General features: G+C 70.5%; 55 protein-coding genes and 1 tRNA gene (1 of these 56 running past the window's edge). 38 read left to right on the top strand and 18 right to left on the bottom strand.

Annotation, left to right across the window (positions count from 1 at the left end; translation table 11 throughout):
* The first annotated feature begins 323 nt into the window (after positions 1–323).
* The gene (locus QC818_RS00525) at positions 324–1,544 is read left to right on the top strand and encodes a hypothetical protein (RefSeq protein WP_309650867.1); all 1,221 of its coding nucleotides are present in this window, start codon (positions 324–326) and stop codon (positions 1,542–1,544) included.
* Positions 1,541–2,530, top strand: a complete 990-nt coding sequence (locus QC818_RS00520) for a phage integrase (protein ID WP_309650866.1) — start codon at positions 1,541–1,543, stop codon at positions 2,528–2,530. Before QC818_RS00525 ends, QC818_RS00520 begins: the two co-directional genes overlap by 4 nt.
* 71 nt (positions 2,531–2,601) lie before the next feature.
* Here QC818_RS00520 and QC818_RS00515 read toward each other — a convergent pair.
* Positions 2,602–2,688, bottom strand: a tRNA-Leu gene (locus QC818_RS00515).
* 141 nt (positions 2,689–2,829) lie between these two features.
* Here QC818_RS00515 and queA point away from each other — a divergent pair.
* The 5 genes from queA to secF all read left to right on the top strand — a co-directional run bounded on the left by queA (position 2,830) and on the right by secF (position 8,387).
* On the top strand, positions 2,830–3,867 hold the full coding sequence (queA, locus tag QC818_RS00510; protein WP_309650865.1) for a tRNA preQ1(34) S-adenosylmethionine ribosyltransferase-isomerase QueA: 1,038 nt from the start codon (positions 2,830–2,832) through the stop codon (positions 3,865–3,867).
* Positions 3,868–3,923: 56 nt separating this feature from the next.
* The gene (gene tgt, locus QC818_RS00505) at positions 3,924–5,042 is read left to right on the top strand and encodes a tRNA guanosine(34) transglycosylase Tgt (RefSeq protein WP_309651187.1); all 1,119 of its coding nucleotides are present in this window, start codon (positions 3,924–3,926) and stop codon (positions 5,040–5,042) included.
* A gap of 81 nt (positions 5,043–5,123) precedes the next feature.
* Positions 5,124–5,462, top strand: a complete 339-nt coding sequence (gene yajC / locus QC818_RS00500) for a preprotein translocase subunit YajC (RefSeq protein WP_309650864.1) — start codon at positions 5,124–5,126, stop codon at positions 5,460–5,462.
* Between the two features lie 141 nt (positions 5,463–5,603).
* Positions 5,604–7,454, top strand: a complete 1,851-nt coding sequence (gene secD / locus QC818_RS00495) for a protein translocase subunit SecD (RefSeq protein ID WP_309650863.1) — start codon at positions 5,604–5,606, stop codon at positions 7,452–7,454.
* A gap of 9 nt (positions 7,455–7,463) precedes the next feature.
* A complete protein-coding gene (gene secF, locus QC818_RS00490; protein ID WP_309650862.1) occupies positions 7,464–8,387 on the top strand; it encodes a protein translocase subunit SecF in 924 nt (307 codons plus the stop codon).
* Positions 8,388–8,456: 69 nt separating this feature from the next.
* Here secF and QC818_RS00485 read toward each other — a convergent pair whose 3' ends face one another.
* Both QC818_RS00485 and QC818_RS00480 read right to left on the bottom strand, forming a co-directional pair.
* Positions 8,457–8,804, bottom strand: a complete 348-nt coding sequence (locus tag QC818_RS00485) for a hypothetical protein (protein WP_309650861.1) — start codon at positions 8,802–8,804, stop codon at positions 8,457–8,459.
* 246 nt (positions 8,805–9,050) lie between these two features.
* Positions 9,051–9,845, bottom strand: a complete 795-nt coding sequence (locus tag QC818_RS00480) for an inositol monophosphatase family protein (protein ID WP_309650860.1) — start codon at positions 9,843–9,845, stop codon at positions 9,051–9,053.
* Between the two features lie 451 nt (positions 9,846–10,296).
* Between QC818_RS00480 and trmJ the strand changes: the two genes are divergently transcribed.
* The 14 genes from trmJ (at position 10,297) to der (ending at position 23,641) form a co-directional block, all read left to right on the top strand.
* Complete coding sequence (trmJ, locus tag QC818_RS00475) at positions 10,297–11,043, top strand: tRNA (cytosine(32)/uridine(32)-2'-O)-methyltransferase TrmJ (protein WP_309650859.1); 747 nt, start codon at positions 10,297–10,299, stop codon at positions 11,041–11,043.
* 74 nt (positions 11,044–11,117) lie between these two features.
* Positions 11,118–11,975, top strand: coding sequence for a serine O-acetyltransferase (gene cysE / locus QC818_RS00470; protein WP_374710039.1), 858 nt, complete (start codon positions 11,118–11,120; stop codon positions 11,973–11,975).
* A 110-nt stretch (positions 11,976–12,085) separates the two neighbouring features.
* A complete protein-coding gene (locus QC818_RS00465; RefSeq protein ID WP_309650858.1) occupies positions 12,086–12,556 on the top strand; it encodes an Rrf2 family transcriptional regulator in 471 nt (156 codons plus the stop codon).
* 21 nt (positions 12,557–12,577) lie between these two features.
* Positions 12,578–13,726, top strand: coding sequence for an aminotransferase class V-fold PLP-dependent enzyme (locus QC818_RS00460; protein WP_309650857.1), 1,149 nt, complete (start codon positions 12,578–12,580; stop codon positions 13,724–13,726).
* 60 nt (positions 13,727–13,786) lie between these two features.
* Positions 13,787–14,113, top strand: a complete 327-nt coding sequence (locus QC818_RS00455) for a HesB/IscA family protein (RefSeq protein WP_309650856.1) — start codon at positions 13,787–13,789, stop codon at positions 14,111–14,113.
* A 172-nt stretch (positions 14,114–14,285) separates the two neighbouring features.
* Positions 14,286–14,711, top strand: coding sequence for a nucleoside-diphosphate kinase (gene ndk / locus QC818_RS00450; RefSeq protein ID WP_309650855.1), 426 nt, complete (start codon positions 14,286–14,288; stop codon positions 14,709–14,711).
* A 231-nt stretch (positions 14,712–14,942) separates the two neighbouring features.
* Complete coding sequence (gene rlmN / locus QC818_RS00445) at positions 14,943–16,067, top strand: dual-specificity RNA methyltransferase RlmN (protein WP_309650854.1); 1,125 nt, start codon at positions 14,943–14,945, stop codon at positions 16,065–16,067.
* Positions 16,068–16,175: 108 nt separating this feature from the next.
* On the top strand, positions 16,176–16,898 hold the full coding sequence (gene pilW, locus QC818_RS00440) for a type IV pilus biogenesis/stability protein PilW (RefSeq protein ID WP_309650853.1): 723 nt from the start codon (positions 16,176–16,178) through the stop codon (positions 16,896–16,898).
* 29 nt (positions 16,899–16,927) lie between these two features.
* A complete protein-coding gene (locus QC818_RS00435) occupies positions 16,928–17,968 on the top strand; it encodes a RodZ domain-containing protein (RefSeq protein ID WP_309650852.1) in 1,041 nt (346 codons plus the stop codon).
* Positions 17,969–17,976: 8 nt separating this feature from the next.
* Positions 17,977–19,092: a flavodoxin-dependent (E)-4-hydroxy-3-methylbut-2-enyl-diphosphate synthase gene (gene ispG, locus QC818_RS00430; protein WP_309650851.1), complete on the top strand. Its 1,116-nt coding sequence runs from the start codon at positions 17,977–17,979 to the stop codon at positions 19,090–19,092.
* Positions 19,093–19,115: 23 nt separating this feature from the next.
* Positions 19,116–20,408, top strand: coding sequence for a histidine--tRNA ligase (gene hisS / locus QC818_RS00425; RefSeq protein ID WP_309650850.1), 1,293 nt, complete (start codon positions 19,116–19,118; stop codon positions 20,406–20,408).
* Positions 20,409–20,436: 28 nt separating this feature from the next.
* Entirely contained in the window at positions 20,437–21,093 is a 657-nt protein-coding gene (locus tag QC818_RS00420; RefSeq protein ID WP_309650849.1) for a YfgM family protein, read from the top strand.
* Positions 21,090–22,241: an outer membrane protein assembly factor BamB gene (gene bamB / locus QC818_RS00415; protein WP_309650848.1), complete on the top strand. Its 1,152-nt coding sequence runs from the start codon at positions 21,090–21,092 to the stop codon at positions 22,239–22,241. Before QC818_RS00420 ends, bamB begins: the two co-directional genes overlap by 4 nt.
* Complete coding sequence (gene der, locus QC818_RS00410) at positions 22,238–23,641, top strand: ribosome biogenesis GTPase Der (protein ID WP_309650847.1); 1,404 nt, start codon at positions 22,238–22,240, stop codon at positions 23,639–23,641. Before bamB ends, der begins: the two co-directional genes overlap by 4 nt.
* A gap of 59 nt (positions 23,642–23,700) precedes the next feature.
* Here the strand turns inward: der and QC818_RS00405 are convergent, their stop codons facing one another.
* Positions 23,701–24,570: an ATP-binding protein gene (locus QC818_RS00405; RefSeq protein ID WP_309650846.1), complete on the bottom strand. Its 870-nt coding sequence runs from the start codon at positions 24,568–24,570 to the stop codon at positions 23,701–23,703.
* A gap of 112 nt (positions 24,571–24,682) precedes the next feature.
* Here QC818_RS00405 and QC818_RS00400 point away from each other — a divergent pair, with 112 nt between their 5' ends.
* Both QC818_RS00400 and QC818_RS00395 read left to right on the top strand, forming a co-directional pair.
* Positions 24,683–25,477, top strand: a complete 795-nt coding sequence (locus QC818_RS00400; protein ID WP_309650845.1) for a M48 family metallopeptidase — start codon at positions 24,683–24,685, stop codon at positions 25,475–25,477.
* A 16-nt stretch (positions 25,478–25,493) separates the two neighbouring features.
* Positions 25,494–25,757, top strand: coding sequence for a hypothetical protein (locus tag QC818_RS00395; protein ID WP_309650844.1), 264 nt, complete (start codon positions 25,494–25,496; stop codon positions 25,755–25,757).
* Between the two features lie 10 nt (positions 25,758–25,767).
* Here QC818_RS00395 and aroE read toward each other — a convergent pair whose 3' ends face one another.
* Genes aroE through QC818_RS00370 form a run of 5 tightly spaced genes read right to left on the bottom strand, consistent with a single transcriptional unit; the run spans position 25,768 to position 30,330 of the window.
* Positions 25,768–26,580, bottom strand: a complete 813-nt coding sequence (aroE, locus tag QC818_RS00390) for a shikimate dehydrogenase (RefSeq protein WP_309650843.1) — start codon at positions 26,578–26,580, stop codon at positions 25,768–25,770.
* Positions 26,577–27,512: an oxygen-dependent coproporphyrinogen oxidase gene (gene hemF, locus QC818_RS00385; protein WP_309650842.1), complete on the bottom strand. Its 936-nt coding sequence runs from the start codon at positions 27,510–27,512 to the stop codon at positions 26,577–26,579. Before hemF ends, aroE begins: the two co-directional genes overlap by 4 nt.
* A gap of 30 nt (positions 27,513–27,542) precedes the next feature.
* Positions 27,543–28,100: an L-threonylcarbamoyladenylate synthase gene (locus QC818_RS00380; protein WP_309651185.1), complete on the bottom strand. Its 558-nt coding sequence runs from the start codon at positions 28,098–28,100 to the stop codon at positions 27,543–27,545.
* A gap of 35 nt (positions 28,101–28,135) precedes the next feature.
* Complete coding sequence (gene dprA, locus QC818_RS00375) at positions 28,136–29,236, bottom strand: DNA-processing protein DprA (protein WP_309650841.1); 1,101 nt, start codon at positions 29,234–29,236, stop codon at positions 28,136–28,138.
* Between the two features lie 8 nt (positions 29,237–29,244).
* Positions 29,245–30,330 carry a LysM peptidoglycan-binding domain-containing protein gene (locus QC818_RS00370; protein WP_309650840.1) on the bottom strand — a complete coding sequence of 362 codons (1,086 nt, stop codon included), beginning with the start codon at positions 30,328–30,330 and terminating at the stop codon, positions 29,245–29,247.
* A gap of 166 nt (positions 30,331–30,496) precedes the next feature.
* Between QC818_RS00370 and def the strand changes: the two genes are divergently transcribed.
* The 7 genes from def (at position 30,497) to QC818_RS00335 (ending at position 37,991) form a co-directional block, all read left to right on the top strand.
* Positions 30,497–31,009, top strand: a complete 513-nt coding sequence (gene def / locus QC818_RS00365) for a peptide deformylase (RefSeq protein WP_309650839.1) — start codon at positions 30,497–30,499, stop codon at positions 31,007–31,009.
* 116 nt (positions 31,010–31,125) lie between these two features.
* A complete protein-coding gene (gene fmt / locus QC818_RS00360) occupies positions 31,126–32,109 on the top strand; it encodes a methionyl-tRNA formyltransferase (protein ID WP_309650838.1) in 984 nt (327 codons plus the stop codon).
* Positions 32,106–33,452: a 16S rRNA (cytosine(967)-C(5))-methyltransferase RsmB gene (gene rsmB, locus QC818_RS00355; protein WP_309650837.1), complete on the top strand. Its 1,347-nt coding sequence runs from the start codon at positions 32,106–32,108 to the stop codon at positions 33,450–33,452. Before fmt ends, rsmB begins: the two co-directional genes overlap by 4 nt.
* Positions 33,453–33,487: 35 nt before the next feature.
* Positions 33,488–33,691, top strand: coding sequence for a dodecin (locus tag QC818_RS00350; protein WP_309651184.1), 204 nt, complete (start codon positions 33,488–33,490; stop codon positions 33,689–33,691).
* Positions 33,692–33,802: 111 nt separating this feature from the next.
* Positions 33,803–35,176, top strand: coding sequence for a Trk system potassium transporter TrkA (gene trkA, locus QC818_RS00345; protein WP_309650836.1), 1,374 nt, complete (start codon positions 33,803–33,805; stop codon positions 35,174–35,176).
* Between the two features lie 42 nt (positions 35,177–35,218).
* On the top strand, positions 35,219–36,667 hold the full coding sequence (locus QC818_RS00340; protein WP_309650835.1) for a TrkH family potassium uptake protein: 1,449 nt from the start codon (positions 35,219–35,221) through the stop codon (positions 36,665–36,667).
* Between the two features lie 88 nt (positions 36,668–36,755).
* Positions 36,756–37,991 carry a TraB/GumN family protein gene (locus QC818_RS00335; protein ID WP_309650834.1) on the top strand — a complete coding sequence of 412 codons (1,236 nt, stop codon included), beginning with the start codon at positions 36,756–36,758 and terminating at the stop codon, positions 37,989–37,991.
* Between the two features lie 182 nt (positions 37,992–38,173).
* On the opposite strand, the gene QC818_RS00330 is transcribed toward QC818_RS00335, so the two are convergent.
* The 4 genes from QC818_RS00330 to aceK form a co-directional block, all read right to left on the bottom strand.
* The gene (locus QC818_RS00330; RefSeq protein WP_309650833.1) at positions 38,174–39,121 is read right to left on the bottom strand and encodes a bile acid:sodium symporter family protein; all 948 of its coding nucleotides are present in this window, start codon (positions 39,119–39,121) and stop codon (positions 38,174–38,176) included.
* A 284-nt stretch (positions 39,122–39,405) separates the two neighbouring features.
* Positions 39,406–40,167 (bottom strand): tRNA-uridine aminocarboxypropyltransferase, encoded by a 762-nt coding sequence (locus QC818_RS00325; RefSeq protein WP_309650832.1) that lies wholly within the window; start codon positions 40,165–40,167, stop codon positions 39,406–39,408.
* A gap of 98 nt (positions 40,168–40,265) precedes the next feature.
* Complete coding sequence (locus QC818_RS00320) at positions 40,266–41,003, bottom strand: SIR2 family NAD-dependent protein deacylase (RefSeq protein ID WP_309650831.1); 738 nt, start codon at positions 41,001–41,003, stop codon at positions 40,266–40,268.
* A 23-nt stretch (positions 41,004–41,026) separates the two neighbouring features.
* Positions 41,027–42,772, bottom strand: coding sequence for a bifunctional isocitrate dehydrogenase kinase/phosphatase (gene aceK / locus QC818_RS00315; protein ID WP_309650830.1), 1,746 nt, complete (start codon positions 42,770–42,772; stop codon positions 41,027–41,029).
* Between the two features lie 158 nt (positions 42,773–42,930).
* On the opposite strand from aceK, the gene QC818_RS00310 reads away from it, so the two are divergent.
* The 3 genes from QC818_RS00310 to QC818_RS00300 are packed head-to-tail and all read left to right on the top strand — an operon-like array spanning position 42,931 to position 44,776.
* Positions 42,931–43,686 carry a pseudouridine synthase gene (locus QC818_RS00310; RefSeq protein WP_309650829.1) on the top strand — a complete coding sequence of 252 codons (756 nt, stop codon included), beginning with the start codon at positions 42,931–42,933 and terminating at the stop codon, positions 43,684–43,686.
* 21 nt (positions 43,687–43,707) lie between these two features.
* Positions 43,708–44,532 (top strand): tRNA cyclic N6-threonylcarbamoyladenosine(37) synthase TcdA, encoded by an 825-nt coding sequence (gene tcdA, locus QC818_RS00305; protein WP_309650828.1) that lies wholly within the window; start codon positions 43,708–43,710, stop codon positions 44,530–44,532.
* Between the two features lie 16 nt (positions 44,533–44,548).
* On the top strand, positions 44,549–44,776 hold the full coding sequence (locus QC818_RS00300) for a DUF1653 domain-containing protein (protein ID WP_309650827.1): 228 nt from the start codon (positions 44,549–44,551) through the stop codon (positions 44,774–44,776).
* 69 nt (positions 44,777–44,845) lie between these two features.
* Here QC818_RS00300 and bfr read toward each other — a convergent pair whose 3' ends face one another.
* The 5 genes from bfr to lptF all read right to left on the bottom strand — a co-directional run bounded on the left by bfr (position 44,846) and on the right by lptF (position 48,467).
* A complete protein-coding gene (bfr, locus tag QC818_RS00295) occupies positions 44,846–45,322 on the bottom strand; it encodes a bacterioferritin (RefSeq protein WP_309650826.1) in 477 nt (158 codons plus the stop codon).
* A gap of 152 nt (positions 45,323–45,474) precedes the next feature.
* Complete coding sequence (locus QC818_RS00290) at positions 45,475–45,681, bottom strand: (2Fe-2S)-binding protein (RefSeq protein ID WP_309650825.1); 207 nt, start codon at positions 45,679–45,681, stop codon at positions 45,475–45,477.
* 139 nt (positions 45,682–45,820) lie between these two features.
* Positions 45,821–46,306: an RDD family protein gene (locus tag QC818_RS00285; RefSeq protein ID WP_309650824.1), complete on the bottom strand. Its 486-nt coding sequence runs from the start codon at positions 46,304–46,306 to the stop codon at positions 45,821–45,823.
* Positions 46,307–46,323: 17 nt separating this feature from the next.
* On the bottom strand, positions 46,324–47,388 hold the full coding sequence (gene lptG / locus QC818_RS00280; protein WP_309650823.1) for an LPS export ABC transporter permease LptG: 1,065 nt from the start codon (positions 47,386–47,388) through the stop codon (positions 46,324–46,326).
* A complete protein-coding gene (gene lptF / locus QC818_RS00275) occupies positions 47,385–48,467 on the bottom strand; it encodes an LPS export ABC transporter permease LptF (RefSeq protein ID WP_309650822.1) in 1,083 nt (360 codons plus the stop codon). Before lptF ends, lptG begins: the two co-directional genes overlap by 4 nt.
* Before the next feature lie 193 nt (positions 48,468–48,660).
* Here lptF and QC818_RS00270 point away from each other — a divergent pair, with 193 nt between their 5' ends.
* The 5 genes from QC818_RS00270 to QC818_RS00250 all read left to right on the top strand — a co-directional run.
* Entirely contained in the window at positions 48,661–50,184 is a 1,524-nt protein-coding gene (locus QC818_RS00270; RefSeq protein ID WP_309650821.1) for a leucyl aminopeptidase, read from the top strand.
* Between the two features lie 173 nt (positions 50,185–50,357).
* Positions 50,358–51,437, top strand: a complete 1,080-nt coding sequence (locus QC818_RS00265) for a branched-chain amino acid aminotransferase (protein WP_309651183.1) — start codon at positions 50,358–50,360, stop codon at positions 51,435–51,437.
* Between the two features lie 54 nt (positions 51,438–51,491).
* Complete coding sequence (locus QC818_RS00260) at positions 51,492–52,232, top strand: SDR family oxidoreductase (protein ID WP_309650820.1); 741 nt, start codon at positions 51,492–51,494, stop codon at positions 52,230–52,232.
* 7 nt (positions 52,233–52,239) lie between these two features.
* Positions 52,240–52,683, top strand: a complete 444-nt coding sequence (locus tag QC818_RS00255) for a DNA polymerase III subunit chi (protein ID WP_309650819.1) — start codon at positions 52,240–52,242, stop codon at positions 52,681–52,683.
* A 383-nt stretch (positions 52,684–53,066) separates the two neighbouring features.
* Positions 53,067–55,064, top strand: partial view of a valine--tRNA ligase gene (locus tag QC818_RS00250; protein WP_309650818.1) — the 5' portion only. The gene runs 840 nt beyond the window's last position; 1,998 of the gene's 2,838 nt are visible here — the first part of the coding sequence; the start codon lies at positions 53,067–53,069; the stop codon falls past the right edge of the window.

Genomic DNA, 55,064 nt, shown 5'->3' with positions numbered 1-55,064 from the left:
GCCGCGGCCTCATGGATCGCCGCATATCCATAAGCAAAGTTCATGGAAGGGTTTTAAATGCTCGTTCCTGCTCACTGGCAATCACTCCGGCATGTTGATTTTTCCACGCAAAATCAGCGTGTTGCCGAATACATGGAGCAGTGCTTAGGTAAGCCATGAGCGCCGGCGAGACCATCCCTGTAACACGTCTCGCAGAGTGACAACGACAAACGCCGTAGAGCGTCACAGCAGCACATTAGAGGGTAATCGACATGCAGCGTTGGGACCGTTATTCCATCGAGTCGCTGGCGGAAGGCCGCGAGGATCCGTTCGGAAAGATCTTCATGAGCCCTAAGGGGCAGCGGGAGCTCTATGGCGTCCACCTGCTCCACGCCGGCGTCGATACCGTCCGCCAGCTCTACCGGGGCCTCCCCTACCTGCCTCAGTTCGACAAGATTATCCGCCGCTATCAGGAAGGCCGTGGCGCGACCATCGAGCTTTTCGGCCATACCTGGGCCGTGGGGGCCGGCGCTGCCGGTTCCGGCTTCCGCTACCGCCTGCAGAACAACGACCTTGGCGTGATCGTCTTCTTCCAGGCCCGGCACGTGAAGACCGAGAACGTGGGCACCCACGTGAAGGTGGAGCTATCGCCCCACTACCTGCACGAGCGCAGCCCCGAGGACTGCCAGAAGCTCATGGACATGATCGCCTGCTGTCTCCTCGACCACATGGAGCACGCCGGCTGTGCCGTCCACCTCGCCCTGGACGTCCAGGGCTGGGAGCCTCCCAAGGACTTCATGGAACGCTTCGTCACCCGCTCGAAGAAGGTCATGAAGATCGACGGCATCGACACCATGTCCTTCGACCACGGCAACATCGCCACCAGCTACGGCCGTACCGAAACCCTCATGTTCGGCACCGCCGGGGCCCTGCAATGCGCCATCTACAACAAGACCAAGGAAGCCCACCACCGCGATAAGCTGCACTTCTGGCAAGGCATCTGGTCGGACGCCGTCACCGACGACTTCGCCCCGGCCTACGATCCCGAGCGCGACGTCTGGCGGATCGAGATGCGCTTTCATCAGTCGGTCCTCGCCGAGTACGCCCGCGGGATCCCCTGCAACGTCGACACCGGCGAGGTCCTGGACGACGCCCACGGTTTCCAGCGCTTCACCGACACCGTGCCCCACCTTACCGGCATCTGGCGCAGCGCCATGCAAAGCTACCGCCTGGATCACTCCCGCAACCTGATCGATCCCTGCTGGCAGTGCTTCCAGGACGACCCGCGGTTCTTCGCCCATGAACCCCACTTCCTGTACAAGCGGGCCCGCAAGGAACCGGGCCTGGGAAACGAGAAAAACGTCTGCCTCGCCTTCGGTAACCTGATCTCGATCTACGCCCGCCAGGGCTACCGCGTGCATCAGGCCGTCGCCTACCTGCAACGCTCCGGCATGTGGGAGGACCTGGCCGAGTACTACCGCCGCCGCGGGTTCGACGGCAGCGCCTTCCGGCAGCTCGTGGAAGACAAGCTGGTCGAGCGACGATTACTAGGTAAGGCGGCATGACCATCAAGAAGACCAAGACGGGCTGGATGGTCGATGTGTGGCCAGAGGGTCGTTATGGCCGTCGCATCCGCAAGGTTCTCAAGACCAAGGCGGAGGCCAAGCGCTTCCAGGACTACGTGTGTGGCAAGGCGGCTGCGGGTGAGCCCTACATGCCGAAGAAGCGTGATAAGCGCCGTCTGAAGGATCTGGTGCAGCTCTGGTACGAGTGTCACGGCGTCACGCTCAAGGATGGTAAGCGGCGTTTCTGGCAGATGCAGGCTCTCGCCGAGATGATGGGCAACCCTGTCGCCTCCACCATCACCCCCATGGATGCCGTCAGGTTCCGGCAGCAGCGATTGGCCGACGGGATCCACCCCAACACCGCGAATCATGATCAAGCGCACCTACGGGCCGTCTTCAACCGGCTGGCCCGTCTCGGCGAATGGGATGGCTCGAACCCCTTCGCTCAGGTTCAGCCGTTGCGCGTCGATGACCCCGAGTTGACGTACCTCACCGAAGAAGAAATCTCGCGACTGCTCCAGGTCCTCGAGGACTCCCCAAACCCCGATGTGCTGCTGATCACTCGGCTTTGCCTGTCCACAGGTGCCCGTTGGAGCGAGGCTCAATACCTTCGCGCCGAGATGCTGAGGGATGGACGGGTCACCTATACCGGGACCAAGAACCGGCGAAACCGGACCATTCCGCTCCCTGACGCGCTTTACCAGGCCCTGGTCGACCATGGCCCCAGGATCGGCCGGCTGTTTCGCACATACGCTTATGACGCCTTCTCGAAAGGCATCATCGACGCCGAGGTCTACCTCCCGCGCGGCCAGCGTACCCATGTGCTCCGACACACCTTCGCTAGCCACTTCATGATGAACGGCGGGGATGTGCTCACCCTTCAGAAGATCCTGGGCCACCAGACCATCACCATGACGATGCGTTATGCACACCTGTCACCGGATCACCTGGCCGACGCGATCAAGTACGCACCGAGGGCGGTGTAGACAGAATGTAGACAGTCGAAGGATTTTGAGAGAAACCAAGCGGGGAAGGAAACGCTAACTGCTTGATTTTATGGTACCGGTGGTCGGACTCGAACCGACAAGGGCTTGCACCCGGCGGATTTTGAATCCGCTGCGTCTACCAATTCCGCCACACCGGCAACGGCGAGGCATTATACGTGGGCACGGATGGAGGTCAATCGCGGGCCCTGACTTCGCGCCGGCGACACGGTATCCTAGTCGGCTGGCCGGGGCCCCGCCCCCATCCCACGCTCCACCCAATGCCCGGAACCTGTCGTCCCATGCAGCGCGCCGATTTCCACTACGAGCTTCCCGAGGCGCTGATCGCCCGCTACCCCTCCGAGCAACGCAGCGACTGCCGGCTGCTGTGCGTCGACGGCGAGCGCGGCTCGCTGGCTCACCGTCGCTTCCCCGACCTGCTCGAGCTCCTCGCGCCGGGCGATCTGCTGGTGTTCAACGACACCCGGGTGATCCCGGCCCGGCTGCACGGCCAGAAGGCCAGCGGTGGCCGTGTCGAGATGCTGCTGGAGCGCCCGCTGGACGCCCATCGCGGCCTGGCTCACCTGCGCGCCAGCAAGTCGCCGAAGCCCGGCACCGAGCTCGAGTTCGAGGGCGGCATTCGCGCCGTGGTCGAGGGCCGTCGCGAGGCGCTGTTCGAGCTGCGCTTCCTCGGCGAGACGCCGCTGGTGGAGCTGCTCGAGCGCCACGGCCATATGCCGCTGCCGCCCTACATCACCCGCGAGGACGAGCTCTCCGACCGCGAGCGCTACCAGACCGTCTACGCCCGTCGCGAGGGCGCCGTGGCCGCGCCCACCGCGGGCCTGCACTTCGACGAGCCGCTGCTCGAGGCCCTGGCCGAGAAGGGGGTGGAGAGCGCCTTCGTCACCCTGCACGTGGGCGCCGGGACCTTCCAGCCGGTGCGCGCCGACGACATCCGCAACCACGAGATGCACAGCGAGTGGATCGAGGTGGACGAGACGACCTGCGAACAGGTGCGCGCCGCCCGCGCCCGGGGCAACCGCGTGATCGCGGTGGGCACCACCAGCGTGCGCTGCCTGGAGTCGGCCTGCGGGGCGAGCGCCGACGGCGAGATCGCGCCCTACCGCGGCGAGACCGACATCTTCATCTATCCCGGCTATGACTGGCGGGTGGTCGATGCCCTGATCACCAACTTCCATCTGCCGGAATCGACCCTGCTGATGCTGGTGGCCTCCTTCGCCGGTTACGACACCGTGATGAACGCCTACCGCGAGGCGGTGCTCGAGGCGTACGCCTTCTTCAGCTATGGCGACGCCATGTTCCTGACGCGCGCCCGCTGACGGCCGCCGCCTGCCCTGATCGACCATCGAGAGACTCCATGCGAAACGAGTGCTTCATGACCTTCGAGCACCTGGCCAGCGACGGCCGGGCGCGCCGCGGGCGCCTCAGCTTCCCACGAGGCACCGTGGAAACCCCCGCCTTTATGCCGGTGGGCACCTACGGCACCGTCAAGGGCATGACGCCCGAGTCGGTGAAGGAGATCGGCGCCGAGATCATCCTCGGCAACACCTTCCACCTGTGGCTGCGTCCGGGCACCGAGGTGATCGAAGGCCACGGCGACCTCCACGACTTCGCCCAGTGGGACAAGCCGATCCTCACCGACTCCGGCGGCTTCCAGGTCTTTTCCCTGGGCGAGATGCGCAAGATCACCGAGGAAGGGGTGCACTTCCGCTCGCCGGTGGACGGTTCCAAGGTGTTCATGGGCCCCGAGGAGTCCATGGCCGTGCAGCGCTCGCTGGGCTCGGACATCGTGATGATCTTCGACGAGTGCACCCCTTATCCGGCCACCCGGGACGAGGCCAGCAAGTCCATGGAGATGTCGCTGCGCTGGGCGAAGCGCTCCCGGGATGCCCACGGCGACTCGCCCTCGGCGCTGTTCGGCATCATCCAGGGCGGCATGTACCCCGACCTGCGCGAGGCCTCGCTCAAGGGGCTGGAGGCCATCGGCTTCGACGGCTACGCCATCGGCGGCCTGTCGGTGGGCGAGCCCAAGGAGGAGATGATCGAGGTGCTCGACTACCTGCCCGAATGGATGCCGGCGGACAAGCCGCGCTACCTGATGGGCGTGGGCAAGCCGGAGGACCTGGTGGAAGGCGTGCGCCGCGGGGTCGACATGTTCGACTGCGTGATGCCGACCCGCAACGCCCGCAACGGCCACCTGTTCACCGCCGAGGGCACGGTCAAGATCCGCAATGCCAAGCACCGCCACGACACCCGACCGCTGGAGGCGGACTGCGACTGCTACACCTGCCGGCACTTCTCGCGGGCCTACCTGCACCACCTGGATCGCTGCGGCGAGATGCTCGGCTCGATGCTCAACACCATCCACAACCTGCGCCATTATCAGCGCCTGATGGCCGGTTTGCGCGGTGCTATCGAAGCGGGTACATTGGCCAACTTCGTGGATGGGTTCTACGCGCAGCGCGGCCTGCCGGTCCCCCCCGCACCGAATTGATCGACGGCCGGCTCCCGCGGCCGGTCGCCGAGCGCCGACGGACGGCGCCTTGTTTTCACGCGACTCAGGAGATCGTCGTACATGCTGGACTTCTTCATTTCCCCGGCCCTGGCCCAGGACGCCGGCGCCGCCCCGGGCGGCGGCATCGCCCAGATCGTGATGCTGGTCGGCTTCGTGCTGATCTTCTACTTCCTGCTGTGGCGCCCCCAGGCCAAGCGCGCCAAGCAGCACAAGCAGCTGGTCGCCGGCCTGTCCAAGGGTGACGAGATCGTCATCGGCGGCGGGATGCTGGGCCGTATCACCAAGGTCAACGAGGACAGCGAGTTCCTGACCATGGAGATCGCCGAGGGCACCGAGGTCAGCGTGCAGAAGAACGCCGTGGCCGCCGTCCTGCCCAAGGGCACGCTCAAGTCCATCTGACCGGGCGTCCCCGCGCCCGCGCCGCATCCGGCGCGGGCTGCCCTGCGACACCGAGGCGGGGCCCGGCCGACCGGCTCCGCCCGGTGCTCGTGATGGCGTAGCGTCCGTCTCCATCATCAGCAACCTGAGGGCAGGGCCCCCATGCTCAACCGTTACCCCCTGTGGAAGTATCTGCTGATACTCCTCGTCCTCCTCGTCGGCCTGATCTACTCCCTCCCCAACCTCTTCCCCGAGGATCCGGCGGTCCAGATCAGCAGCGACCGAGGCGACTTCACCCTCGACGAGCGCCGCCTCGAGCGCCTCGAGACCTCCCTGACCGACGCCGGCATCGACATCCAGTCCGTCGAACGCGACCCCGGCAGCGTCCTGATCCGCCTGTACAACGCCGACGACCAGATCCAGGCCCGCGACCTGATCGGCGAGGCGCTGGGCGAGGACTACGTGGTGGCGCTGAACCTGGCCGAGTCCACGCCGGCCTGGCTGGAATCGCTGGCCGCCTCCCCCATGACCCTGGGCCTGGACCTGCGCGGCGGCGTGCACTTCCTGCTCGAGGTCGACATGGAGGCCGCCGTGAACCAGCGCCTCGAGGTCAACGCCAGCGCCATGCGCGAGACCCTGCGCGACGAGCGGATCCGCTACCGCAACACCGAGATCGAGGACCGCTCGATCCAGATGGACTTCATGAACGCCGAGGATCGCGACGAGGCCCGCCGCCTGATCGGCCGCGAGTTCCCGGAGTTCGAGTACCGCAACCTGGAACGCAGCCGCGGCGCCGCCCTGGGCATGACCCTCACCGACACCGCGGTGGAGGAGATCCAGGACTACGCCATCAACCAGAACCTGACCACCCTGCGCAACCGGGTCAACGAGCTGGGCGTGGCCGAGCCGCTGGTCCAGCGCCAGGGGCCGGCGCGCATCGTCGTCGAGCTGCCCGGCGTCCAGGACACCGCCGCCGCCAAGCGCATCGTCGGCGCCACCGCCAACCTGGAGTTCCGCCTCGAGGCGCGCCCGGACGCCCCGGAGGCCGAGACCGAGACCTTCCCGTTCCGCGGCGAGCCGCAGCGCACCGCAGCGCTGATGCGCGACGTCATCATCACCGGCGACAGCGTCTCCAACGCCAACCACAGCTTCGACGAGAACGGCCGCCCCCAGGTCAACATCAACCTGGACGGCACCGGCGGCACCCTGATGAACCGCGCCACCCGCACCAACATCGGCCGCAACATGGCGGTGCTGTTCATCGAGCACAAGACCCGCGAGCGCACGGTGATCGAGGGCGGCGAGGAGGTCACCGTCCGCACCCCCTACACCGAGCGTGGCATCATCAGCCTGGCGACCATCCAGAGCGCGCTGGGCAACAGCTTCCGCATCACCGGACTGGACTCGCCCACCGAGGCGGCCGAGCTGGCCCTGCTGCTGCGCTCGGGCTCGCTGGCCGCGCCGATCTACTTCGCCCAGGAGCGGACCATCGGGCCGAGCCTCGGCGAGAAGAACATCGAGCGCGGCGTGCTCTCGGTGCAGATCGGCCTGCTGCTGGTGGTGGCCTTCATGCTGATCCGCTACAAGGTGTTCGGGATCTTCGCCAACCTCGCCCTGGCGCTGAACCTGACCCTGCTGGTGGCGGCCATGTCGCTGCTCGGCGCCACCCTGACGCTGCCCGGCATCGCCGGCATCGTGCTGACTCTGGGCATGGCGGTGGACGCCAACGTCTTGATCTTCGAGCGCATCCGCGAGGAGCTGCGCAACGGACTGTCGGTGCAGCAGGCGATCCACGCCGGCTACGAGCGCGCCTTCACGTCCATCGTCGACGCCAACATCACCACCCTGCTGGTGGCGTTGATCCTGTTCTCGATCGGCACCGGGCCGGTCAAGGGCTTCGCCGTGACCCTGTCGCTGGGCATCCTGACCTCGCTGTTCACCGCCCTGATGGTGACCCGCGCCATGGTCAACCTGTGCTACGGCGGCAAGCCGGTCAAGAAGCTCTGGATATAAGAGGTGGCCATGAAATCCCTGATCCAACGACAGTTCGACTTCATGGGCAAGCGGCGGATCGCCTTCGCGATCTCCGCCGCGCTGCTGCTGGCGTCGCTGGTCGCCCTGCTGGTCCAGGGGCTCAACCTGGGCCTGGACTTCACCGGCGGCACCCTGGTGGAGGTCCGCTACGCCGCCGCCCCCGCCCTGGACGGCGTACGTCAGACCCTGGAGGCCGCCGGCTTCCAGGACGTGGCGGTGCAGACCTTCGGCGCCTCCACCGAGGTGCTGATCCGCCTGCAGCAGGCCTTCGAGGCCGGCGTCGGCGACCGGGTCGTCGACCTGCTGAACCGGGGCGACGCCAGCGTCGAACTGGTGCGCGCCGAGTTCGTCGGCGCCCAGGTCGGTGACCAGCTGCGCGACCAGAGCGGCATGGGCATGCTGGTGGCGCTGGGCATCGTGATGCTCTACGTGGCGGCCCGCTTCCAGTACAAGTTCGCCCTCGGTGCCCTGCTGGCCCTGCTCCACGACGTGATCATCGTGGTCGGCGCCTTCGCGCTGTTCGGCTTCGAGTTCGACCTGACCGTGCTGGCCGCGGTGCTGGCGGTGATCGGCTACTCGCTCAACGACACCATCGTGGTCTACGACCGCATCCGCGAGAACATCCGCAAGTCGCGCATCGACGACATGCCGGCGATCTTCAACGAGGCGATCAACCAGACCCTGTCGCGCACCCTGGCGACCTCCGGCACCACCCTGCTGGTGTTGCTGGCCCTGGTGACCCTCGGCGGCGACATGATCCACTTCTTCGCCGTGGCGCTGATCATCGGCGTGCTGATCGGCACCTTCTCCTCCATCTACGTGGCCGCGGCCCTGCTGCTGCCGCTCAAGCTGCGCCGCGAGGACCTGATCCCCGCCCAGAAGGAAGACCCGGAGGCCGAGGAGCTGCCCTGAGCGCCTCGGGCGCCCACGAAAAAGCCACCCCGCGGGGTGGCTTTTTTCGTGGTGGCCTCGCCGGGCCGGTCAGGCGACGCCCTGGGCGCCATCCGGCGAGAAGCCTTCCCGGGCGTGGTGATAGAGCACCCCGGCATAGCCGTTACGCTGCATCACCTTGAGGATCTTGGCGGGGTTCTGGTCGTCCAGGGCTCGACGCAGCTTGGCCTGCTGCTCGGCGTCCAGCGCCTCGTGCCAATGGTAGGGCTCGCCATTCGCGCTGGCCGCCTCGGCACGGCGAATCAGGTCCATCTCGACCCGGCCGCCGTAGCGGTACAGCAGGTCGTAACCCTCCTGGAGATGCAGCGCCGGCACGTCGCAGGGCTTCTCCAGACTTTCCAGCACGTTGTAGTAGTAATAGCTGAGCGGTTCCATCATCACTCCTCTCGCGGGTGAGGACCATGGCCCGGCCGCGGCGAGCGACGCGGCCGGGGGCGCATGAAGCCGGGGCGCCGAGCGCCGCCGGTCACCCCCAAGCTACACCCACTCGCGGGCGCAGAACAGCCTTGTGAATGTCACCGGATGTAACTCGCTCCCCGCAACGCGAGACGCCCCCGCGGCAGGGCCGCGGGGGCGTCTCGATCGATCCGGTCACCGACTCGGGCGGAGCCGCGGCGCCGCACCTCAGAAGTGCGGCTTGAGCTGCTTGAGCAGCGCCTTGAACAGCCGCGGGCCGGCGGCCATCAGCTGGCCTTCGACGCCCACCGACGGCTGGCCGTCCGGCGTGCCCTGCAGCGCCCCGGCCTCCTTGAGCAGCAGCGAGCCGACATGCAGGTCCTGCTCCTCGAGGCCCAGCACGAAGGCGGCATCGACCCGGCCGGCGGCCAGCGCGGCGATGTCGAGCAGGCCGCTGCCCGAGGCGCGCAGCAGCTCGATCTGCGGCGCCAGCTGCTGGGTCAGGGTCAGGTAGGCAGGCAGCTGGCGCTCGCGCAGCCAGGTCTCCGGCAGCCCCATGGCGACCCGGGTGCCCGGGATGGCGGTGGCTCGGGACACGCGGATGCGCTTGCCGTTGAGCTGGGCGCCGCGGCCGCGGCTGGCCAGGTATTCGTCGTCGCTGAAGGGGCAGATCACCACCGCATGCTCCGGGCGGCCCTTGACCAGGCAGACCAGCGACAGCGCGAACTCGGGCGCGGCGACGCCGAGGTTGGAATAGCCGTGGAAGGGCTCGATGCGCCACAGCACGTCGGCGCCCTCGCCTTCGCCCGCCCGGTGCGGCGTATAGCGGCCGACGACGCCGTGCTGGGGATAGCCACGGGACAGCTGGCGGGTGATCAGCGTCTCGGCGTTGCGGGCGGTGTCCTCGAGCAGCTTGTCGAGGTTGTGCTCTTCGTGGGCGTTCTCGATGCGCTCACGGACGCGCAGGAACTGTTCACCGGCGCTGCGAGCGGCACGCAGCGCGAATTGGACCATCGGATGCATGATCGGGCCTTGGGGAGTCGGAGGTGTTAAAGAACGGGTCGGCGCGAATCCTAGCAGAAGCGCGGAGCCCGCGCCACGCACGGCCCTCACTCCCCACTCCCCACTCCCCACTCCTCACTCCTCACTCCTCACTCCTCACTCCTCACTCCTCACTCCTCACTCCCCACTCCCCACTCCCCATCACTCCTCACTGCTCGCCCCTCGCCCCTCGCACCTCGCTCCTCGCTCCTCGCCCCTCGCCCCTCGCCCCTCGCCCCTCGCAACTCGCACCTCGCACCTCGCACCTCGCCCCTCGCCCCTCGCCCCTCGCACCTCGCACCTCGCACCTCGCACCTCGCACCTCGCACCTCGCACCTCGCACCTCGCACCTCGCACCTCGCACCTCGCACCTCGTCGCCGGCATGCTAGACTTTCGCCCCTTTCCCCGACGCAACACCAGGCAGGCCCTCCCATGCTCGAGCGCATCCGCATCGTCCTGATCGGCACCAGCCATCCCGGCAACATCGGCGGCACCGCCCGCGCCATGCACAACATGGGTCTGGCCGACCTGGCCCTGGTGGCGCCGCGCTGCGAGACGCTGACCGCGGACACCGTGTCCCGGGCCTCGGGGGCCGACGCCCTGGTTCACGACGCCCGCACCGTCGACACCCTGGAGGAGGCGGTCGCCGACTGCACCCTGGTGGTGGGGGCCAGCGCCCGCTCGCGGACCCTACCCTGGCCGATGATCACGCCCCGCGCGCTCGGCGAGCGCCTGCCCGAGGAGCTGGCCGGCGAGGAACGGCGCGTGGCGCTGGTCTTCGGCCGCGAGGACAGCGGGCTGACCAACGCCGAGCTGCAGCGCTGCCACGCCCATGTGCACATCCCCACCAACCCGGACTTCAGCTCGCTGAACCTGGCCGCCGCCGTGCAGGTGCTGGCCTACGAGTGCCGGCTGGCCTGGCTGGCCCAGGAGAAGGCGCCGGCGACGGAGCCCCCGGAGCAGCCGCTGGCCAGCCACGAGGAGCTCGAGCACTACTTCAGCCACCTGGAGCGCACCCTGATCGCCATCGGCTTCCACGATCCGGCCACCCCGCGCCAGCTGATGGCCCGGCTGCGCCGCTTCACCCTGCGCGCCCGCCCGGAGCGCATGGAGCTCAATATCCTGCGCGGCATCCTGTCCGCCACCGAGCGACTGGCGCCGCGCCGCGGGGACGACTGAGCCGGCGCCTTGAAGCCGGCCCGCCGCACCCCCACTATGAAAGGATCGTCTCGCCCCCAGCCAAGGATCGCCGCATGTTTGAACGTCTGCGCGAAGACATCAACAGCGTATTCGCCCGTGACCCCGCGGCGCGCAACTTCCTGGAAGTGCTCACCAACTACCCGGGGCTGCACGCCCTGCTGGCCCATCGCCTGAGCCACTGGCTGTGGCACCGGAACCTCAAGTGGCTGGCCCGCACCCTGTCGAGCCTGGCGCGCTGGTTCACCGGCATCGAGATCCATCCCGGGGCGAGCATCGGCCGGCGCTTCTTCATCGACCACGGCATGGGCGTGGTGATCGGCGAGACCGCCGAGGTCGGCGACGACGTCACCCTCTACCAGGGCGTGACCCTGGGCGGCACCAGCTGGAACAAGGGCAAGCGCCACCCCACCCTGGAGGACGGCGTGATCGTCGGCGCCGGCGCCAAGATCCTCGGCCCCTTCTCGGTCGGGGCCGGCGCCAAGGTCGGCTCCAACGCCGTGGTCACCAAGGAAGTGCCCCCCGGCGCCACCGTGGTCGGCATTCCCGGCAAGGTGGTCCAGCGCCGCGACCCGGACCAGGCCGAGGCCCTGGAGGTCGACCCGGCGCGCCGCGAGGCCATGCGCCGCAAGTTCGGCTTCGACGCCTACGGCGTCAGCCAGGACATGCCTGATCCGGTGGCCCGCTCCATGCAGGCCATGCTCGATCACATGCACGTCGTCGACGAGCGCATCGAGCGCATGTGCTCGACCCTGCGCAAGATCGATGCCGGCTTCCGCGACGGCCGGCTGCCGGAGCTGCGCGACGAGGACTTCGCCAACATCCTCGAGGACGCCGAGACCGGCTGCGGCCAGCACCGCGACGACCCCGACGCCAGCGACTCCTCCGCCGAGCCGCGGCGCCATAATGGTTGACCGCCCGACTCGGGCTTTATCATAATGGCCGACCGACCCGACGCCCCGCCGGGCGTCGGCCCGATTCACCGATCACCGGTTCTCCGCACCGGTCCCGAGGTGAGTGCCCCATGCGCCTGACCACCAAGGGACGCTACGCCGTCACCGCCATGCTCGACCTGACCCTGAATGCCGACGAGGGCCCGATCAGCCTCGCCGACATCTCGCGGCGCCAGGAAATCTCGCTGTCCTACCTCGAGCAGCTGTTCGCCCGCCTGCGGCGCGCCGGCCTGGTCGACAGCGTGCGCGGCCCGGGCGGGGGCTACCTGCTGGCCATGGCGCCGGACGCCATCTCGGTGGCCCGGGTGATCGACGCCGTCAACGAGTCGGTGGACACCACCCGCTGCGGCGGCCTGTCGGACTGCCAGCAGGGCGATACCTGCCTGACCCACCACCTGTGGAACGAGCTGTCTGAGCATATCCAGGGCTTCCTCGAGGGCGTGACCCTGGGCCAGCTGGCCGGCCGCGAGGAGTTCCGCCACATCGCCGCGCGTCAGCGCCGTCGCCTCGGCGACGACCAGATCCCGACCGCCTCGCCCTGAACCCATCACCGTCACGAGCCCATGAGCGCACCCGTCTACCTCGATTACGCCGCCACCACCCCCGTCGACCCCCGGGTCGCCGAGGTCCTGAGTCGCCACCTCACCCTGGACGGCGTCTTCGCCAACCCCGCCTCGCGCAGCCACATGCTGGGCTGGCAGGCGGAGCAGGCCGTGGAGAGCGCCCGCCGCCAGGTGGCCGACCTGATCGGCGCCGATCCCCGCGAGATCGTCTGGACCAGCGGCGCCACCGAGGCCGACAACCTGGCACTGACCGGCTACATGCGCGCCAACCGCGCCCGCGGCCGTCACCTGGTGACCTCCATCGTCGAGCACAAGGCGGTGGTGGACACCGCCCGGGCCCTGGAGGCGGAGGGCTTCGAGGTCACCTGGCTGACCCCGGACGGCGACGGGCGGATCTCCCCCGAGGCGCTGCGCGGGGCGATGCGCGAGGACACCGTGCTGGTCTCGCTGATGGCGGTGAACAACGAGCTCGGCGTCATCCACGACCTGGCGGCCCTGGCCGAGGTCGCCCACGCCGGCGGCGCCGTCTTCCATGTCGACGCCGCCCAGGCGGTGGGCCGCCTGCCCCTGGATGTGGCGAGCCTGGGCATCGACCTGATGTCGCTGTCCGGCCACAAGGCCTACGGCCCCAAGGGCATCGGCGCCCTCTACGTGCGACGCGACCCGGACCTGCGCCTCGAGGCGCTGATCCACGGCGGCGGCCACGAGCGCGGCATGCGCTCCGGCACCCTGCCGACCCACCAGATCGTCGGCATGGGCGAGGCCTTCGCCATCGCCGGCCGCGAGGGCGAGGCCGACCAGGCCCGCATCGCCGCCCTGCGCGACCGCTTCCTGGCCGGCCTCGACGGCCTGGCGGGGGTGCACCGCAACACCGCCGTCGAGGCGGCGGTCCCCAACATCCTCAACCTGGCCTTCGAGGGCGTGGACGGCGAGTCGCTGCTGATGGCGCTGCGCGACGTGGCCCTGTCCACCGGCTCGGCCTGCAACTCGGCGAGCGTCGAGCCGTCCTACGTCCTGAAGGGCATCGGCGTGCCCCGCCGCCTGGCGCTGGCCTCGCTGCGCTTCAGTTTCGGCCGTTTCACCACCGAGGCCGACATCGATCGCGCCCTGGAGGCCCTGCGTCACGCCCTGATCGGGCTGCGCCGCTGACGGACGCCGGCGAACCCGCCGGCTTTCGCCAACGAACCCCTGACTCCCCGGGAGAACACCATGGCGACACTATCGATCACCACCGCCGCCGCCGACCAGATCCGCCGAGTCCTCGACGAGCGCGGCCACGGCCTGGGCCTGCGGGTGACCGTCAAGCCCAGCGGCTGCTCCGGCTACAGCTATGTGCTGGACTTCGCCGACGAGGCGGCCAACGACGACGTGGTCGTCGAGGACCACGGGGTCAAGGTCTACGTGGCCCCCGAGGCCCTGGAGATGCTCGACGGCAGCGAGGTCGACTATGTCTCCGAGGGCCTGAACCGCTACTTCCGCTTCCGCAACCCCAACGTCAAGGACGAGTGCGGCTGCGGCGAGAGCTTCAGCGTCTGACCCGGCGCCCCGGGCGCGATTGTCCATCGCCGCCGCGGGGCGGTATACTCTGCGCCCATTCGGCGCCCGGCGCCGGACCGCACCATGTTATCCGCGCCCCGCGCCGCCCCGGCCCTCCCGGGGCGGCGCGGGGGCGTCACGCTCGTGACTTCCCAGACTGGAGACAAGCCCCATGGCTACCGAACGCACCCTGTCCATCATCAAGCCCGACGCCGTCGCCAAGAACGTCATCGGCGAGATCGAGAGCCGCTTCGAGAAGGCCGGCCTGAAGATCGTCGCCGCCAAGATGCTGCACCTCTCCCAGGAGCAGGCCGAAGGCTTCTACGCCGAGCACAAGGAGCGCCCCTTCTTCGGTGACCTGGTCGGCTTCATGACCTCCGGCCCGGTGATCGTCCAGGTGCTGGAAGGCGACAACGCCATCGCCGCCAACCGCGACCTGATGGGCGCCACCAACCCGAAGGAAGCCGAGGCCGGCACCATCCGCGCCGACTTCGCCCAGTCCATCGACGCCAACGCCGTCCACGGCTCCGACTCTCCGGAATCCGCGGCCCGCGAGATCGCCTACTTCTTCGAAGACGGCGAGATCTGCCCCCGCTAAGGGAACTCTGATTTATGGCTGCGCTCGAAACCCTGGCCCGGCGGTGCTGGAACGCCAGCCCGGTCGAGATCTCGCCGGGCACCGCATAGGCTCCGGTTTCTGCGCTCCGGCGATGACCAAGCCTTCATCGCTCGCGACATAAATCAGCAATTCCCTTGTGGAATGGCCGGCATGCTGCCGAGCGGGGGCTCCCCAGCCCCCGCACCTTGCCCCACCGACGCCCCTGATGCCATGACCACCACCGCACCCCAACGCACCAACCTGCTCGGCATGACGCGCGAGGAGATGGAAGCCTTCTTCCTCTCCATCGGCGAGAAGAAGTTCCGTGCCGCCCAGGTGATGAAATGGATCCATCACGAGGGCTGCGACGACTTCGCGGCCATGACCAACCTGTCCAAGGCGCTGCGCGCACGCCTCGAGGAGGTCGCCGAGATCCGGGGCCCCGGCGTGGTCTACGAGGGCACCTCCAGCGACGGCACCCGCAAGTGGGTGCTGGAAGTGGAGGACGGCAGCTACGTGGAGACGGTGCTGATCCCCGCCGAGAACGGCAAGCGCCGCACCCTCTGCGTCTCCTCCCAGGTGGGCTGCTCCCTGGACTGCAGCTTCTGCTCCACCGGCAAGCAGGGCTTCCAGCGCAACCTCACCGCGGCCGAGATCATCGGCCAGGTATGGGTGGCCAGCAACAGCTTCGGCCCCCGCAAGGACACCGCCAACCGCCCGGTCACCAACGTGGTGATGATGGGCATGGGCGAGCCGCTGCTGAACTACGACAACGTCGTGCCGGCCATGAAGCTGATGCTCGACGACAACGGCTACAGCCTGTCCAAGCGCCGCGTCACCCTCTCCACCTCCGGGGTGGTGCCGATGCTCGACCGCCTCGGCGACGAGCTGGACGTGAGCCTGGCCATCTCGCTGCACGCCGCCAACGACGCGCTGCGCAACGAGCTAGTGCCGCTCAACCGCAAGTACGACATCCGCACCCTGCTCGACGCCTGCCAGCGCTACCTGGCCAAGTGCGACGACACCCGGATGATCACCATCGAGTACACCCTGATCAAGGACGTCAACGACCAACAGGAGCATGCCCGCCAGCTCGCCGAGCTGCTCGAGGAGCTGCCCTGCAAGATCAACCTGATCCCGTTCAACCCCTTCCCCCACTCGGGCTACGAGAAGCCGTCGCGCAACCAGACCATGCGCTTCCAGCAGTGGCTCTACGAGCTGGGCTACACGGCGCCGATCCGCTCCACCCGCGGCGACGACATCGACGCCGCCTGCGGCCAACTGGTCGGCCGGGTCAAGGACCGCACCAAGCGCCACGCCCGCTACATCCAGTCGATCCAGCTGGACGCCGACTGAGCCGCCGGGGGCCGCCTTGACTTCCATCGGGCACGACGCTTTGATGGTCGGGCCTTTTTTCACCATCGGACGCGCGGCCCCGCGCCGCCCGTTCCCCGAGAGGATGCCATGACACGTCGCCCGCCCGGTTTTCGACAGCTTTCCGTCACCGTTTTCCTGGCGAGCGCCCTCTGGCTGACCGGCTGCGCCTCCCAGGCCACCGCGCCGACGCCCGGGCAGGAGACCGCCGACCCCGTCGAGGCCTACACCCGGCTCGGCACGGCCTACCTGGAACGCGACAACCTGCCCCGCGCCCTGTCCGCCCTGAACCGCGCCCTGGAGATCGCCCCCGACGACGCCGAGGCCCTGCAGGCCATGGCCGTGGTCTACCAGCGCCAGGGCGAGGCGACGCTGGCCGACCGGACCTTCCGCCGAGCCCTCGAGGCCGACCCGACGCTGACCCGGGCGCGCAACAACTACGCCGCCTTCCTCTACGACCAGGGGCGCATCCGCGACGCCTGCGACCAGCTCGAGCGCGCCACCGACGACACCCAGTACGCCAACCGCGCCCAGCTGTTCACCAACCTCGGCCAGTGCCGACGCCGGCTCGGCGACGTGCAGGCCGCCCGCGAGAGCCTGCAGCGCGCCCAGGGTATCGATCCCCGCCAGCCGGGCAGCTACCTGCGCCTGGCCCAGCTCGAGTACGAGCAGGGCCGCTACGCCCGGGCCGAGCGCCAGCTCGAGACCTATCGGCGACTGGCCGGCGCCACCCCGGCGGCGCGGCGCCTGGCGGACGACCTGGAGCGGGCCCTTGGCGGCCGGGCGGCGGCATCCTCCGGTGACTCGCCCTGACCCCGTTTTCCAATGAAGGATGCCACCCCATGAGCGACACCCCCTACCAGGAGCCCGACGCCTCCGCCGACCAGGCCTCGCCCGGCGCGCTGCTGCGCCGCGAGCGCGAGGCCCTGGAGCTGTCGCGCGATGAGGTCGCCGAGGCCCTGAACCTGCGCCCGGCCGTGATCGACGGCCTGGAGCGCGACGAGTACGACGAGGTGCCGATCGCCACCTACCGGCGCGGCTACCTGCGCAGCTACGCCAGCCTGCTGGGGCTCGACCCCGAACGGGTGCTGGCCGCCTACCAGGCCCATATCGGCGGCGACGACCTGGAGCGCAAGGTCACCCCGGTGCATGTGGTCAACAAGCCGCCCTCGCGGCTCGGCGCCTGGCTGTTCCGCCTGGCCACCCTGGTGGTCATCGCCGGCCTGATCGGCCTGACCCTGATGTGGTGGCAGAGCCGCGGCGGCAGCCAGCCCCCCACCCCGGGAGACAACGCCCCGGTGGCGGTGGACAGCCTCGACGGCACCACCACCATCACCCAGAACGACGCCGCCCCCGCCGAGCCGGCCGCCGACTGGAGCAGCCGGGTCGACGCCGCCGAGGCCGAGGCGACGCCGGCGGATGCCGACATGGCCGATGCCGATCCGGCCCCGGCGGGTGCGGCCGAGGCCGGCGCGAGCGAGGACGGCGGCGAGCCCGCAGCCGACGCCCCGGCCACGAGCGCCCCCGAGGCGCCGGCGGACGCCGAGGCCGGTGTCGCCGAGGCCGACACCGACGAGGCCACCGGCGGCACCGTCCCGGCCGAGGACGCCGCGCCCGAGGCCGCCGGCGAGGCGGCGGATGCCGGCGTGCTGGAGCTGACCTTCAACGAGCAGTCCTGGACCGAGGTCTTCGACGCCAGCGAGCGACGGGTCTTCGTCGGCCTGCAGCAACCCGGCACCACGGCCCGCGTCGAGGGCGAGCCGCCCTTCCGCCTGACCGTGGGCAACGCCTCCGGCGTCGAGCTGGTCTGGCGCGGCGAGGCCGTGGACCTGGCGCCGCGCACCGGGGCCAACAACGTCGCCCGTTTCACCCTGGGAGAATGAGTCCGACCATGCACGCTACTTCACCCATCACCCGACGCCCGTCGCGCCGCATCCATGTCGGTGACGTGCCGGTCGGCGGCGGCGCCCCCATCTCCGTCCAGAGCATGACCAACACCGACACCCTGGACGTGGCGGCCACCGTGGCCCAGATCCGCGACCTGGAGACCGCCGGCGCCGACATCGTGCGCGTCTCGGTGCCGACCATGGACGCCGCCGAGGCCTTCGGCCGCATCAAGCGCGAGGCGAACGTCCCCCTGGTGGCGGACATCCACTTCGACTACCGCATCGCCCTGCGCGTCGCCGAGCTCGGCGTCGACTGCCTGCGCATCAACCCCGGCAATATCGGCCGCGAGGACCGGGTCCAGGCCGTCGTCAGCGCCGCCCGGGACAACGGCATCCCGATCCGCATCGGCGTCAACGCCGGCTCGCTGGAGAAGGACCTGCAGAAGAAGTACGGCGAGCCCACCCCCGAGGCCCTGGTCGAGTCCGCCATGCGGCATATCGACCACCTGGACCGCCTCGACTTCCCGGACTTCAAGGTCAGCGTCAAGGCCTCCGACGTCTTCATGGCGGTGGCCGCCTACCGCGACCTGGCGGCGCGCATCGAGCAGCCGCTGCACCTCGGCATCACCGAGGCCGGCGGGCTGCGCTCGGGCACCGTCAAGTCGTCCATCGGCCTGGGCATGCTGCTGATGGACGGCATCGGCGACACCATCCGGGTGTCGCTGGCCGCCGACCCGGTCGAGGAGATCAAGGTCGGCTTCGACATGCTCAAGAGCCTGCGCCTGCGGGCCAAGGGCATCAACTTCGTCGCCTGCCCGAGCTGCTCGCGCCAGAACTTCGACGTCATCGGCACCATGAACGCCCTCGAGGAGCGCCTCGACGACGTGCTCACACCGCTCGACGTCTCGGTCATCGGCTGCGTGGTCAACGGCCCGGGCGAGGCCAAGGAAAGCGACATCGGCTTGACCGGCGGCAGCCCCGCCAACCTCGTCTACATCGACGGCAAGCCGGCCAGCAAGCTGCGCAACGACCACCTGGTCGACGACCTGGAGCGGCTGATCCGCGACAAGGTCCGCGAGAAGGAGCAGGCCGAGCAGGACGTCATCGCCCGGGACGCCTGAGGCGCCCCGACAAGGAGCAAGCATTGAGCAAGAAGATCCAGGCCATTCGTGGCATGAACGACCTGCTGCCGGAGCAGTCCCCGCTGTGGCAGTACTTCGAGGGCCAGGTGCGCGCGCTCATGGGCCGCTACGGCTATGACGAGATTCGCACCCCCATCGTCGAGCAGACCGCGCTGTTCAAGCGCTCCATCGGCGAGGTCACCGACATCGTCGAGAAGGAGATGTACACCTTCGAGGACCGCAACGGCGACAGCCTGACCCTGCGGCCCGAGGGCACGGCGAGCTGCGTGCGCGCCGCCATGGAGCACGGCCTGCTGCACAACCAGACCCAGCGGCTCTGGTACCAGGGCCCGATGTTCCGCCACGAGCGTCCCCAGAAGGGCCGCTACCGGCAGTTCCACCAGGTCGGCGTAGAGTGCTTCGGCCTCGAGGGGCCGGACATCGACGCCGAGCTGATCCTGCTCTCGGCGCGGCTGTGGAAGCAGCTCGGCCTGTTCGAGCACGTCACCCTGGAGCTCAACTCCCTGGGCTCGCCGGAGGCCCGCGCCGCCTACCGCGACAAGCTGGTGAGCTACTTCGAGGCCCATCACGAGGTCCTCGACGAGGACTCGCGCCGGCGGCTGGCCAGCAACCCGCTGCGCATCCTCGACTCCAAGAACCCCGACATGGCGGCCATGCTGGCCGACGCCCCGCGGCTGATGGATCACCTCGACGACGCCTCGCGGGACCACTTCGAGCGGCTCACCGCCATGCTCGACGCCGCCGGCATCGCCTACGTGATCAACCCGCGCCTGGTGCGCGGCCTGGACTACTACTCGCGCACCGTCTTCGAGTGGACCACCACGGCGCTGGGCAGCCAGGGCACCGTCTGTGCCGGCGGGCGCTTCGACGGCCTGGTCGAGCAGCTCGGCGGCAAGGCGGTGCCGGCGGTGGGCTTCGCCATGGGCATCGAGCGCCTGGTGCTGCTGCTCGACACCCTGGACCTGATCCCCGAGGAGGCCCGCGGCGAGCTGGACGTCTACCTGCTGCCGATGAGCGAGGCCACCGAGCCCGCGGCCCTGCTGCTGGCCGAGCGCCTGCGCGAGGCCCTGCCCGGGCTGCGCCTGCAGCTGCACTGCGGCGGCGGCAGCTTCAAGAGCCGCATCAAGAAGGCCGACAAGAGCGGCGCCCGCCTGGCGCTGCTGCTCGGCGAGGACGAGCTGGCCGAGAACGCCGTGACGCTGAAGTTCCTGCGCGAGGAGCGCGAACAGCGGCGGCTCGACCAGGACGCGCTCGCCGCCACCCTCACATCCCTGCTGGAAGGCGACGGCGCCTGACGGCCCGCGGAAGCAAAGGAGACCGCCCGTGGCGGAGATGAGAAGCGAAGAAGAACAGCTGGAAGCCCTCAAGCGCTGGTGGAAGGAGAACGGCACCTCGCTGATCGCCGGCGCGGCCCTCGCCGCCGCCGGCGTGTTCGGCTGGAACGCCTGGCAGGACTACCAGGCGGGGCAGGCCGAGGCGGCCTCCCAACGCTACCAGCAGCTGCTCACCCTGAGCGGCCAGGACAGCCTCGACGGGGCCGCCCGGCAGCGCGCCGACGCCCTGGCGACCACCCTCGCCGAGGATCACGGCGACAGCCTCTATGCCGACCTGGGCCGCCTGCTCGAGGCGCGCCTGGCGGTGCGCGACGGCGACAGCGAGGCGGCGCGGGCCGCCCTCGAGGGCCTGGCCGCCGACGGCGACCGGCCCTACCTGCAGGGCCTGGCGCGGCTGCGGCTGGCGCGGCTGCAGCTGGCCGGCGAGGACGCCGAGGCGGCGCTGGCCACCCTGGACGTCGCTCTGCCGTCGCCGCTGGCCGCCCAGCGCGCCGAGATCCGCGGCGACGCCCACTTGGCCTTGGGCGACCGCGAGGCGGCGCGCCGCGCCTGGCAGGAGGCCCTGGCGCTCTCCGAGGACAGCGATCAGCCGCTCTATGGCGTGCAACTCAAACTGGATGACCTGGGCGTCGAGGAGACCTCATGAGAAAAGCGACTCTCGCCATCGCCGCCACCGCGGCCCTGGGCCTGCTGACCGGCTGCGCCGGCCAGGTGGAGCCCGAGTACTCGCCCAAGGAGCTCGGCGCCACCGCCGGCACCACCACCGCCGCCACCCTGTGGCACGAGCAGGTCGGCGACGGCCTGGGCCAGGGCGGCTACCCGCTGGCCCCGGCCCGGGACGGCGACACCCTGTTCGCCGCCGACCGGCACGGCCTGGTCGAGGCCCGCGACACCGACGGCGGCCAGCTGCGCTGGCGCACCGAGCTGTCCACCGGCGCCTCCAGCGCCCTGACCGCGGTGGCCGGCCGGGTCTACCTCGGCACCCGCGACGGCGAGGTGCTGGCCCTGGACCAGGCCGACGGCGAGGTGGTGTGGCGCACCCGGGTCGGCAGCGAGGTGCTGGCCGCGCCCCAGGCCAGCCGACAGCTGCTGGTGGTCCAGGCGGTGGACGGCAGCGTCACCGCCCTGGATCGCGCCAGCGGCGCCGAGCGCTGGGTCTACGCCGGCGCCCAGCCGTCGCTGACCCTGCGCGGCAGCGGCACCCCGCGCGTCATCGACCAGGTCACCTTCGCCGGCCTGGCCAACGGCCGCCTGGTGACCCTGGACAACCGCAGCGGCCAGCCGCTGTGGGAGCGGCGCATCGCCACGCCCCAGGGCCGCAGCGAGATCGAGCGGCTGGTCGACCTGGCCGGCCAGCCGCTGCTGACCCCGGACGGCCGACTGTTCGTGACCAGCTACAACGGCCGCCTGGCGGCCCTCCAGGCCACCTCCGGGGAGGTCCTGTGGACCCGCGAGCTGTCCAGCCACCGCAGCCCGGTGCTGGTCGGCGACTTCCTGTTCGTGGTCGACGAGGCCAGCCACCTGCTCGCCCTGGAGGCCGGCAGCGGCGAGACCCTGTGGCGCCTGGAGGCCCTGGAGGGCCGCGACCTCACCGATCCCGCCTTCGCCGACGGCCGCCTGGTGGTGGGCGACTTCGAAGGCTACCTGCACCTGATCGACGCCCGCGAGGGTCGCCTGGTCGGCCGTACCGAGATCGACGGCTCCGGCATCAGCGTGCCCCCGCTCACCGACGGCCGTCGCGTCTACGCCCTGGCCGACGACGGCAGCCTAGAGGCCCTGGAACTGCAACCATGAATCCCGTGATCGCCCTGGTCGGCCGACCCAATGTCGGCAAGTCGACCCTCTTCAACCGCCTGACGCGCTCCCGCGACGCCCTGGTGGCCGACTTCCCGGGGCTGACCCGGGATCGCAAGTACGGCAACGGCGTGCTCGGCGGCAAGGCCTACACGGTGATCGACACCGGCGGCATCAGCGGCGACGAGGACGGCATCGACGCGGCCATGGCCGAGCAGTCGCTGCAGGCCATCGACGAGGCCGACATCGTGCTCTTCCTGGTGGACGGCCGCGCCGGCCTCACGGTGGCCGACGAGGCTATCGCCAACCACCTGCGCATCAACCAGAAGAAGACCTGGCTGGTGGTCAACAAGACCGACGGGCTGGAAGAGCACACCGCCATGGCGGACTTCTGGCAGCTGGGCATCGGCGAGCCGCGGCCCATCGCCGCGGCCCACGGCCGCAACGTCACCGGGCTGATCGAGGAGGTGCTGACGCCCTTCCCCGCCCGCGACGAGGACCTGCCCGCCGACACCGGCACCAAGGGCATCCGCATCGGCGTCATCGGGCGGCCCAACGTCGGCAAGTCGACCCTGGTCAACCGCCTGCTCGGCGAGGAGCGGGTGGTGGTGTATGACGAGGCCGGCACCACCCGGGACGCCATCGAGATCCCCTACGAGCGCCGCGGCGAGCCCTATGTGCTGGTCGACACCGCCGGCGTGCGGCGGCGCAAGAACGTCCGCGAGGTGGCGGAGAAGTTCTCGATCATCAAGACGCTGGAGGCCATCAAGGAGTGCCATGTGGCGGTCATGGTGCTCGACGCCCGCAGCGGCCTGGTGGAGCAGGACCTGCACCTGCTCGACTATGTGCTGACCAGCGGCCGCGCCCTGGTGCTGGCGGTCAACAAGTGGGACGGCCTGGAGAGCGAGGCCAAGGACAAGATGCGCGCCGAGATCAAGCGCCGCCTGGGCTTCGCCGACTACGCCGACCTGCACTTCATCTCGGCGCTGCACGGCACCGGGGTGGGCGACCTCTATCCGTCCATCGAGCGGGCCTTCGCCTCCGCCCACAGCCACTGGTCGACCAACCGCCTGACCAACATCCTGCGCGATGCCACCGAGCAGCACCAGCCGCCGATGATCCACGGCCGGCGCATCAAGCTGCGCATGGCCCACCAGGGCGGCACCAACCCGCCGATCATCGTCGTCCACGGCAACCAGACCGGCTCGCTGCCCGAGGCCTACAAGCGCTACCTGACCAACACCTTCCGCAAGGTGCTCAAGGTGCGCGGCACGCCGATGCGCTTCGAGTTCCGTTCCGGCAAGAACCCCTACGACAACATGACCGGCGCCAGCGACCGCGAGAAGGCCAAGCAGCGCGAGCTCGGCCGCAGCCGGGACTCCCGCCGCAGCCGACGCTGAGCTCGAGCGTCTTCCCGACGATCCTCTCGCCGCCGGCCCACGAGCCGGCGGCGGGCGTTTCAGGCCTCGCCGTGGAGGCGCCGGCGGCCGATCCACTGACAGGCGAACTGCCAGGCCACCCGGCCGCTGCGCCCGCCGCGCAGGGTGGCGAAGCGCAGCGCCTCCTCCCGGGCCGATTCCCGCCAGTCCTCGACGCCGCCGAGCCGGACGACCCAGTGGCGGCAGGCCGCCAGGTAGGCGGCCTGGTCGAAGGGGTGGAAGGCCAGCCAGAGGCCGAAGCGGTCCGACAGCGAGATCCGCTCCTCCACGGCGTCGCCGTGGTGCAGCTCCTCGCCCACCAGGCGAGTGGCGTCGTTGTCGGCCATCGACTCGGGCAGCAGGTGGCGGCGGTTGGAGGTGGCGTAGAGCAGCACGTTCTCCGGGGGGCCGGTGAGCGCGCCGTCGAGCACGCTCTTGAGCGCCTTGTAGGCGTCGTCGTGGCCCTCGAAGGAGAGGTCGTCGCAGTAGACGACGAAGCGATGCGGCGCATGGCGCAGCTGGGCGACCAGGGCCGGCAACGCCGCCAGGTCGTGGCGATCCACCTGCACCAGCCGCAGCCCCTCCCCGGCCAGGCCGTTGAGCAGGGCGCGCACCAGCGACGACTTGCCGCTGCCCCGGGCGCCCCACAGCAGGGCATGGTTGGCGGGCAGGCCGCGCAGGAAGGCGCGGGTGTTGTCGACCAGGGCTCGCTTCTGGCGCTCGATGCCGAGCAGGTCGTCCAGGGCCAGGGCATCGCGAGGCGGAACCGGCACCAGCCGCCCGCCCAGGGCATGGCGCTCCCACAGGGCGGCGATGTCGCGTTCCCAGTCGACGCCCTCGGCGGCCGGGGGCAGCCAGGGCTCCACGCGTTCCAGCAGGCGGGTCAGGCGATACGCCAGGTCGTCGTCCATGCGGGCTCCTCTCGATTCGGCGGTTGATCTCGCGGGCGTTCGGGGTATCTTGTGGCGAACCCTTGTCCGCCGTCCAGCGGCCCCGCCGCGGCCGGCCCCATGGAGGAACCCGATGCGCTGGATTCACTGTCTCGCCGTGGGGGCGCTCGGCCTCGCCCTGGCGGCCTGCACCACCTCGCCCACCGGCCGCTCGCAGCTGGCCCTGATGTCCGACGACCAGCTCGACCGGATGGGCGCCCAGGCCTTCGCCGAGTACCAGCAGGAGCGTCCCACCGTGGGCGGCGCGCCCTATCGCCTGGCCCGCTGCGTCACCGACGCCATCGTCGCCACCCTGCCCCCCGGCGCCCGGGACGGCAACTGGCAGGTGCGGGTCTTCGACGACGACTCGGCCAACGCCTTCGCCCTGCCCGGGGGCTATGTCGGGGTGCACACCGGCCTGATGGAGATCGCCGAGACCCCGGACCAGCTGGCCGCGGTCATCGGCCACGAGATCGGCCATGTGCTGGCGCGCCACGCCAACGAACGCGCCTCCACCCAGACCGCCACCCAGCTGGGCCTGTCGGTGGTATCCTCCGCCGCCGGCCTGGAAGGACCCGGCGGCGAGCAGGTCATGGCGGCCCTGGGCATGGGCGCCCAGTACGGCATCCTGCTGCCCTTCTCCCGGCGCCACGAGAGCGAGGCCGACGTGCTCGGGCTGCGGCTGATGGCCGATGCCGGCTTCGACCCCCGCGCCAGCGTCGCCCTGTGGCGGAACATGAGCCGCGCCGGCGGCGGCCAGCCGCCGGAGTGGATGTCCACCCACCCCAGTCACGGCAGTCGCATCGCCGGCCTCGAGGCCGAGCTGCCCCGCGTGCTGCCCCGCTACGAACAGGCGCGCCGCGCCGGTCGCACGCCGAGCTGCGATTGATCCCGAGGACATGTCGATGCTGTTGAGAATCGGACTGCTGCTGCTGGTCCTGCCCATCCTGGCGCTGATGGGCGCCTACTTCGTGGAGCTCGGCGACGTCCGGGAATGCCTGCTCGTCCAGGACGGCCACTGGGACTATCTCGCCGGCACCTGCCGCGACACCCCGCAGCCCTTCGTGCCCTGGATCGACCGCCACCCCTGGCTGGTCAACGGCGGCATGCTGGCCTCGCTCGCCGGCCTGGCCTGCTGCATGGTCGGGCTCTACGTCAAGCGCCGCTGAGCCGGGCGCCTCACAGCGCCCGGCGCAGCGCCGCCAGCACCGGCGTGACGTCGGGGCGCACGCCCCGCCACAGGAAGAAGGATTCGGCGGCCTGGCCCACCAGCATGCCCAGGCCATCCAGGCAGCGGGCGCCGTGCGCCTCGGCCCAGCGCAGGAAGACGGTGGGCTCGGCGCCGTACATCATGTCGTAGGCGGTCGCCCCGGGGGCGAAGAGGTCGTCGGGCAACGGCGGCAACTCGCCGCCGAGGCTGGCGCTGGTGCCGTTGATCACCAGATCGAAGGGCCCGGTCACGGTCTCGAAGCCGCCGCCGCTCACTTGGCCCAGGTCGGCGAAGTCGGCGGCCAGGGTGCAGGCCTTGTCGGCGGTGCGGTTGGCGACATGCAGGCCCGCCGGCTCCGCGGCCAGCAGTGGCGCCAGCACCCCGCGCACCGCGCCGCCGGCGCCCAGCACCAGCACCCGGGCGCTGGCCAGGGGCACCGCCTGGCGCGCCAGGTCGGCCACCAGGCCGGCGCCGTCGGTGTTGTCGCCCCGGGTGCGGCCGGCCTCGTCCCGGATCAGGGTGTTCACGGCCCGAGCCCGCTTCGCCCGGTCGCTGAGGGCGTCGCACAGGCGGAAGGCCGCTTCCTTGAAGGGCACCGTGACATTGGCGCCGCGCCCGCCGGCGGCGGCGAAGGCCCGCCAGGCGCCGGCGAAGTCGTCCCGGGGCGCCTCGATGGCGGTGTACTCGATGGCCTCCCCGGTCTGCTCGGCGAAGGCGGCATGGATGGCCGGCGACTTCGAATGGCCGATGGGGTGGCCGAACACGCAGTAACGATCGGTCATGCTTGCTGCTCCCGGGCTTCCTCGTCCAGCCAGTCACGGGCATGGAGGTAATCGCGATAGAGGGCCGCCTCCGGGGTGCCCGGCTCGGGCTCCCAGGCATACTCCCAGCGCGCCAGGGGCGGCATCGACATCAGGATCGACTCGGTGCGCCCGCCGCTCTGCAGGCCGAACAGGGTACCCCGGTCCCAGACCAGGTTGAACTCCACGTAGCGGCCGCGGCGATACAGCTGGAAGTCGCGCTCGCGCTCGCCCCAGGGGGCCTCGCGGCGGCGGCGCACGATCGGCAGGTAGGCGTCGAGGAAGCTGTCGCCGACGGCCCGCTGGAAGGCGAAGCAGCGCTCGAAGCCGCCCTCGTTGAGGTCGTCGAAGAACAGCCCGCCGACGCCGCGGGTCTCGTCGCGGTGCTTGAGGTAGAAGTAGTCGTCGCACCAGGCCTTGTAGCGGGGGTAGACGTCGTCGCCGAAGGGCGCGCAGGCGTCCCGGGCCACCCGGTGCCAGTGGCGCACGTCCTCGAGCACCGGGTAGAAGGGCGTCAGGTCGTAGCCGCCGCCGAACCACCACACCGGCTCCTCGCCGGCCTTCTCGGCGATCAGGAAGCGCACGTTGCCGTGGCTGGTGGGCACGTGGGGATTGCGCGGGTGCAGCACCCAGGACACGCCCACGGCGTGGAAGCCGCGACCGGCGAGCTCGGGGCGGGCGGCGGTGGCCGAGGGCGGCAGGGTGGCGCCGTGGACGTGGGAGAAGTTGACGCCGCCCTTCTCGAACACGGCGCCGTCCTCGATCACCCGCGAGCGGCCGCCGCCGCCCTCGGCGCGCTGCCAGGCGTCCTCGCGGAAGCTCGCCCGGCCGTCCTCGGCGGCCAGGGCCTCGCACAGCCGATCCTGGAGATCGAGCAGGTAGGTCTTCACGGGGTCGAGATGGGCGTGGGCCACATGGCCTCCTTGGAAGGTCGGCGGAAAGGGTCAGTCGCGCAGCACCCGGCCGGTGAGCAGGTCGCGGATGGTGCTGGGGCGATCGTGGCCGCCCAGGGGGCCGTCGAGCACGGCATCGAGCTCGTCGCCGAAGATCCCGCGGATCTCCTCGGCGCTCATCGCCGAGGGCTCGCCGGCGCGGTTGGCCGAGGTCGACACGATGGGGCCGCCGAAGGCCCGGCACAGCGTGGCGACCAGCGGGTGGTCGCTGACCCGCAACGCCACCCGGTCGTGATCGCCGCGCACCAGCGCCGTCGCCCGGCCGTTGTCGGGCACCAGCCAGGTGGTGGGCGTCCCACGGGGCGTGGTCAGGGCCCGGCGACGCTCGGCGTCCAGGCCCTCCAGCCAGGGCGCGAACTGCTCGAGGTCGGCGGCGACCAGGATCACGCCCTTGGCCGGCTCGCGCCGCTTGAGGCGCAGCAGCCGGGTCAGGGCGGCCTCGTCGTCGGGATCGCAGCCCAGGCCCCACACGGCCTCGGTGGGATAGGCGATCACGCCGCCGGCACGCAGGGCGGCCACGGCATCGGCGAGGGAAGTGTCCGGGTGCATGGCATGGCTCACGAGCGATGTCTGGGCGAGCGATTCTAGCACGCTCGGGTCGGCGTCGGCAGGCGCACCCAGCCGCCGGCCACCGGGGCGGCCCGCCCCTCGAGCTCCAGGGCCAGCAGGCGCCGCTGGCAGTCGGCCACCGGCAGGCCGGCCAGGCCGACCAGGGCATCCACCGGAGTGGGGGCATCGCTGAGCCAGGCCAGCAGCGGATCCGGATCGTCGTCGCCGACCTCGGCGGCGGGCGGCGGCCATGGCGGCGCCTCCGGCGCCGGGAGCTCGGCGAGGATATCCTCGATGTCGCGCACCAGCGCCGCCCCGTCGCGGATCAGGCCCAGGCAGCCCCGCGCCCGGGGGTTGTGGATCGACCCCGGCAGGGCGAACACCTCGCGCCCCTGCTCGCCGGCCAGACGGGCGCTGACCAGCGAGCCGCTGCGCTCGGCGGCCTCCACCACCAGCACGCCGGCACAGAGCCCGGTGACGATGCGGTTGCGACGCGGGAAGAAGGCCGGCCGGGCCCGGGTGCCGGGTGGGTGCTCGGACACCAGCAGCCCGCCGGGGGCGCGCAGGCGCTCGTGCAGGCGGCGATGGCGTGCCGGATAGACCTGGTCGACCCCGCCGGCGAGCACCGCCACGCTGCGCCCGCCGGCCTCCAGGGCCGCCCACTGGGCGGCGCCGTCGATGCCCAGCGCCATGCCGCTGACCACGCTCCAGCCCCGCTCGACCAGGGCGCGGGCGAAGCCGTGGGCATTGCTCAGCCCCTCCCGGGTCGGGCGACGGGAGCCGACCATGGCCAGCCGGGGCGGGGTCAGGGCGGCGAGATCGCCCCAGGCCCAGAGCGCCGGCGGCGGATCGGGAATGCAGGCGAGCAGCGCCGGCCAGTCGGGGTGGCCGGGGTGCAGGAGGTGGCGGTCGGGGCCGGCGTCGCTCCAGGCCTCGTCGGCCTCGAGCGCGGCGCTCAGGGGGCTGCGGGCGGGGTGCTCGAGCCACAGCCGCAGCGCCGCGGCGGCGGCGGGCGGCAGTGCCGCCAGCCAGCCCGCCGGCCAGGCCGGCGCGCGGGCGGCGAGCTCGGCCAGGCCGGCGGGGCCGACCCCCGGCAGCCGGGCGAGCAGTCGCCAGTCCCTGGCCGACGGCCCCATGGCCTCGCCTAGCGCTGGGCCGTCCCCAGGGCGGGGCGGGGGTTGTGCAGGCGATCGCCGACGGCCAGGGTGCGGGTGGCCCGCATCACCAGGCCGTAGCTCATCTTGTCGTAGGGGCGAACGACCATCACCAGGCCGGCATCCTCGCCGGGCAGACGCAGCGCCTCGCCGGTGCGCGGATCGTCGACCAGCTCGCCGCGCTGCTCCACCGCCAGCACATGCCCCGGGGCCAGGCCGTCGCGGGTGCCGCGATCCAGGGCCACCAGCTGCAGCCGGCCGATGAAGCGCACCCCGCCGGGCACCGCCAGGATGCGGCCGTCGATCGCCTGGTCCGGCGCGCGGGGCTGGAACTCGGTGACCAGGGCGCGGTCCTCCAGCGGCAGGACGATGTCGTCGCCGCGGATCTCCTGGCGGGTGCGGGTGGCCTCCATCACCGCGATGTCGTCCTCCTGGCGCAGGCGCCGGGCCTCGCCCACGCTCTCCAGCTCCAGGCCCAGCAGCTCGCCGGAGGCGGCGTCCCGATAGCGCTCGCCGACCCGGTAGATGCCGAAGCGGCCACCGGCCGGGACGTCGCCCCGGGCATAGAAGCGGTCGCCGGCGCCGCTGATCAGGCGGCCATCGTTGCCGGCCACCACATAGGCCAGCTCGTCCAGGGCCTCGGGATCGGCGATCACCCGATGCTCGCGCAGGAAGTGGCGGATCGACTCCAGCGGGATCGGCGCGATGGCCTCGCGATGCGGCACGGTGCGCATCTCGGGGGAAAGCCGCACGATACCCTGCCCCCGCTCGAGCCCCAGGCAGGGCCGACCGTCGCAGTCGTAGAGGAAGATGACGTCCCCGGGATAGATGAGGTGGGGGTTGTCGATCTGCGGATTGACGCGCCACACCTCCGGCCACTGCCAGGGATGCTGGAGAAAGCGTCCGGAGATGTCCCAGAGGGTGTCGCCCTTGACCACCGTGTAGCGGTCCGGCGCGCCGTCCCTCAGGCCGTCCTCCCAGGTGAGCGCCTGAGCCTGTGTGCCACCGGCCAGCAGGCCCAGGACCAGGGCCCCCAGCCCGTGCCGCACCCACTTGCTGCGTGTGATCTGCCTCATCCCCGTCGTCCCCCGCCTGATGATCGCGACGGCGCCAGGAACCTCGCCGCCGTGATATAGTCTGATGCTATCGATGGGATGCGCGGCCCTTCGGTTCCCACGCGCTCCCTCGGCTTCTAGAATAGTCGCATCTCCTGAATGACAGCATAACGGTGACACCAACGCCATGGCCAAACTCCCCATCCTCGAATTCCCCGACGAGCGGCTGCGCACCAAAGCGGCGCCCGTCGAGACGGTCGACGACGAGGTGCGCCAGCTGGTCGACGACATGCTCGAGACCATGTACGACGCCCGCGGCATCGGCCTGGCGGCCACCCAGGTGGACGTCCACCGCCGGGTCATCGTCATGGACGTCAGCGACGACCAGAGCACGCCCCTGGTGCTGATCGACCCCGAATACACGCCGATCGGCGACGAGCGCGAGCCGATGCAGGAAGGCTGCCTGTCGATCCCCGAGTACTACGCCGAGGTGCCCCGCGCCCTGAAGGTGCACCTCCGGGCCCTGGATCGCGACGGCCAGCCCTACGAGCTGGAGGCCGAGGGCCTGCTCGCCCACTGCATCCAGCACGAGTGCGACCACCTGCAGGGGGTGCTGTTCGTCGACTACCTGTCGCCGCTCAAGCGCGACCGGGTGATGAAGAAGATGCAGAAGCGGCACAAGCTGACCCAGCCCGCCTGATCGCTCGTTCCCCGCCCTTCCGCGAAGGCCGGCGCCGTTGAGGGCGCCGGCCTTCGTCGTTTGCGCCCGCCTCCGTTATCATGGAAGGCACTCATTCCGGCAAGGCCCTCGATCCCATGTCCCGACCCCTGCGCGTCATCTTCGCCGGCACGCCCGACTTCGCCGCGGCGAGCCTGTCGGCCCTGCTGGCGAGCGACCACCATGTCGTCGCCGTCTACACCCAGCCCGACCGGCCCGCCGGCCGGGGGCGCAAGCTGACCCCCAGCCCCGTCAAGGTGCTGGCCGAGGCGCATGACCTGCCGGTGTACCAGCCGGCCTCGCTGAAGTCGCCGGAGGCCCAGGCCGAGCTGGCGGCGCTGGAGGCCGACCTGATGGTGGTGGTGGCCTACGGCCTGATCCTGCCGAAGGCGGTGCTCGACACCCCGCGGCTCGGCTGCCTCAACGTCCACGCCTCGCTGCTGCCCCGCTGGCGCGGCGCCGCGCCCATCCAGCGCGCCATCGAGGCCGGCGACGCCGAGAGCGGCGTGACCATCATGCAGATGGACGAGGGCCTGGATACCGGCGCCATGCTGCACGTCGCGCGCACCCCGATCACCGCCGCGACCACCGGCGGGGAGCTCCACGACACCCTGGCCGAGCTGGGCGGCCGGGCGCTGGTCGAGGCGCTGGAGGCCCTGGCGGGCGACGGCCTGACGGCGACCCCGCAGCCCGCCGAGGGCGTCACCTACGCCGCCAAGCTCTCCAAGGCCGAGGCCGAGCTCGACTTTCGCCAGGGCGCCGAGGGTCTGGCCGCGCGGATCCGCGCCTTCAACCCCTGGCCGGTGGCCTGGTGCGCGCTGGGCGAGGATCGCCTGCGCCTGCTGATGGCCGAGGCCGAGCCCGAGCCCGGCGAGGCCACCGCCCCCGGCACCCTGCTCCCCCCCGCCGACGACGCCCTGCGCATCGCCTGCGGCGCGGCGGGCGACGAGATATTGCGGGTCACCCGCGCCCAGCTGCCGGGCGGCAAGCCCCTGGACGTGCGCGAACTGCTCAAGGCCCGCGCCGATCGCTTCCCGCCCGGCACCCGCCTGGGCTCCGCCGACCGGGAGACCGCCTCATGACCCAGCGCAACGGCCACCGCCGCTCAAAGTCCCTGGACAACGGCCTGGCGGTTCGCGCCGCCGCCGCCCGCGCCCTGGCACCGGTGATCACCGGCAAGGGCTCGCTCAACAGCCTCGACGACCACCAGGTGGTGGCCCGGGATCGGGGCCTGTTCAAGGAACTGTGCTACGGCAGTTGCCGCGCCCTGTGCCGCCTCGAGGCGCTGGCCGGCAAGCTGCTCGACAAGCCCTTCAAGGCCCGCGACGCCGACGTCCAGGCCCTGCTGCTGGTGGGCATCTACCAGCTGCTCTACCTGCGCATCCCGGCGCATGCCGCCGTGGGCGAGACCGCCGGCGCCGCCCGCCTGCTCAACAAGGCCTGGGCCACCCGGGTGCTCAACGGCTGCCTGCGGCGCCTGCAACGCGAGGCCACGGCCCTGCAGGCCGAGGTAGACAAGGATCCGGCGGTGGCCCTGCTGCATCCCAAGTGGTGGCTGAAGGCCTTCCGCCAGGCCTGGCCGGAGGACTGGCGGGCCATCTGCGAGGCCAACAACCACCCCGGCCCCATGACCCTGAGGGTCAACCGCCGCCACGGCGACCGCGAGATGTACCTGGATCGCCTCGATGCCCCCGGCCTGCAGGCGCGTCTCTGCCCGCACGCCCCGGACGGCCTGACCCTGGACGCCCCCTGCGACGTCGACGCCCTGCCCGGCTTCCGCGAGGGGCGGGTCAGCGTCCAGGACGAGGCCGCCCAGCTCGCCGCGGTGCTGCTCGGCCCGGTGATCGCCCCCCGGCCCGGCGCCCGGGTGCTGGACGCCTGCTGCGCCCCCGGCGGCAAGACCGCGCACCTGCTGGAGCTGTTCGACATCGAGATGCAGGCCATCGACAGCGACGACGGGCGCCTGGCCCGGGTCGAGGACACCCTGTCGCGGCTCGGCCTGGTCGCCGACCTGGCCCACGGCGACGCCACCGGCCGCGACTGGTGGGACGGCACCGCCTACGACGCCATCCTGCTCGACGCGCCCTGCTCGGGCAGCGGCGTGATCCGCCGCCATCCGGACATCAAGCGCCTGCGCCGCCCCTCGGACATCGCCCGGCTGGCCGAGCTGCAGGCGCGGCTGCTGGACAACCTCTGGCCGCTGCTCGCCCCCGGCGGCACCCTGCTCTACGCCACCTGCTCGGTGCTGCCCGAGGAGAACGCCGACCAGGTCGCGGCCTTCCTCGAGCGCACCCCCGAGGCCGAGGTCACCACGCCCCAGGGCGTGGCCTGGGGCCGCCAGGCCGGGGCCGGTCGCCAGCTGCTGCCGACCGTCGACAGCCATGACGGCTTCTTCTATGCCAGACTGAGGAAGCGGGCCGCTTGAACGGCCGCTTCATCGCGCTGCCAGAGGACGACACCATGAACCACACCTACAAGCACATCGAGTTGACCGGCACCTCCGAGACGGGCATCGAGGACGCCATCCAGGGCGCGCTGGCCAAGGCCTCGGAGAGCCTGCACAGCATGCGCTGGTTCGAGGTCACCGACACCCGCGGCCACATCGAGCACGGCCGGGTGGCCCACTGGCAGGTGACCCTCAAGGTGGGCTTCACCCTGGACTGAGGCCGCACGGCCCTGTTCTTCCGTTCCCGGCTGGTTTAGGCTTGCCGCCACCCATGCGACGGCGCTCTCGAACTCGAGGCGCCGTCGATCTGCTGCGGACTGCGAGACGCGATGAAGATCATCATCCTCGGCGCCGGCCAGGTCGGCGGAACCCTGGCCGAGCATCTGGCGCGCGAAGAGAACGACATCACGGTGGTGGACACCGACGCCGACAAGCTGCGCGAGCTGCACACCCGGCTCGACATCCGTACCGTGCACGGCGCCGGCTCCTACCCCATGGTGCTGCGTCAGGCCGGCTGCGAGGACGCCGACATGCTGATCGCGGTGACCAGCCAGGACGAGGTCAACATGATCGCCTGCCAGGTCGCCTACACCCTGTTCCGCACGCCCACCAAGATCGCCCGGGTCCGCGCCACCGCCTACCTCACCCGCAAGGGCCTGTTCGCCCACGAGGCGGTGCCCATCGATGTGCTGATCAGCCCCGAGCAGGTGGTCACCGACCACATCCGCCGGCTGATCGAGCACCCCGGCGCCCTGCAGGTGCTGGAGTTCGCCGGCGGCCTGGTCCAGCTGGTGGCGGTCAAGGCCTTCTACGGCGGCCCGCTGGTGGGCCAGGAACTGGGCTTCTTGCGCCGGCACATGCCCAGCGTCGATACCCGGGTCGCCGCCATCTATCGCCGCAACCGGCCGATCATCCCCCGCGGCGACACCGTCATCGAGGCCGATGACGAGGTGTTCTTCATCGCCGCCCGCCGCGACATCCGCGCGGTGATGAGCGAGCTGCGGCGCCTGGAACGCGACTTCCGCCGGGTGATCATCGTCGGCGGCGGCAACATCGGCGAGCGCCTCGCCGAGCACCTGGAGCACAGCCACCAGGTGAAGATCGTCGAGCACAACCTCGAACGCTGCACCCAGCTCTCCGAGCGTCTGGACCGCACCGTGGTGCTCCACGGCAGCGCCACCAGCAAGCGCCTGCTGGAAGAGGAGAACATCGAGGACTGCGACATCTTCTGCGCCCTGACCAACGACGACGAGGTCAACATCATGTCGTCGATGCTGGCCAAGCGCATGGGCGCCAAGAAGGTGCTGACCCTGATCAACAACGCCGCCTACGTGGACCTGGTCCAGGGCGGCGAGATCGACATCGCCATCTCGCCCCAGCAGGCCACCATCGGCAGCCTGCTGACCCACGTGCGGCGCGGCGACATCGTCAACGTCCACTCGCTGCGTCGCGGCGCCGCCGAGGCCATCGAGGCCATCGCCCACGGCGACACCCAGTCGTCCAAGGTGGTGGGCCGCGCCATCGGCGACATCGACCTGCCCAGCGGCACCACCATCGGCGCCATCGTGCGCGGCAAGGAGGTGCTGATCGCCCACGACGACGTGGTGGTGGAGTCCGGCGACCACATCATCCTGTTCGTCATCGACAAGCGCCGCATCCGCGACGTGGAGCGGCTCTTCCAGGTCGGCCTGACCTTCTTCTGACGGACCCGCCATGCCGACACGGACGACGAGGAGAGCCCCCGCATGAGCCTGCGCATGATCCTGCGCATCCTGGGCCTGCTGCTGATGATGTTCAGCCTGACCATGGTGCCCCCGATCCTGATCTCGTGGCTGTTCGCCGACGGCATGTGGCAGGCCTTCGTGGTGGCGCTGGGCATCACCGTGGGCACCGGGGCCATGATGTACCTGCCCAACCGGCATGCCCGCAAGGAGCTGCGCACCCGCGACGGCTTCCTGATCGCCGCGCTGTTCTGGACGGTGCTGGGGCTGTTCGGGTCGCTGCCGCTGATGCTCACCGGCGCCTCGGCGCTGTCGCCCACCGACGCCGTCTTCGAGTCCTTCTCCGGGCTGACCACCACCGGCGCCACCGTGATCACCGGCATCGACCTGCTGCCCGAGGCCATCCTCTACTACCGCCAGCAGCTGCAGTGGCTGGGCGGCATGGGGATCGTGGTGCTGGCGGTGGCCATCCTGCCGACCCTGGGCGTCGGCGGCATGGCCCTGTACCGCACCGAGATCCCGGGGCCGCTCAAGGACTCCAAGCTCACCCCGCGGATCACCGAGACCGCCAAGGCGCTGTGGTACATCTACGCCACCCTGACGGTGGCCTGCATGCTGGCCTACATGGCCGCCGGCATGGACTGGTTCGACGCCCTGGGGCACAGCTTCTCCACGGTGGCCATCGGCGGCTTCTCCACCCACGACGCCAGCATCGGCCACTTCGACAGCGCCGCCATCGAGCTGATCTGCGCCTTCTTCCTGTTCGTCTCGGCGATGAGCTACAGCCTGCACTTCCTGGCCTGGCGCCAGCGCAGCGTGGTCCACTACTTCCAGGATCCCGAGGCGCGCTTTTTGATGCTGTTCCTGGGCGGGCTGATCCTGGTCACCGCCATCTCGCTGTGGCTCACCGACATCTACGAGACCGTCCGCGGCCTGCGCCACGCCCTGTTCGAGGTGGTCTCCATCGCCACCACCGCCGGCTTCTCGGTGGCCGACTTCTCCACCTGGCCCGGCGCCCTGCCCTTCCTGCTGTTCGTGACCGCCTTCGTCGGCGGCTGCTCCGGGTCCACCGGCGGCGGCATGAAGGTGATCCGCATCATCCTGATCCTCAAGCAGGGCATGCGCGAGGTGATGCGCCTGATCCACCCCAACGCGGTGATCACCGTGAAGATCGGCAAGGTCAGCGTGCCCGACGGCATCGCCCAGGCGGTATGGGGCTTCTTCTCGGCCTACGTGATGCTGTTCTTCCTGATGCTGGTGGGCGTGATGGCCACCGGCGTCGACCAGGTCACCGCCTGGTCCACGGTGGGCTCGGCGCTCAACAACCTGGGGCCGGCGCTGGGGGAGGCCAGTGCGCATTACGGCGACCTCCCGTCCCTGGCCAAGTGGATCCTGGTGCTGGCCATGCTGCTCGGCCGCCTGGAGATCTTCACCGTGCTGGTGCTGTTCACCCCCGCCTTCTGGCGCAAGTAGCAAACCCGGTGGAAGCGCCCTCGACGGGTTTGGCCCGCCGGGGGCCTTCGTGGATAATCGAGCCTCCACCCTCCAGACCCGAGCGTCCATGACCGATTCCCAGGACACCGCGGTCGCGCCCCGCGACCAGGCCACCGGCGGCCCCCGCCGCACCCTGCAGGTGGGCGAGACCCGCTACACCCTGCTGGGCACCGCCCACGTCTCGGCGGAGAGCGCCAGCGAGGTGCGCGCGCTGATCGATTCCGGGGAATTCGACGCCGTGGCCATCGAGCTGTGCGACTCCCGGCACCAGAACCTGGCCAACCCGGATGCCCTGGGCGAGCAGGACCTCTTCCAGATCTTCCGCCAGGGCAAGGCCGGCATGGTCGCCGCCAGCCTGGCGCTGGGCGCCTTCCAGCAGCGCCTCGCCGAGCAGTCCGGCATCGAGCCCGGCGCCGAGATGCGCGCCGCCCTGGAGGCGAGCCGCGCCCGGCGGCTGCCGCTGATGCTGATCGACCGCGACGTGGGGGTGACCCTCAAGCGCATCTACCACAACGTGCCCTGGTGGCAGCGCTTCTCGCTGTTCTCCGGGCTGCTCGGCGGGGTGCTGTCCCGCCAGGACGTCTCCCCGGACGACATCGAGCGCCTCAAGGAGGGCGACGTCCTGGAGTCCACCTTCAGCGAGTTCGCCGCCGAGTCCGAGACCCTCTACACGCCACTGATCGACGAGCGCGACCGCTACATGGCGCTGCGCCTGGCGGAGCAGTGTCCCCCGGGCCGCTACCGGCACGTGCTGGTGGTGATCGGCGCCGGCCACCTCAAGGGCATGGCCGGCCACCTGGAGCGCCCGCTGCCCGAGGCGCCGGCCGCCGAGCGCCAGGCCCTGGAGGCCACCCCGCCGCCGTCGCGGATATGGAAGGCGCTGCCCTGGGCGATCACCGCCCTGGTGCTCACGGGCTTCGCCATCGGCTTCTCCCGCAACACCGAGCTCGGCTGGCAGCTGGTCGGCGAGTGGTTCCTGATCAACGGCGTGCTCTCCGGGGCGGCGACCCTCGCCGCCCTGGCCCACCCGCTGACGGTGGCGGCCACCGTGGTGGCCGCCCCGCTCACCTCGCTCAACCCCACCATCGGCGCCGGCTTCGTCGCCGCCGGGGTGGAGCTGGCGATGCGCCGCCCCAAGGTGCGCGACTTCGCCACCCTGCGCCACGACGTCACCGAACTGAAGGGCTGGTGGCGCAACCGGGTCTCGCGCACCCTGCTGGTGTTCCTGGCCGCGACCCTGGGCTCCGCCGCCGGCACCTGGATCGCCGGCCTGCGCATCGCCGGCGCGCTGCTGGGCAACTAGCGGGGCGGGTATCGAGCTCGAGGCACAGGGCTCGGTCACGCATCTCCAACGCCATCCCCCGGCGGGCGCCCGCCGGGGCGACGGCGTCGAGGAACGCCGAGCGCTCGGCGCGCAGGCCGGGCGAGACGCACAGGAGATGGCCGCGCGCCCGGGCTCGACGGCCCGGGGCGCGCGGTGCTGGCTCAGCGCGCCGGCACCGCCGGCGCAGCATCGCCCGCGGCCGGGCGACGCTTCCACCAGCCGGCCAGCAGCGAGCCGGAAACGTTGTGCCACACCGAGAACAGCGCGCCGGGCAGCGCCGCCGTGGCGTTGAAGAACTGGCTGGCGAGCGCCACGGCCAGTCCCGAGTTCTGCAGCCCCACCTCGAAGGCGATGGTGCGCGCGGTGCGCTCATCGAAGCGCAGCGCCTTCGCCAGGCCATAGCCGCCGGCCAGGCCGACCGCGTTGTGCGCCACCACCGCCAGGGCGACGATCGGCCCGAGGGTCGCCAGACGCTCGGCGTTGAGCGCCACCACGATGGCGATGATCACCACGATGGCCAGCATGGCCAGGCTCGCCAGCGCCGGCTCGACCCGGGCGATGCGCTCGCCCAGCCAATGATTGACGATCACCCCGATGACGATGGGGGCCACCACCAGCTGGGCGATGCTGCTCAGCATGCCCGCCACCGGCACCTCGACGCTCTCGCCGACCAGCAGCAGGCTGAGCAGCGGCGTGGCCGCCACCGAAAGCAGCGTCGAGACCATGGTCATCGACACCGACAGCGCCACCCGGCCGCCGGCCAGCCAGGTCATGACATTGGAGGAGGTGCCGCCGGCGGTGGCACCGACCAGCACCATGCCGATGGTCAGGGCATCGGAGAGCCCCAGCAGCCGCGAGATCGCCAGCGCCGCCACCGGCATGATCAGGAACTGCAGCGCCACGCCCACGGCGATCGGCGCCGGCGACTTGACCACCCGGGCGAAGTCGGCCCGGGTCAGCGTCAGGCCCATGGCGAACATGATGATCACCAGCAGTGTCTTGATGCTGCCGGCCAGGCCGGTGAAGAACTGCGGTTGGAAAGCGGCCAGCGCGGCCAGCAGCACCGCCCAGACGGGGAAGAGCCGGTTGAAGCGCTCGAAGCATGACATGGCGTATCCTTACGTCGTTGGTTGTCGGGAGCCGTCGTCGGCGAGTGATCGGGGGGACGGGCACCGCCCGCCCCTCCGCGCCACCGCCGCGTCCATTCGGGGGCGATGACGCGGGCGTCGGCCCGCCGGGCAGGCCGACAGGCCACGGCGATCACGGTGGGTTCCAGCACGATCATTAGCAGGAGACTATAAAACCCGGCCCAAGGCCACCGCCCGACGGGGCGGTGGCTCGGCTTGCTGCCCGGCGCAACCGATACCGGCCGGCGAGCCCTGCCGGCATGCCGCTAGTCACGCCCCCGCGCCGCCAGCAGGCGCTGCATGGCCGGCGTCGGCGCCTCGAGCTTCTCGTGGCGCCGGCTGGCGGCATAGCTGTCGTTGAAGGCGTCGAAGTAGTCGTCGAGCCGGCCCGCAGCCTCGCCGTCGCCGGCCTGGCGCAGCAGCTCGGCGGCCACCTCGGCGGTACACAGGTGGGCGGCGGAGGCCGGCTTGCGCAGCCGGTAGCGAGTCAGCCGCTCGGTGGCCAGGGGCAGCACCGGCAGCTCGGCCAGGTAGGGGCTCTTGCGGAAGATCCGTCGCGCCTGGCGCCAGGTGCCGTCGAGGATGATAAAGACCGGAATCCGGCCCTCCCCCTGTCGCTCGGCCACGGCGTCCATGCCCACCACCCGGTGGGCATAGTCCTCGTGGTCGTCGGGAAAGATCACGAAGGGCGCGTAGCGATCGTCGGCGAGCAGGGCAAGCAGCCCGGCGTCCGGCGCCGTGCGATACCAGGTGAAGACCCGGGTGTCCGGCAGGATGTCGCGGATCAGCCGGCCGGTGTTGGTCGGCTTGTAGTGCTCCAGGGGATGGGTCAGCAACCAGACCCGGGCCCGGCTCTCGGCTTCGACCCGGAAGGGGCACAGGCAGTTCAGCGCCGGGAGGTTGCAGCCCTCGCAGCGCCGCACGAAGCTGCCACGCGCCTTGAACTCGCGGCGCGGCGGTCGGGGGTGCCCGGTGGCCGGGTCGCGGGTGATATCGTCGTCGGGGCTGTGGGGCGTGGAATCCGGCATGGGGGCGGCTGGTCGGCGATTCGGGGTGGCACACTCTAGCACAGCTCAGCGTTCCCGCCTCATTCGTCCCTCCCTCTTCGCTCTTCCGTCTTTCCTTCTCAGCCCTCGGCCAGCGCCTCCGGCACCCACAGCCGCCCCTCGCGCTGCCAGTGGCGGGCCAGCGCCGGGACGCCCTCGCCGGCCGGGCGGGCCAGCCGCGTCACACCGGGCGGCGCCAGGTCCCGGGCCTCGGGGTCGACCAGCACGCAGGGCGCCTCCAGGGGAGCCTGGTCGAGCAGCGCCGCGGCCGGCATCACCGCCAGCGAGGTGCCCACCACCAGCAGCAGGTCGGCCTCGGCGACGAGCTCGCAGGCCTCCGGGTAGCGCGGCACGGCCTCGCCGAACCACACCACGTCGGGGCGCAGCTGGCCTCCCTTGTCGCAGACGTCGCCCAGGGCGATGCCGCCCCGGGGCAACGGGTAGCGCAGCCGCGGGTCCACGGTGGAGCGCGCCTGGAGGATCTCGCCGTGCAGGTGCAGCACCCGGCGCGAGCCGGCCCGCTCGTGCAGGTCGTCGATGTTCTGGGTGACGATGCTGACCCGGAAGCCGCGCTTCTCCAGCCGGGCCAGGGCCTTGTGGGCGGGGTTGGGGCGCGCCCGGCGCACCTGGTCGCGGCGCGCGTCGTAGAAGCGCAGCACCCGCTCGGGGTCGCGATGCCAGGCCTCGGGCGTGGCGACCGCCTCGACGGGATGGTCGGCCCACAGGCCGTCGGCGGCGCGGAAGGTCTGGATGCCGCTCTCGGCGCTGATGCCGGCGCCGGTCAGCACCACCAGGTGGGGGCGGTCGGCCTCGGCCATGCTCACCTCGGCGGGTTGTAGGGTCAGTACACCAGGCCGTTGTCCGCGGTCGCCTCGAAGCGCTGCTTGTTGCGATAGGGGTAGACGTCGATCACCCGGCCGTCGCGGATGGCCTGTTGCAGCCCCTGCCAGTAGTCGGCGTCGAACAGCTCCGGATGCAGCTGGTAGAACAGCTTGCGCAGCCGCACGTCGGCGAACAGGAAGGGGCCGAACTCCTCGGGGAAAATATCATTGGGCCCCACCGAGTACCAGGGCTCGTCGGCCAGCTCCTGCTCGGGATACAGCGGCTCGGGGATGTGGCGGAAGTGGCACTCGGTCAGGTAGCAGATCTCGTCGTAGTCGTAGAAGATCACCCGGCCGTGGCGGGTCACCCCGAAGTTCTTGAGCAGCATGTCGCCGGGGAAGATGTTGGCGGCGGCGAGCTGCTTGATGGCGTTGCCGTAGTCCTTGAGCACCGCCCGGGTCTCGGCCTCGTCGCAGTCCTCCAGATAGAGGTTGAGGGGCGTCATCATGCGCTCGGTGTAGCAGTGCTCGATCAGCACCTTGTCGCCGCGCAGGTGCACCGAGGAGGGCGCCACCTCCAGCAGGTGCGCCAGGCACTCGGGATCGAAGTGGTCCTTGCGGGCGATGAAGTTGGAGAACTCCTGGGTGTCCGCCATGCGCCCCACCCGGTCGTGGCGCTTGACCAGCCGGTACTTGTCGCGCACGTTCTCGCGGCTCATCTGCTTGGTGGGGTCGAAGCGGTCCTTGATGATCTTGAACACCGTGCGGAAGGACGGCAGCACGAACACCGCCATGACCATGCCGCGCACCCCGGGGGCGATGATGAACCGGTCCTCGCGCTTGGCGACCTGGCGGTTGAGGGCGCGGAAGAACTCGGTCTTGCCGTGCTTGTAGAAGCCGATGGCGGCATACAGCTCGCCCTGGGGCTTGTCGGGCATCAGCTCCTGGAGGTAGGCGACGAACTCGCTGGGCACCACCACCTTGACCTGGAAGTAGGCGCGGGTGAAGGAGAAGATGATCGACACCTCGTCGGCCTCGATCAGCACCGTGTCCAGGTGCAGCCCCTGGCCTTCCTCGTGGAGGACGGGCAGCACCAGCGGCACCTGCTCGCCGCCGCCGCGGATGCATCCCACCAGGTAGGCGCCCTTGTTGCGGTAGAAGACGCTCTTGATCAGCTCGATCTCGGCGCCGGCATCGTCGAGGATCGCCGGCGGCAGCTGGCGCCGCAGGAAGTCCGCGCCGAGCTCGACGTCCCGGTCGAGGTCGACGAAGGGCGTCGCGAAGGCGGCCTCGGCCAGGGCCCAGCGCAGCGCCTGCGCCCAGTCGCCGGCCACCTCCCGGCGCCGACACAGCCGAAGCCCCGAGTGGTGGGCGGCGCAGGGGCGCGAGCTGTAGACGAACATCCAGTCGTTGCGAATGTGGCGATGGTGGAACAGCGAGCAGAACATCGAGTTGAAGAAGGTCTCGGCCAGCTCGTAGTCCAGGCGCTGGTCGATCAGCTCGGCGTAGTGGCGGCGTGCCTCCCGCCAGCACTCGCAGTGGACCAGGACATCGTCGTCGAAGGTGCGCCGCAGGCGGTCGAGGGTGGCGCCGACCTTCTCATCATACAGGTCGATGCGCTCCGCCGAGGCCTGCTGGGCCTCGCGCCAGGCGGCGTCGCGAAAGCGCCGGCTGGCATCGGCGGTGATCTCCTTGAATCGCGAGCGATACTCGTCGAAGCCATGCAGGATGGTGGCGGCGAGCCGATAGGCGGGCGAGAGCTTCATGACGACCTCCGGTCAGCGGAAGCCTCCAGCTTGGCCGACATCGGCCGCCGGCGCGAGACGACGAAGGTGGCGCGCCCGGTAGCGGGACGACAGGCGTGGTGACATCCGCTCCCCGGGCGGCGACAATGTGCGCCCTCGACGCCACGCCGGGACGCCCCATGACGGACTCGCTGCCCATCCTGTATCAGGACGACCACCTGGTCGCCGTGCACAAGCCGGCCGGCCTGCTGGTCCATCGCACGGCCCTGGCCCGCGGGGAGCGCCACTTCCTGCTGCAGACCCTGCGCGACCAGCTCGGCCGGCGCGTCTATCCGGTGCATCGCCTGGATCGCCCCACCTCGGGGCTGATGGTCCTGGCCCTGACGCCTGAGGCGGCGTCGCGCCTGGCCGAGACCTTCGAACGGCAGCGGGTGGCGAAGCGCTACCTGGCGGTGGTGCGCGGCACCGGGCCGGAGGCCGAGCGCCTGGACTACGCCCTGCGCGACGAGGACGGACGCCGCCCCAAGGCCGAGATGCCGGCCCGGGAGGCGATCACCGAGGTGCGCCGCCTGGACAGCGTGGAGCTGCCGGTGCGCGTCGATCGCTACCCCAGCAGCCGTTACTCGCTGATGGAGGCCCGCCCGCTGACCGGGCGCCGGCACCAGATCCGCCGCCACCTGTCCCGGCGCGGCTACCCGATCATCGGCGACGCCAAGCACGGCAAGGGCGTCCATAACCGCTTCTTCGCCGAGCGCCTGGCCTGCCCGCGGCTGCTGCTGGCGGCGGTGGGCCTGGCCTTCGACCACCCGGCGGACGGCCGGCGCCTGTCGCTGGAGTGCGCCCTGGACGGCCCCATGACCCAGCTCTTCCAGCAGTTCGGCTGGGCCGGCCACCTCCCCGGGCGGCGGCCCGCCGCCGCTCCCGCTTTAGCCTGACCGAGGACGCAGACGACGCCCATGACCGACGCCCCTTCCCCCGCGACGCTCGACACCGACGACCATGCGCTGCGCTTCGGCGGCATTCGCCGGCTCTACGGCGCCCGCGCCCTGGCCCGCTTCCGCGAGGCTCACGTGGTGGTGGCGGGCGTCGGGGGCGTGGGCAGCTGGGCGGTGGAGGCGCTGGCCCGCTCCGGCATCGGCCGGCTGACCCTGATCGACCTGGACGACGTCTGCGTGTCCAACGTCAATCGCCAGCTGCATGCCCTGGACGGCACCATCGGCCGCCCCAAGGTGGAGGTGCTCGCCGAGCGCTGCCGGGCCATCCAGCCGGGCATCGAGGTGGTGGCCGACACCGCCTTCGTGACGCCGACCAACCTCGCCGAGCGGCTGCCGGCGGACGCCGACCACCTGATCGACGCCATCGACAGCGTGATCGCCAAGGCCGCGCTGATCGCCTGGTGCAAGCGACGCAAGCTGCCGCTCACCGTCACCGGGGCGGCCGGCGGCCAGACCGACCCCACCCGCATCCGGGTGGCCGACCTGACGCGCACCGAGCACGACCCGCTGCTGGCCAAGGTGCGCGCCCGGCTGCGCCGGGATCATGGCTTCTCGCGCAACCCGAAGCGACGCTTCTCGGTGGAGTGCGTCTATTCCGACGAGCAGCTCGTCTATCCCGGCGCCGACGGCGAGGTCTGCCACCAGAAGCCCGGGGCCGGCGAGGCCACGCGCCTGGACTGCGCCTCGGGTTTCGGCGCGGCGACCTTCGTCACCGGCAGCTTCGGCTTCACGGCGGCCTCGCGCACCCTGGCCCGCCTGGCCCGCGACGCCGCCCCGTCCCCCTGATTCCCGGAGGCCTTCCATGGAAGACCATCGTCCCGTTCCCGGCATCTACCGCCACTACAAGGGCCCCCTCTACGAGGTGATCGGCGTGGCCCACCACAGCGAGACCGAGGAGCCGCTGGTGGCCTATCGCGCCCTCTACGGCGACTACGGCCTCTGGGTGCGGCCGCTCGGCATGTTCATGGAGACCGTCGAGGTGCAGGGCGAGCCGCTGCCCCGCTTCGCCCTGGAGAAGGCCTTTTCCTGACCCCGAACGCAGGAAAGGCGCCCCGAGGGGCGCCTTTCCGGAAGCGGCCGAAGCCCGGGCGGCGGCGATTCACTCCGCCGCGCTCATCTGCTTCTGCAGGTAGTTCTCGAGGCCCACGGTGGCGATCAGGCCGAGCTCGGTCTCGAGCTTGTCGATGTGCTCTTCCTCGTCGGCCAGGATGTCACGCAGCAGGTCGCGGGTAACGTAGTCCTGCACCGACTCGCAGTAGGCGATGGCCTCGATGTAGTCGTCGCGCCCCTGCTTCTCGAGCCGCAGGTCGCACTCGAGCATCTCCTTGGTATCCTCGCCGATCAGCAGCTTGCCGTAGTCCTGCAGGTTGGGCACGCCCTCGAGGAAGAGGATCCGCTCGATCAGCTTGTCGGCGTGCTTCATCTCGTCGATGGACTCGTCGTACTCGAGCTTGCCGAGCGCCGCCAGGCCCCAGTCCTGGAACATCTTGGCGTGCAGGTAGTACTGGTTGATCGCCACCAGCTCGTTGCCGAGCGCGGAGTTGAGGTACTCGATGACCTTCTTGTCACCTTTCATGGTATCACCCCATTGCTGTCGTCAGGTCCATACTTCAGCTTGGCACGCCAATGGGCGTGCCGCCACGGTTACCCGGCAGTCTAGGGGATATCAGGAAAAGTTCAAATAAATCAATTATTTGATAACGCCAAAAGAAACGATAGCGATTGCCATCACACGGCGTAGGCGAGATCCTGGTTGGCCATGGCCAGCTCTTCCTGGATGGCCTCGCGGGTGATGCCCTTGCCCATGCCGGCGCACTTGCCGCACTGGGTGCCGCACCCCGTCTCGCGCTGGACCTCGCGCCAGCTGCGGGCGCCGTCCTCGACGCTGCGACGGATCTCCTTGTCGTTCACACCCTTGCACAGACACACATACATGAGGTCACCTCGCGCTGTTCATGCAGATGAATGTAAATGATTCGCAAGGGCTATCGCAAGCATAGTCTGAGAAAATTTCTCATCTGGGTTAGCGATCGCTGATATCGCCGCCAGCGAAGGCCGCCGGGGCGCACGTCCCTCAGGGCCTGCGCTTCGCCGCCTTGGGCAGCACCACCACCCGGGTGCCCGAGGCGATGTCCGCCCAGCTGCGTCGCTCGGCATCGAACAGCACCCAGAGGTGTCCCAGGCCCAGCGGCAGGAAGGACAGCGCCCCCACCAGGAAGCGCATCAGGCTCTGCAGCAGGGTGATCGAATGGCCCTGGGGCGTCTGCACCCGCAGCCGCCAGGCCTGCATGCCCAGCGTCATGCCGCCGCGGGTCCAAAAATAGGCGAAGAACCCCCAGGCGGCGAGCGCCAGCAGCAGGCGCAGCGACAGCACCTGGCCGGCGCCGAGGCCCACCGCCTCCGGCGGCAGGCCGATCACCAGGCGGCTCACCGCCACATGGGCCGCGGCGATCAGGATCCAGATCGCCAGCAGCAGCAGGCCGTCGTAGAGCATGGCGCCCAGGCGCCGGCCCAGGCCGGCCGGCCAGGTGTCGTCGAGGTGGTCGAAGCGTCGAGGCATGGCGGTCTCCGGTAGGGTCAGCCGGTGCGGCGCAGCAGGTAGAGTCCCAGGCCGGCACACAGCAGGGTGGGCACCAGCACCGCCCAGGCGGGCGAGAAGCCGAACAGCGTGGAGGCCGGCCCCAGCAGGTCCTGCAGGTACTTGAACACCAGCCCCGTGACCACGCCGTAGAAGACCCGGGTGCCGGCGGCCACGCTGCGCAGCGGGCCGAACACGAAGGAGGCCGCCACCAGCACCAGCGAGGCCATGGTCAGCGGCATCAGCACCTTCTGCCAGAAATAGATCAGCGGCTGGGTGGCGTCCTGACCCCGGGCCTGCAGGTGGCGGGCATAGGCCCACAACTCGCTGGGCGCCTGGGTCTCCACCTCGCGCAGCAGGCGATCCAGGCTCTGCGGGGTCAGCGAGGTCTGCCAGGGGCGGGTGGCCTGGCGGGTGGCGACGCTGCGCCCGTCCTCGAAGCGGGTCACCGCCACGCCTTCCAGCACCCAGCCGCCGTCGCGCCAGACCGCACGCCGGGCGCTCAGCGCCTCACGCAGCCGATGGTCCTCGAAGCGGTAGCGGGTCAGGTCCAGCACCACCTGGTCGGCACGGATCGCGCCGAAGCGATAGAAGTCGTCGCCCTCGCGCTGCCAGCCACCCCGCTGGGTCAGCACGGCATCCTCCCCCTGCATCTTTTCCAGCCGCCAGGCGCTGGCGAACTGCTCGGTGCGTGGACTGACGAACTCGGCCACCAGCAGCACCACGGCGATCACCAGGATGATCGGCTTCATCACCCCCCACAGGATGCGGGTCAGCGAGCGGCCGGCGGCGCGCATCACGGTCAGCTCGTTGCTCGAGGCCATGCTGCCGAGCCCGATCAGGGCGCCGATCAGCACCCCCACCGGGGCATACTGGTAGAAGCGCCAGGGCAGCCGCAGCACCAGGTAGAACAGCACCTGCAGGGCGCCATAGTCGCCCTCCACGTCGCCCAGGTCGTTGATGTAGGTGATCACCAGGTCGAGCCCCAGCAGCACCACCTGCACCACCAGGATGGCGCCCAGGATGTGTCGGGCGATATAGCGGTCGAGGCGGTCGGCGATCATCCGCTCATCCCCTTGCGCTGCGCCCGCAGCGTCATCGCCAGGCCGATGGCCAGGAAGGCCACGTGGATCGGCCACATGCCCAGCCAGGCCGGCCAACCGCCGCGGGCGATGCCGTCCAGGGCGGCCAGCAGCAGGCTGAGGTAGGCCACGTAGAGGAAGATCGCCGGCAGCAGCTTGGCGAAGCGCCCCTGGCGCGGGTTGACCCGGGACAGCGGCATGGCCAGCAGGGTCAGGATGAAGACCATCACCGGCAGGCCCAGGCGCCACTGCCACTGGGCGCGGGCCGCGGGATCGTCGGCGTCCAGCAGGGCCGGGGTGGTGGCGAACTCCGGGTCGCCGGGGTCGAGGCGCTCCCCGGCCCGGGACAGGCGCACCGCATAGGTGCCGAACTCGAGGCGCTCGGCCTGGGCGCGCCCGGGGTCGACGCTGTAGCGCTCGCCGTCGTCGAGCACCAGGAAGCGGCTGCCGGTCTCGGGATCGACGGTCTGGTAGCCGGCCGCGGCGCGGGTCACGACCGTGGAGGGGGTGCCGTCCGTGCGGCGCTGGCGCTCGCTGATAAAGACCTCCTGCATGCGGCTCTGGTCATCCGTCAGCGCCTCGGTATAGGCGATCCGCCCGCCGCCGAAGTCCTGGAAGCGGCCCGGGGTGAGCGCCGAGAAGTCCAGCTGGCTGCGCTGCTCCTCGAGCATGACCTCGTTGTGCAGGGCCCCCGCCGGCGTCAGCCAGAGGCTGCACAGCCCGACCAGCACGGCGACCACGGTGGCGGGCACCAGGCTCACCTGCAGCAGGCGGTTGGGGCTGGTGCCGCAGGCCACCAGCACGGTGATCTCGCTGTTGAGGTACAGCTGGCCGTAGGCCAGCAGGATGCCCAGGAAGAAGGCCAGCGGCAGGATCAGCTCGAGAAAGCCGGGCAGATGAAAGAGCATCAGGGTGCCGAGGATATCGAGAGGGATCTCGCCCTCGGCGGCGTTGGAGAAGTAGCGGATGAAGCGGCTGCCCATGATCACCAGCAGCAGCACGCCGGCCACGGCGGCCATGGTCTGCAGGATCTCGCGGGTCAGGTAGCGGAATATGATCAACGTCGTCTCCCGGCCCGGGGCCCTCCGGCCCGGCCATCTTCCATGCAATGAGGCGTGGTCCCCGGCGCCCCTCGCCGTCGCGTCCCCGGTCGGCGCGGTGTGAAGTCCGGCGGGCTCCTGGGGTACACTGGAACGACTCGGCAACGTGCCGGCATTATCCAGAATCCCCCACCGCTTGTCTTGTGGAGACACCATGGAATTCCCAGTTCAGACGGCCAATCCCGCCAAGGTCGAGACGGCCTGCCTCGTGGTACCGGTGTTCAAGGATGGCGACCTGCTGCCCGCCGCCGCCAAGCTCGATGACGCCAGCGAGCGGCTGATCGGCCAGCTGATCGAGCGTGAGGACTTCGACGCCAAGCTGGGCAACGTCCAGATGATTCCCTTCGCCCCGGGGCTCAACGCCGATCGCCTGCTGCTGGTGGGCCTGGGCACCCGGGAGAAGTGCCAGGAAGGCGCCTTCCGCAAGGCCGTGGACGCCGCCTTCACCGCCCTGGCGGCCCTGCCGGCCGACGACGCCGCGGCGGCCTTCACCGACGTGCCGGTCCCCGATCGCGACTGCGACTGGAAGGCCCGCCTGGTGGCCGAGGCGGCCCACCGCGCCGTCTATCGGTTCACCGAGTTCAAGTCCGAGCCCGGCCCCCGGCCGCGGCTCGAGCGGGTGACCCTGCTGGTCAGCGAGGGCGGCAACGCCGAGGCGGCCCGCGAGGGCGCGCGGATCGGCGACGGCATCGGCCAGGGCATCAACGCCACCCGCACCCTGGGCAACCTGCCCGGCAACGTCTGCACCCCGCGCTACCTGGCCGAACGCGCCGAGCGCCTGGCCGCCGAGTCCGACGGTGCGCTGACCGCCGAGATCCTCGACGAGGCCGCCCTGGAGGCCCTGGGCGCCCATTCGCTGCTCTCCGTGGGCCGCGGCAGCGAGGAGCCCTCGCGGCTGATCGTCATGAAGTACCAGGGCGCCGAAGACCCGGACGAGGCTCCCCATGTGCTGGTCGGCAAGGGCATCACCTTCGATGCCGGCGGCATCTCGCTCAAGCCCGGCGAGGGCATGGACGAGATGAAGTTCGACATGTGCGGCGCGGCCAGCGTGTTCGGCGCCGTCACCTCGGTGCTGGCCATCCGTCCCAAGGTCAACCTGGTGGCCATCGTCGCCAGCGCCGAGAACATGCCCGACGGCCGCGCCACCAAGCCCGGCGACATCCTCAGGACCCTCAAGGGCCTGTCGGTGGAGGTGCTCAACACCGACGCCGAGGGCCGCCTGGTGCTGTGTGACGCCCTGACCTACGCCGAGCGCTTCGAACCGGCCAGCGTGGTGGACGTCGCCACCCTCACCGGCGCCGCCATCATCGCCCTGGGCCACCACGCCACCGGCCTGCTGTCCAACGACGACGACCTGGCGCTGGACCTGCTCGACGCCGGCGAGACCGCCTGGGACCGCGCCTGGCACCTGCCTCTGTGGGACGAGTACCAGGAGCAGCTGGACTCCAACTTCGCCGACCTGGCCAACATCGGCGGCCGCCCGGCGGGCACCATCACCGCCGGCTGCTTCCTCTCGCGCTTCGCCGACCGGTTCCCCTGGGCGCACCTGGACATCGCCGGCACCGCCTGGCACTCCGGCAAGCAGAAGGGCGCCACCGGCCGGCCGGTCGGGCTGCTCACCCAGTACCTGCTGGACCGCGAGGCCGACAGCCGCGTCGAGACCGGCGACGAGGGCTGACGGGGCCGTGCCGCGCCCGGGCTTGCCTTTTGGGCGCGGTGACTTTTTCATGTGAAGCAACGACTCTCATGCACCGGGCCGGTCGCGGCCCGGTGATCCTGTTCTCGTAGCGGGGCGCCGGGATGCGCCCCGGATGAAGCGGAGACCCAGCCGTGTCCACCGAACGCTTTTCCATGAAGCCCTCCACCCAAGCCACGGCGGCCCCGATCCGTGACGATATCCTGCGCGATCCCGGATTCGGCCGCTATTTCACCGACCACATGGCTCATGTGCGCTGGACCCTCGACGCCGGCTGGCACGGCCACGAGGTGCGCCCCTACGGCCCGCTGACCGTGGATCCGGCCGCCGCCGTGCTGCACTACGGCCAGGAGATCTTCGAGGGCGTAAAGGCCTATCGCCACGCCGACGGCTCGGTGTGGACCTTCCGCCCCGAGAAGAACGCCGAGCGCTTCCGCCGCAGCGCCCGCCGCCTGGCGCTGCCGGAGCTCTCCGACGAGGACTTCATCGATTCCCTGAAGGCCCTGCTGGCCCAGGACCACGCCTGGGTGCCGACCCCGGCCGACGAGGCCGACGAGTCGAGCCTCTACCTGCGCCCGTTCATGATCGCCAGCGAGACCTTCCTCGGCGTGCGCCCGTCCCACGAGGTCGACTACTACGTCATCGCCTCGCCGGCCGCGGCCTACTTCCAGGGCGGCATCAAGCCGGTGTCGATCTGGCTGTCCTCGCACTACAAGCGCGCCGCCCCCGGGGGCACCGGCTTCGCCAAGTGCGGCGGCAACTACGCCGCCTCCCTGGCCGCCCAGAAGGAGGCCGCGGCCCACGAATGCAGCCAGGTGGCTTTCCTCGACGCCGTGGAGAACAAGTGGGTCGAGGAACTGGGCGGCATGAACCTGTTCTTCGTCTATCGCGACGGCCGTATCGTCACCCCGCGCCTCACCGACACCATCCTCGAGGGCGTGACCCGCGACTCGGTGCTGACCCTGGCCCGCGATGAGGGCCTGAGTCCCGAGGAGCGGCCGATCAGCATCGACGAGTGGCGCGAGGGCGCGGCCTCCGGCGAGATCGTCGAGGTCTTCGCCTGCGGCACCGCCGCGGTGATCACCCCGGTGGGCGAGCTGGTCACCGAGGACGGCAGCATCCGCCTGGCCGCCGAGGGCGACAACGAGATCGCCAAGCGCCTGCGCACCCGCCTGCTCGACCTGCAGTACGGGCGCAGCGAAGACAAGCACGGCTGGCTGACCCGCCTGGCCTGAATGCGACACCCCCGGGCCGTCGCCCGGGGCCCTTCCCCAACGGGACACCGCAACATGACCTCAGTGATGATCATCACCGGCGCCGGGCGCGGCATCGGGGCGTCCACGGCCCGGCTCGCGGCGCGCCGGGGCTACGCCGTGGCGATCAACTATCGCCGCGACCATCGGGCCGCCGAGGCCCTGGTCGACGAGATCCGCGAGTCGGGGGGACAGGCCCTCGCCGTCCAGGCCGATGCCGCCGACGAGGCCGGCATTCGCACCCTGTTCGAGACCGTCGACGCCGAGCTGGGGCGGCCGGACGTGCTGGTCAACAACGCCGGCATGGTGGACGTCAACTGCCGGGTCGAGGACATGGACGCCGCCCGGATCGAGCGCATGCTGCGCGTCAACGTGACGGGGCCGCTGCTCTGCGCCCGGGAGGCGGTGAAACGCATGTCGACTCGCCGCGGCGGTCGGGGCGGCGCCATCGTCAACGTTTCCTCCGCCGCCGCGCGCCTGGGCGGGGCCGACGAGTACGTCGACTACGCCGCCTCCAAGGGCGCCATCGACAGCGTCACCCGCGGCCTGGCCCGCGAGGTCGCCGACGAGGGCATTCGCGTCAACGGCGTGCGCCCCGGCGTGATCCGCACGTCGCTGCATGCCGGCGCGGACAACCCCGACAAGGTCGAGGCCGCCGCCGAGCGCATCCCCCTGGGCCGCGTCGGCGAACCCGAGGAGATCGCCTCGGCCATCCTGTGGCTGGCCGAGTCCGGCTTCTCGACCGGCGCCATCCTCGACATCGACGGAGGCGTCTGACGGCGCCATGACCCGCATCGACTTCTACATCCTCCCCGAGACCACCCTGGACGCGCGGCTGGCCTTCGCCTGCCGGCTCGCCGAGACCATCGCCCGCAAGGGCTACCGGCTGCACCTGCACGCCGAGGACGAGGCCATGGCCCGGGAGCTCGACGACCGGCTATGGACCTTCCGCCCCGACGCCTACCTGCCCCATGCCCTGCTGGGCAGCGAGCAGGCCGATAGCGTGCCGGTGACCCTCGGCTGGGAGGAGCCGCCGCCCGGCGACGCCGGCGTGCAGGCGATGCTCAACCTGCACCCGGAGATCCCCGAGTGGTTCTCGCGCTTCGAGCGGGTCGCCGAGATCATCAACCAGCACCAGGCGGTGCTGACCGCCAAGCGGCGCTGCTGGCAGACCTACAAGAAACGGGGCTATCCGGTCACGCCCCACCATCTGCGCGCCGGCGGCTGACACCTGGGCAATCTCGGGGGCCCGCCGCTCGGGGCTGATCCGTCGACAGGTCCCGAAGCGCCGGACCGACGAGGGGGCGCTGTGAACCCAGCCCTGGGCCTACTTTTGCCCTGCTGCGCTCTCGCGTCCTGCTCCGCTTGCAGGGCCGGTGCTGGCCATCCCTGGCCAGCTCGTTCGGAGGAGTCCTCCTCCCCCCCCTGGCAAAAGCCCCCTCTACGACCTGTCCCCGGCGCCCCTCGCCACGATCGAGTGGCCATCTCCGCGCCCATGACGCCGACCGGCCCCTCGGGCTATAATCGACCCCATTTTTCGCGTCCCGCACCGACGAGCCGAACGGCTCGCCGTGCCACGTCGTCGCCACCTCCTTCGACCCGGAAGACTCCATGGACAAGACCTACCAACCCGAGCAGATCGAATCCCGCTGGTACGAGCGCTGGGAAGCCGACAACCGCTTCGCCCCCTCGGGCGAGGGCGAGCCCTACTCGATCATGATCCCGCCGCCCAACGTCACCGGCAGCCTGCACATGGGCCATGCCTTCCAGGACACCATCATGGACACCCTGACGCGCTGGCGGCGCATGCAGGGGCGCAACACCCTGTGGCAGGTGGGCACCGATCACGCCGGCATCGCCACCCAGATGCTGGTGGAGCGCAAGGTCGCGGCCGAGGAGGGCAAGAGCCGCCACGACCTGGGCCGCGAGGCGTTCATCGACAAGGTCTGGGAGTGGAAGCACGAATCCGGCGGCCACATCACCCGCCAGCTGCGGCGGATGGGCGCCAGCGTCGACTGGTCCCGCGAGCGCTTCACCATGGACGACGGCTTCTACCAGGCGGTGCAGGAAGTCTTCGTGCGCCTCTTCGAGGAGGACCTGATCTACCGCGGCAAGCGGCTGGTCAACTGGGACCCGACCCTGCACACCGCCATCTCCGACCTGGAGGTCGAGAACAAGGAGCAGCAGGGCCAGTTCTGGCACTTCCGCTACCCGCTGGCCGACGGCGTGACCACCGACGCCGGCGAGGACCACCTGGTCGTCGCCACCACCCGCCCGGAGACCCTGCTCGGCGACAGCGCCGTGGCGGTCAACCCGGAGGATCCGCGCTACGCCTCCCTGGTCGGCAAGTACGTTACGCTGCCGCTGGTCGGCCGTCGCATCCCGGTGGTGGCCGACGAGCACGCCGACATGGACAAGGGCTCCGGCTGCGTGAAGATCACCCCGGCCCATGACTTCAACGACTACGAGGTCGGCAAGCGCTGCGACCTGCCGCTGATCAACGTCTTCTCCAAGGACGCCGCCGTCCTCGAGGCCGCCGAGGCCTTCGACCTCCAGGGCCGGCCGCTGGCCGAGATCGACACCGCGCTGCCCGCCGCCTACGCCGGCCTGGGCCGCTTCGAGGCCCGCGAGCGCATCGTCGCCGACATGGACGCCGCCGGCCTGCTGGCCAGGACCGAGACGGTCAACAACACCCTGCCCTATGGCGATCGCTCCGGCGACGTCATCGAGCCGCTGCTCACCGACCAGTGGTTCGTGGCCGTCGAGGAGCTGGCCAAGCCGGCCATCGCCGCCGTCGAGAACGGCGACATCGAGTTCGTGCCCAAGAACTACGAGAACATGTACTTCGCCTGGATGCGCGACCTCCAGGACTGGTGCATCTCCCGCCAGCTGTGGTGGGGCCACCGCATCCCGGCCTGGTACGACGAGAGCGGCAACGTCTACGTGGCGCGCACCGAGGCCGAGGCCCGGGAGAAGCACGGCCTGGCCGCCGACGTCGCCCTGACTCAGGACGAGGACGTCCTCGACACCTGGTTCAGCTCCGGGCTGTGGACCTTCGGCACCCTGGGCTGGCCCGAGCAAACGCCGGAACTCGAGACCTTCCACCCCTCCAGCGTGCTGGTCACCGGCTTCGACATCATCTTCTTCTGGGTCGCCCGGATGATCATGCTGACCCTGAAGTTCACCGGCCAGGTGCCCTTCAAGCAGGTCTACGTGCACGGCCTGGTGCGCGACGCCCATGGCCAGAAGATGTCCAAGTCCAAGGGCAATGTGCTCGACCCCATCGACCTGATCGACGGCATCGACCTGGAGACCCTGGTCGACAAGCGCACCGGCAACATGATGCAGCCGCAGAAGGCCAAGGCCATCGCCAAGGCCACCCGCGGCGAGTTCCCGGAGGGCATCGAGCCCCACGGCACCGACGCCCTGCGCTACACCTTCCTGTCCCAGGCCACCACCGGCCGCGACATCAAGTTCGACATGGGGCGCCTCGACGGCTACCGCAACTTCTGCAACAAGCTGTGGAACGCCTCGCGCTACGTGCTGATGAACGCCGAGGGCCAGGACTGCGGCAGCGCCGGTGGCGAGGTCGAGCTGTCGCTGGCCGAC

It is taken from the genome of Halomonas koreensis, assembly GCF_031451675.1.
Classification (GTDB): Bacteria; Pseudomonadota; Gammaproteobacteria; order Pseudomonadales; family Halomonadaceae; genus Halomonas; species Halomonas koreensis.
Note: the sequence above shows the minus strand (reverse complement) of the source record. Positions and strands in the feature narration are given on the sequence as shown.

What these genes read in the sequence shown, in the direction of transcription:
- QC818_RS00525 (WP_309650867.1), top strand. Translation starts at nt 324, where the DNA reads ATGAGCCCTAAGGGGCAGCGGGAGCTCTATGGCGTCCACCTGCTCCAC.
- QC818_RS00520 (WP_309650866.1), top strand. Translation starts at nt 1,541, where the DNA reads ATGACCATCAAGAAGACCAAGACGGGCTGGATGGTCGATGTGTGGCCA.
- queA (WP_309650865.1), top strand. Translation starts at nt 2,830, where the DNA reads ATGCAGCGCGCCGATTTCCACTACGAGCTTCCCGAGGCGCTGATCGCC.
- tgt (WP_309651187.1), top strand. Translation starts at nt 3,924, where the DNA reads ATGACCTTCGAGCACCTGGCCAGCGACGGCCGGGCGCGCCGCGGGCGC.
- yajC (WP_309650864.1), top strand. Translation starts at nt 5,124, where the DNA reads ATGCTGGACTTCTTCATTTCCCCGGCCCTGGCCCAGGACGCCGGCGCC.
- secD (WP_309650863.1), top strand. Translation starts at nt 5,604, where the DNA reads ATGCTCAACCGTTACCCCCTGTGGAAGTATCTGCTGATACTCCTCGTC.
- secF (WP_309650862.1), top strand. Translation starts at nt 7,464, where the DNA reads ATGAAATCCCTGATCCAACGACAGTTCGACTTCATGGGCAAGCGGCGG.
- QC818_RS00485 (WP_309650861.1), bottom strand. Translation starts at nt 8,804, where the DNA reads ATGATGGAACCGCTCAGCTATTACTACTACAACGTGCTGGAAAGTCTG.
- QC818_RS00480 (WP_309650860.1), bottom strand. Translation starts at nt 9,845, where the DNA reads ATGCATCCGATGGTCCAATTCGCGCTGCGTGCCGCTCGCAGCGCCGGT.
- trmJ (WP_309650859.1), top strand. Translation starts at nt 10,297, where the DNA reads ATGCTCGAGCGCATCCGCATCGTCCTGATCGGCACCAGCCATCCCGGC.
- cysE (WP_374710039.1), top strand. Translation starts at nt 11,118, where the DNA reads ATGTTTGAACGTCTGCGCGAAGACATCAACAGCGTATTCGCCCGTGAC.
- QC818_RS00465 (WP_309650858.1), top strand. Translation starts at nt 12,086, where the DNA reads ATGCGCCTGACCACCAAGGGACGCTACGCCGTCACCGCCATGCTCGAC.
- QC818_RS00460 (WP_309650857.1), top strand. Translation starts at nt 12,578, where the DNA reads ATGAGCGCACCCGTCTACCTCGATTACGCCGCCACCACCCCCGTCGAC.
- QC818_RS00455 (WP_309650856.1), top strand. Translation starts at nt 13,787, where the DNA reads ATGGCGACACTATCGATCACCACCGCCGCCGCCGACCAGATCCGCCGA.
- ndk (WP_309650855.1), top strand. Translation starts at nt 14,286, where the DNA reads ATGGCTACCGAACGCACCCTGTCCATCATCAAGCCCGACGCCGTCGCC.
- rlmN (WP_309650854.1), top strand. Translation starts at nt 14,943, where the DNA reads ATGACCACCACCGCACCCCAACGCACCAACCTGCTCGGCATGACGCGC.
- pilW (WP_309650853.1), top strand. Translation starts at nt 16,176, where the DNA reads ATGACACGTCGCCCGCCCGGTTTTCGACAGCTTTCCGTCACCGTTTTC.
- QC818_RS00435 (WP_309650852.1), top strand. Translation starts at nt 16,928, where the DNA reads ATGAGCGACACCCCCTACCAGGAGCCCGACGCCTCCGCCGACCAGGCC.
- ispG (WP_309650851.1), top strand. Translation starts at nt 17,977, where the DNA reads ATGCACGCTACTTCACCCATCACCCGACGCCCGTCGCGCCGCATCCAT.
- bamB (WP_309650848.1), top strand. Translation starts at nt 21,090, where the DNA reads ATGAGAAAAGCGACTCTCGCCATCGCCGCCACCGCGGCCCTGGGCCTG.
- der (WP_309650847.1), top strand. Translation starts at nt 22,238, where the DNA reads ATGAATCCCGTGATCGCCCTGGTCGGCCGACCCAATGTCGGCAAGTCG.
- QC818_RS00405 (WP_309650846.1), bottom strand. Translation starts at nt 24,570, where the DNA reads ATGGACGACGACCTGGCGTATCGCCTGACCCGCCTGCTGGAACGCGTG.
- QC818_RS00400 (WP_309650845.1), top strand. Translation starts at nt 24,683, where the DNA reads ATGCGCTGGATTCACTGTCTCGCCGTGGGGGCGCTCGGCCTCGCCCTG.
- QC818_RS00395 (WP_309650844.1), top strand. Translation starts at nt 25,494, where the DNA reads ATGCTGTTGAGAATCGGACTGCTGCTGCTGGTCCTGCCCATCCTGGCG.
- aroE (WP_309650843.1), bottom strand. Translation starts at nt 26,580, where the DNA reads ATGACCGATCGTTACTGCGTGTTCGGCCACCCCATCGGCCATTCGAAG.
- QC818_RS00380 (WP_309651185.1), bottom strand. Translation starts at nt 28,100, where the DNA reads ATGCACCCGGACACTTCCCTCGCCGATGCCGTGGCCGCCCTGCGTGCC.
- dprA (WP_309650841.1), bottom strand. Translation starts at nt 29,236, where the DNA reads ATGGGGCCGTCGGCCAGGGACTGGCGACTGCTCGCCCGGCTGCCGGGG.
- QC818_RS00370 (WP_309650840.1), bottom strand. Translation starts at nt 30,330, where the DNA reads ATGAGGCAGATCACACGCAGCAAGTGGGTGCGGCACGGGCTGGGGGCC.
- def (WP_309650839.1), top strand. Translation starts at nt 30,497, where the DNA reads ATGGCCAAACTCCCCATCCTCGAATTCCCCGACGAGCGGCTGCGCACC.
- fmt (WP_309650838.1), top strand. Translation starts at nt 31,126, where the DNA reads ATGTCCCGACCCCTGCGCGTCATCTTCGCCGGCACGCCCGACTTCGCC.
- rsmB (WP_309650837.1), top strand. Translation starts at nt 32,106, where the DNA reads ATGACCCAGCGCAACGGCCACCGCCGCTCAAAGTCCCTGGACAACGGC.
- QC818_RS00350 (WP_309651184.1), top strand. Translation starts at nt 33,488, where the DNA reads ATGAACCACACCTACAAGCACATCGAGTTGACCGGCACCTCCGAGACG.
- trkA (WP_309650836.1), top strand. Translation starts at nt 33,803, where the DNA reads ATGAAGATCATCATCCTCGGCGCCGGCCAGGTCGGCGGAACCCTGGCC.
- QC818_RS00340 (WP_309650835.1), top strand. Translation starts at nt 35,219, where the DNA reads ATGAGCCTGCGCATGATCCTGCGCATCCTGGGCCTGCTGCTGATGATG.
- QC818_RS00335 (WP_309650834.1), top strand. Translation starts at nt 36,756, where the DNA reads ATGACCGATTCCCAGGACACCGCGGTCGCGCCCCGCGACCAGGCCACC.
- QC818_RS00330 (WP_309650833.1), bottom strand. Translation starts at nt 39,121, where the DNA reads ATGTCATGCTTCGAGCGCTTCAACCGGCTCTTCCCCGTCTGGGCGGTG.
- QC818_RS00325 (WP_309650832.1), bottom strand. Translation starts at nt 40,167, where the DNA reads ATGCCGGATTCCACGCCCCACAGCCCCGACGACGATATCACCCGCGAC.
- QC818_RS00320 (WP_309650831.1), bottom strand. Translation starts at nt 41,003, where the DNA reads ATGGCCGAGGCCGACCGCCCCCACCTGGTGGTGCTGACCGGCGCCGGC.
- aceK (WP_309650830.1), bottom strand. Translation starts at nt 42,772, where the DNA reads ATGAAGCTCTCGCCCGCCTATCGGCTCGCCGCCACCATCCTGCATGGC.
- QC818_RS00310 (WP_309650829.1), top strand. Translation starts at nt 42,931, where the DNA reads ATGACGGACTCGCTGCCCATCCTGTATCAGGACGACCACCTGGTCGCC.
- tcdA (WP_309650828.1), top strand. Translation starts at nt 43,708, where the DNA reads ATGACCGACGCCCCTTCCCCCGCGACGCTCGACACCGACGACCATGCG.
- QC818_RS00300 (WP_309650827.1), top strand. Translation starts at nt 44,549, where the DNA reads ATGGAAGACCATCGTCCCGTTCCCGGCATCTACCGCCACTACAAGGGC.
- bfr (WP_309650826.1), bottom strand. Translation starts at nt 45,322, where the DNA reads ATGAAAGGTGACAAGAAGGTCATCGAGTACCTCAACTCCGCGCTCGGC.
- QC818_RS00290 (WP_309650825.1), bottom strand. Translation starts at nt 45,681, where the DNA reads ATGTATGTGTGTCTGTGCAAGGGTGTGAACGACAAGGAGATCCGTCGC.
- QC818_RS00285 (WP_309650824.1), bottom strand. Translation starts at nt 46,306, where the DNA reads ATGCCTCGACGCTTCGACCACCTCGACGACACCTGGCCGGCCGGCCTG.
- lptG (WP_309650823.1), bottom strand. Translation starts at nt 47,388, where the DNA reads ATGATCGCCGACCGCCTCGACCGCTATATCGCCCGACACATCCTGGGC.
- QC818_RS00270 (WP_309650821.1), top strand. Translation starts at nt 48,661, where the DNA reads ATGGAATTCCCAGTTCAGACGGCCAATCCCGCCAAGGTCGAGACGGCC.
- QC818_RS00265 (WP_309651183.1), top strand. Translation starts at nt 50,358, where the DNA reads ATGAAGCCCTCCACCCAAGCCACGGCGGCCCCGATCCGTGACGATATC.
- QC818_RS00260 (WP_309650820.1), top strand. Translation starts at nt 51,492, where the DNA reads ATGACCTCAGTGATGATCATCACCGGCGCCGGGCGCGGCATCGGGGCG.
- QC818_RS00255 (WP_309650819.1), top strand. Translation starts at nt 52,240, where the DNA reads ATGACCCGCATCGACTTCTACATCCTCCCCGAGACCACCCTGGACGCG.